The organism is Serratia sp. BNK-10, from assembly GCF_047456065.1.
Lineage (GTDB): Bacteria > Pseudomonadota > Gammaproteobacteria > Enterobacterales > Enterobacteriaceae > Serratia > Serratia ureilytica.
Window position 1 is genome coordinate 4769710 of record NZ_CP179894.1, and the last position, 55808, is coordinate 4825517.

General features: G+C 60.1%; 55 protein-coding genes (2 of these 55 only partly in view). 34 read left to right on the forward strand and 21 right to left on the reverse strand.

Annotation, left to right across the window (positions count from 1 at the left end):
• From metF to metB, 3 genes are all read right to left on the reverse strand, one after another.
• Positions 1 to 181, reverse strand: partial view of a methylenetetrahydrofolate reductase gene (gene metF, locus ACMGG9_RS22895; protein WP_414161742.1) — the 5' portion only. 716 nt of this gene lie to the left of the window's left edge; 181 of the gene's 897 nt are visible here — the first part of the coding sequence; it begins with the start codon at positions 179 to 181; its stop codon lies off the left edge, out of view.
• A 228-nt stretch (positions 182 to 409) separates the two neighbouring features.
• Complete coding sequence (locus ACMGG9_RS22900) at positions 410 to 2845, reverse strand: bifunctional aspartate kinase/homoserine dehydrogenase II (RefSeq protein WP_414161743.1); 2436 nt, start codon at positions 2843 to 2845, stop codon at positions 410 to 412.
• A 2-nt stretch (positions 2846 to 2847) separates the two neighbouring features.
• Complete coding sequence (gene metB / locus ACMGG9_RS22905; protein ID WP_033645215.1) at positions 2848 to 4008, reverse strand: cystathionine gamma-synthase; 1161 nt, start codon at positions 4006 to 4008, stop codon at positions 2848 to 2850.
• Positions 4009 to 4312: 304 nt separating this feature from the next.
• On the opposite strand from metB, the gene metJ reads away from it, so the two are divergent.
• Positions 4313 to 4630 carry a met regulon transcriptional regulator MetJ gene (gene metJ, locus ACMGG9_RS22910; protein WP_004931076.1) on the forward strand — a complete coding sequence of 106 codons (318 nt, stop codon included), beginning with the start codon at positions 4313 to 4315 and terminating at the stop codon, positions 4628 to 4630.
• Positions 4631 to 4707: 77 nt separating this feature from the next.
• Here metJ and rpmE read toward each other — a convergent pair whose 3' ends face one another.
• Positions 4708 to 4923 carry a 50S ribosomal protein L31 gene (gene rpmE / locus ACMGG9_RS22915; RefSeq protein ID WP_004931078.1) on the reverse strand — a complete coding sequence of 72 codons (216 nt, stop codon included), beginning with the start codon at positions 4921 to 4923 and terminating at the stop codon, positions 4708 to 4710.
• A 200-nt stretch (positions 4924 to 5123) separates the two neighbouring features.
• On the opposite strand from rpmE, the gene priA reads away from it, so the two are divergent.
• The 7 genes from priA to rraA all read left to right on the forward strand — a co-directional run bounded on the left by priA (position 5124) and on the right by rraA (position 13192).
• The gene (priA, locus tag ACMGG9_RS22920; RefSeq protein ID WP_414161744.1) at positions 5124 to 7319 is read left to right on the forward strand and encodes a primosomal protein N'; all 2196 of its coding nucleotides are present in this window, start codon (positions 5124 to 5126) and stop codon (positions 7317 to 7319) included.
• 291 nt (positions 7320 to 7610) lie between these two features.
• The gene (gene cytR, locus ACMGG9_RS22925) at positions 7611 to 8639 is read left to right on the forward strand and encodes a DNA-binding transcriptional regulator CytR (RefSeq protein ID WP_025304661.1); all 1029 of its coding nucleotides are present in this window, start codon (positions 7611 to 7613) and stop codon (positions 8637 to 8639) included.
• Between the two features lie 65 nt (positions 8640 to 8704).
• Positions 8705 to 9637 carry a cell division protein FtsN gene (ftsN, locus tag ACMGG9_RS22930; protein WP_033645213.1) on the forward strand — a complete coding sequence of 311 codons (933 nt, stop codon included), beginning with the start codon at positions 8705 to 8707 and terminating at the stop codon, positions 9635 to 9637.
• 102 nt (positions 9638 to 9739) lie between these two features.
• Positions 9740 to 10270 (forward strand): ATP-dependent protease subunit HslV, encoded by a 531-nt coding sequence (gene hslV / locus ACMGG9_RS22935; RefSeq protein WP_004931085.1) that lies wholly within the window; start codon positions 9740 to 9742, stop codon positions 10268 to 10270.
• A 12-nt stretch (positions 10271 to 10282) separates the two neighbouring features.
• The gene (hslU, locus tag ACMGG9_RS22940) at positions 10283 to 11617 is read left to right on the forward strand and encodes an HslU--HslV peptidase ATPase subunit (protein ID WP_033645212.1); all 1335 of its coding nucleotides are present in this window, start codon (positions 10283 to 10285) and stop codon (positions 11615 to 11617) included.
• A 96-nt stretch (positions 11618 to 11713) separates the two neighbouring features.
• Complete coding sequence (locus ACMGG9_RS22945) at positions 11714 to 12631, forward strand: 1,4-dihydroxy-2-naphthoate polyprenyltransferase (RefSeq protein WP_042785561.1); 918 nt, start codon at positions 11714 to 11716, stop codon at positions 12629 to 12631.
• Positions 12632 to 12706: 75 nt separating this feature from the next.
• A complete protein-coding gene (rraA, locus tag ACMGG9_RS22950) occupies positions 12707 to 13192 on the forward strand; it encodes a ribonuclease E activity regulator RraA (protein ID WP_004931090.1) in 486 nt (161 codons plus the stop codon).
• A 60-nt stretch (positions 13193 to 13252) separates the two neighbouring features.
• On the opposite strand, the gene zapB is transcribed toward rraA, so the two are convergent.
• On the reverse strand, positions 13253 to 13492 hold the full coding sequence (gene zapB, locus ACMGG9_RS22955) for a septal ring assembly protein ZapB (RefSeq protein WP_004931092.1): 240 nt from the start codon (positions 13490 to 13492) through the stop codon (positions 13253 to 13255).
• 524 nt (positions 13493 to 14016) lie between these two features.
• On the opposite strand from zapB, the gene ACMGG9_RS22960 reads away from it, so the two are divergent.
• The 3 genes from ACMGG9_RS22960 (at position 14017) to glpX (ending at position 17553) form a co-directional block, all read left to right on the forward strand.
• Positions 14017 to 14862, forward strand: a complete 846-nt coding sequence (locus ACMGG9_RS22960; RefSeq protein WP_004931095.1) for an MIP/aquaporin family protein — start codon at positions 14017 to 14019, stop codon at positions 14860 to 14862.
• 42 nt (positions 14863 to 14904) lie between these two features.
• Entirely contained in the window at positions 14905 to 16413 is a 1509-nt protein-coding gene (gene glpK / locus ACMGG9_RS22965; protein WP_025304664.1) for a glycerol kinase GlpK, read from the forward strand.
• A gap of 129 nt (positions 16414 to 16542) precedes the next feature.
• Positions 16543 to 17553 (forward strand): class II fructose-bisphosphatase, encoded by a 1011-nt coding sequence (gene glpX, locus ACMGG9_RS22970; protein WP_099784704.1) that lies wholly within the window; start codon positions 16543 to 16545, stop codon positions 17551 to 17553.
• Positions 17554 to 17747: 194 nt separating this feature from the next.
• On the opposite strand, the gene emrD is transcribed toward glpX, so the two are convergent.
• Complete coding sequence (gene emrD / locus ACMGG9_RS22975; RefSeq protein WP_033645209.1) at positions 17748 to 18932, reverse strand: multidrug efflux MFS transporter EmrD; 1185 nt, start codon at positions 18930 to 18932, stop codon at positions 17748 to 17750.
• Between the two features lie 298 nt (positions 18933 to 19230).
• On the opposite strand from emrD, the gene ACMGG9_RS22980 reads away from it, so the two are divergent.
• Positions 19231 to 19842: a helix-turn-helix transcriptional regulator gene (locus ACMGG9_RS22980; RefSeq protein WP_170853168.1), complete on the forward strand. Its 612-nt coding sequence runs from the start codon at positions 19231 to 19233 to the stop codon at positions 19840 to 19842.
• A 3-nt stretch (positions 19843 to 19845) separates the two neighbouring features.
• The gene (gene fpr, locus ACMGG9_RS22985) at positions 19846 to 20592 is read left to right on the forward strand and encodes a ferredoxin--NADP(+) reductase (protein ID WP_414161745.1); all 747 of its coding nucleotides are present in this window, start codon (positions 19846 to 19848) and stop codon (positions 20590 to 20592) included.
• An 11-nt stretch (positions 20593 to 20603) separates the two neighbouring features.
• On the opposite strand, the gene ACMGG9_RS22990 is transcribed toward fpr, so the two are convergent.
• Complete coding sequence (locus tag ACMGG9_RS22990) at positions 20604 to 21023, reverse strand: DUF805 domain-containing protein (protein WP_016929710.1); 420 nt, start codon at positions 21021 to 21023, stop codon at positions 20604 to 20606.
• Between the two features lie 199 nt (positions 21024 to 21222).
• On the opposite strand from ACMGG9_RS22990, the gene ACMGG9_RS22995 reads away from it, so the two are divergent.
• The gene (locus ACMGG9_RS22995) at positions 21223 to 21807 is read left to right on the forward strand and encodes a DUF1454 family protein (protein WP_033645207.1); all 585 of its coding nucleotides are present in this window, start codon (positions 21223 to 21225) and stop codon (positions 21805 to 21807) included.
• Between the two features lie 127 nt (positions 21808 to 21934).
• Complete coding sequence (gene tpiA, locus ACMGG9_RS23000) at positions 21935 to 22702, forward strand: triose-phosphate isomerase (protein WP_004931113.1); 768 nt, start codon at positions 21935 to 21937, stop codon at positions 22700 to 22702.
• A 65-nt stretch (positions 22703 to 22767) separates the two neighbouring features.
• Here tpiA and ACMGG9_RS23005 read toward each other — a convergent pair whose 3' ends face one another.
• The 4 genes from ACMGG9_RS23005 to cpxP form a co-directional block, all read right to left on the reverse strand.
• On the reverse strand, positions 22768 to 23757 hold the full coding sequence (locus ACMGG9_RS23005; protein ID WP_033645235.1) for a sulfate ABC transporter substrate-binding protein: 990 nt from the start codon (positions 23755 to 23757) through the stop codon (positions 22768 to 22770).
• 183 nt (positions 23758 to 23940) lie between these two features.
• Positions 23941 to 24903 (reverse strand): 6-phosphofructokinase, encoded by a 963-nt coding sequence (gene pfkA, locus ACMGG9_RS23010; RefSeq protein ID WP_004931116.1) that lies wholly within the window; start codon positions 24901 to 24903, stop codon positions 23941 to 23943.
• 231 nt (positions 24904 to 25134) lie between these two features.
• On the reverse strand, positions 25135 to 26037 hold the full coding sequence (fieF, locus tag ACMGG9_RS23015; protein WP_033631333.1) for a CDF family cation-efflux transporter FieF: 903 nt from the start codon (positions 26035 to 26037) through the stop codon (positions 25135 to 25137).
• A 131-nt stretch (positions 26038 to 26168) separates the two neighbouring features.
• The gene (cpxP, locus tag ACMGG9_RS23020; RefSeq protein ID WP_004931122.1) at positions 26169 to 26648 is read right to left on the reverse strand and encodes a cell-envelope stress modulator CpxP; all 480 of its coding nucleotides are present in this window, start codon (positions 26646 to 26648) and stop codon (positions 26169 to 26171) included.
• 148 nt (positions 26649 to 26796) lie between these two features.
• Here cpxP and cpxR point away from each other — a divergent pair, with 148 nt between their 5' ends.
• The 5 genes from cpxR to ACMGG9_RS23045 all read left to right on the forward strand — a co-directional run bounded on the left by cpxR (position 26797) and on the right by ACMGG9_RS23045 (position 31014).
• Positions 26797 to 27495, forward strand: a complete 699-nt coding sequence (gene cpxR / locus ACMGG9_RS23025) for an envelope stress response regulator transcription factor CpxR (protein WP_004931124.1) — start codon at positions 26797 to 26799, stop codon at positions 27493 to 27495.
• Positions 27492 to 28886, forward strand: coding sequence for an envelope stress sensor histidine kinase CpxA (gene cpxA / locus ACMGG9_RS23030; protein ID WP_015379421.1), 1395 nt, complete (start codon positions 27492 to 27494; stop codon positions 28884 to 28886). The genes cpxR and cpxA overlap by 4 nt, the downstream gene beginning before the upstream one ends.
• A gap of 43 nt (positions 28887 to 28929) precedes the next feature.
• The gene (trmL, locus tag ACMGG9_RS23035) at positions 28930 to 29403 is read left to right on the forward strand and encodes a tRNA (uridine(34)/cytosine(34)/5-carboxymethylaminomethyluridine(34)-2'-O)-methyltransferase TrmL (protein WP_033645205.1); all 474 of its coding nucleotides are present in this window, start codon (positions 28930 to 28932) and stop codon (positions 29401 to 29403) included.
• A 61-nt stretch (positions 29404 to 29464) separates the two neighbouring features.
• A complete protein-coding gene (locus tag ACMGG9_RS23040) occupies positions 29465 to 30238 on the forward strand; it encodes a CHAD domain-containing protein (RefSeq protein WP_414161746.1) in 774 nt (257 codons plus the stop codon).
• A gap of 104 nt (positions 30239 to 30342) precedes the next feature.
• Complete coding sequence (locus ACMGG9_RS23045) at positions 30343 to 31014, forward strand: DUF3313 domain-containing protein (RefSeq protein WP_033645203.1); 672 nt, start codon at positions 30343 to 30345, stop codon at positions 31012 to 31014.
• 61 nt (positions 31015 to 31075) lie between these two features.
• Here the strand turns inward: ACMGG9_RS23045 and cysE are convergent, their stop codons facing one another.
• From cysE to ACMGG9_RS23070, 5 genes are all read right to left on the reverse strand, one after another.
• Positions 31076 to 31897: a serine O-acetyltransferase gene (gene cysE / locus ACMGG9_RS23050; protein WP_025304676.1), complete on the reverse strand. Its 822-nt coding sequence runs from the start codon at positions 31895 to 31897 to the stop codon at positions 31076 to 31078.
• A gap of 106 nt (positions 31898 to 32003) precedes the next feature.
• Positions 32004 to 33023, reverse strand: coding sequence for an NAD(P)H-dependent glycerol-3-phosphate dehydrogenase (gpsA, locus tag ACMGG9_RS23055; RefSeq protein ID WP_033652244.1), 1020 nt, complete (start codon positions 33021 to 33023; stop codon positions 32004 to 32006).
• On the reverse strand, positions 33023 to 33493 hold the full coding sequence (gene secB / locus ACMGG9_RS23060) for a protein-export chaperone SecB (RefSeq protein ID WP_004931139.1): 471 nt from the start codon (positions 33491 to 33493) through the stop codon (positions 33023 to 33025). Before secB ends, gpsA begins: the two co-directional genes overlap by 1 nt.
• A 57-nt stretch (positions 33494 to 33550) precedes the next feature.
• Positions 33551 to 33799: a glutaredoxin 3 gene (gene grxC / locus ACMGG9_RS23065; protein ID WP_019452217.1), complete on the reverse strand. Its 249-nt coding sequence runs from the start codon at positions 33797 to 33799 to the stop codon at positions 33551 to 33553.
• Between the two features lie 28 nt (positions 33800 to 33827).
• Positions 33828 to 34262: a rhodanese-like domain-containing protein gene (locus ACMGG9_RS23070; protein WP_033645201.1), complete on the reverse strand. Its 435-nt coding sequence runs from the start codon at positions 34260 to 34262 to the stop codon at positions 33828 to 33830.
• A 297-nt stretch (positions 34263 to 34559) separates the two neighbouring features.
• Between ACMGG9_RS23070 and gpmM the strand changes: the two genes are divergently transcribed.
• Genes gpmM through ACMGG9_RS23085 form a run of 3 tightly spaced genes read left to right on the forward strand, consistent with a single transcriptional unit; the run spans position 34560 to position 38404 of the window.
• Positions 34560 to 36104, forward strand: a complete 1545-nt coding sequence (gene gpmM / locus ACMGG9_RS23075; protein ID WP_414161747.1) for a 2,3-bisphosphoglycerate-independent phosphoglycerate mutase — start codon at positions 34560 to 34562, stop codon at positions 36102 to 36104.
• A gap of 9 nt (positions 36105 to 36113) precedes the next feature.
• Positions 36114 to 37448 carry a murein hydrolase activator EnvC gene (envC, locus tag ACMGG9_RS23080; protein WP_028128084.1) on the forward strand — a complete coding sequence of 445 codons (1335 nt, stop codon included), beginning with the start codon at positions 36114 to 36116 and terminating at the stop codon, positions 37446 to 37448.
• Between the two features lie 2 nt (positions 37449 to 37450).
• The gene (locus tag ACMGG9_RS23085) at positions 37451 to 38404 is read left to right on the forward strand and encodes a divergent polysaccharide deacetylase family protein (RefSeq protein ID WP_047025852.1); all 954 of its coding nucleotides are present in this window, start codon (positions 37451 to 37453) and stop codon (positions 38402 to 38404) included.
• Positions 38405 to 38445: 41 nt separating this feature from the next.
• Here the strand turns inward: ACMGG9_RS23085 and tdh are convergent, their stop codons facing one another.
• Positions 38446 to 39471, reverse strand: a complete 1026-nt coding sequence (gene tdh / locus ACMGG9_RS23090; protein ID WP_033645198.1) for an L-threonine 3-dehydrogenase — start codon at positions 39469 to 39471, stop codon at positions 38446 to 38448.
• A 9-nt stretch (positions 39472 to 39480) separates the two neighbouring features.
• Positions 39481 to 40677: a glycine C-acetyltransferase gene (gene kbl / locus ACMGG9_RS23095; protein WP_033645197.1), complete on the reverse strand. Its 1197-nt coding sequence runs from the start codon at positions 40675 to 40677 to the stop codon at positions 39481 to 39483.
• A 240-nt stretch (positions 40678 to 40917) separates the two neighbouring features.
• On the opposite strand from kbl, the gene rfaD reads away from it, so the two are divergent.
• Genes rfaD through ACMGG9_RS23125 form a run of 6 tightly spaced genes read left to right on the forward strand, consistent with a single transcriptional unit; the run spans position 40918 to position 47294 of the window.
• Positions 40918 to 41847, forward strand: a complete 930-nt coding sequence (gene rfaD, locus ACMGG9_RS23100) for an ADP-glyceromanno-heptose 6-epimerase (protein WP_033645196.1) — start codon at positions 40918 to 40920, stop codon at positions 41845 to 41847.
• Between the two features lie 22 nt (positions 41848 to 41869).
• The gene (gene rfaF / locus ACMGG9_RS23105) at positions 41870 to 42916 is read left to right on the forward strand and encodes an ADP-heptose--LPS heptosyltransferase RfaF (RefSeq protein WP_099784775.1); all 1047 of its coding nucleotides are present in this window, start codon (positions 41870 to 41872) and stop codon (positions 42914 to 42916) included.
• Positions 42917 to 42918: 2 nt separating this feature from the next.
• Positions 42919 to 43884: a lipopolysaccharide heptosyltransferase RfaC gene (gene rfaC / locus ACMGG9_RS23110; RefSeq protein ID WP_164107319.1), complete on the forward strand. Its 966-nt coding sequence runs from the start codon at positions 42919 to 42921 to the stop codon at positions 43882 to 43884.
• Entirely contained in the window at positions 43881 to 45047 is a 1167-nt protein-coding gene (locus tag ACMGG9_RS23115; protein ID WP_414161748.1) for a glycosyltransferase, read from the forward strand. The genes rfaC and ACMGG9_RS23115 overlap by 4 nt, the downstream gene beginning before the upstream one ends.
• Before the next feature lie 28 nt (positions 45048 to 45075).
• Positions 45076 to 46317, forward strand: a complete 1242-nt coding sequence (locus ACMGG9_RS23120; RefSeq protein ID WP_033652249.1) for an O-antigen ligase family protein — start codon at positions 45076 to 45078, stop codon at positions 46315 to 46317.
• Positions 46314 to 47294 (forward strand): glycosyltransferase, encoded by a 981-nt coding sequence (locus ACMGG9_RS23125; protein ID WP_164107315.1) that lies wholly within the window; start codon positions 46314 to 46316, stop codon positions 47292 to 47294. The genes ACMGG9_RS23120 and ACMGG9_RS23125 overlap by 4 nt, the downstream gene beginning before the upstream one ends.
• A gap of 36 nt (positions 47295 to 47330) precedes the next feature.
• Here ACMGG9_RS23125 and ACMGG9_RS23130 read toward each other — a convergent pair whose 3' ends face one another.
• Positions 47331 to 48425, reverse strand: coding sequence for a glycosyltransferase family 9 protein (locus ACMGG9_RS23130; RefSeq protein ID WP_147881332.1), 1095 nt, complete (start codon positions 48423 to 48425; stop codon positions 47331 to 47333).
• Positions 48426 to 48433: 8 nt separating this feature from the next.
• The gene (locus ACMGG9_RS23135) at positions 48434 to 49390 is read right to left on the reverse strand and encodes a polysaccharide deacetylase family protein (RefSeq protein ID WP_042785585.1); all 957 of its coding nucleotides are present in this window, start codon (positions 49388 to 49390) and stop codon (positions 48434 to 48436) included.
• 210 nt (positions 49391 to 49600) lie between these two features.
• Between ACMGG9_RS23135 and rfaQ the strand changes: the two genes are divergently transcribed.
• From rfaQ to ACMGG9_RS23150, 3 genes are read left to right on the forward strand one after another with little or no spacing between them, the layout of a single operon-like run.
• Positions 49601 to 50683, forward strand: coding sequence for a putative lipopolysaccharide heptosyltransferase III (gene rfaQ / locus ACMGG9_RS23140; protein WP_033652252.1), 1083 nt, complete (start codon positions 49601 to 49603; stop codon positions 50681 to 50683).
• Entirely contained in the window at positions 50680 to 51807 is a 1128-nt protein-coding gene (locus ACMGG9_RS23145; RefSeq protein WP_033645187.1) for a glycosyltransferase family 4 protein, read from the forward strand. The genes rfaQ and ACMGG9_RS23145 overlap by 4 nt, the downstream gene beginning before the upstream one ends.
• A gap of 2 nt (positions 51808 to 51809) precedes the next feature.
• Entirely contained in the window at positions 51810 to 52910 is a 1101-nt protein-coding gene (locus ACMGG9_RS23150; protein WP_033645186.1) for a glycosyltransferase, read from the forward strand.
• Positions 52911 to 52954: 44 nt separating this feature from the next.
• Here the strand turns inward: ACMGG9_RS23150 and ACMGG9_RS23155 are convergent, their stop codons facing one another.
• A complete protein-coding gene (locus ACMGG9_RS23155) occupies positions 52955 to 53968 on the reverse strand; it encodes a glycosyltransferase family 9 protein (protein ID WP_033645185.1) in 1014 nt (337 codons plus the stop codon).
• Between the two features lie 125 nt (positions 53969 to 54093).
• On the opposite strand from ACMGG9_RS23155, the gene waaA reads away from it, so the two are divergent.
• Together waaA and ACMGG9_RS23165 are read left to right on the forward strand one after the other, a co-directional pair.
• A complete protein-coding gene (gene waaA / locus ACMGG9_RS23160; protein ID WP_019452200.1) occupies positions 54094 to 55371 on the forward strand; it encodes a lipid IV(A) 3-deoxy-D-manno-octulosonic acid transferase in 1278 nt (425 codons plus the stop codon).
• A protein-coding gene (locus tag ACMGG9_RS23165; protein WP_033645184.1) for a glycosyltransferase family 2 protein crosses the window boundary here: on the forward strand, positions 55372 to 55808 show its 5' portion. 337 nt of this gene lie beyond the right edge of the window; 437 of the gene's 774 nt are visible here — the first part of the coding sequence; its start codon is at positions 55372 to 55374; its stop codon lies off the right edge, out of view.

The following is a 55808-nucleotide window of genomic DNA, read 5'->3' on the forward strand; positions in this document are numbered from 1 at the left end:
CGTAGGTGACGGAAACGAATTTAGGTTTGAGAATGCTCAGACGATCGATCGACTGCCACAGGGTCTCTTCCATCTCGCTGGTGCGTGGCGGGAAGAACTCGAATGATACGTTAATCTGGCCGTTCAACTCAGCCAGACTCTGATTCAGCGCTTCCCGCTGGTTTGCGTGGAAAAAACTCATACCCTGCTCACCTCTTATCGATCACTGTTTTTATTTCATCTTGATGAGCGTCTATACGTTTAGACGTCTAGATAGAAAATGCCGCATGTTGGCTAAAGAGTCAACAGGAAAATGAGGGGAATAAGATGATTAATCCTCACCCGCTCAACGAGGGAATTTCATGATCGCGACAAAGATAAGTATGGCAGGAAAAGCCAAGGGGCGCGGTGAGCCCGCGCCCGCAGAGGATTAAAGCAGCTGCGCCAATCGGTTAAGGTCTGACTGGATCGCGCCGGCGGTCACATCGCGGCCGGCACCCGGCCCGCGGATCACCAGCGGATTATCGCGATACCAGCGGCTTTCGATGGCAAACACGTTGTCGCACGGCAACAGCGAGGCCAGAGGATGCTCAGGGCGCACCGCCTCCACGCCGACCCGCGCCTTGCCGTTGGCGTCGAAACGCGCCACGTGGCGCAGCACCAGGCCCATTTCGCTGGCGGCCTCAAAGCGCTGTTGCATCTGCTGATTCAGCGCCTCACCGTTCTCGAAGAACTGATCGACGGAGCCCAGCTCGCACCCCGCCGGCACCAGCGACTCGACCCGCACCTGGTTCGGTTCGATGTCGTAGCCCGCCTCGCGCGCCAGGATCACCAGCTTGCGCATCACGTCCTGGCCGGAGAGATCGACCCGCGGATCCGGTTCGGTCAGCCCCTGCTGCCAGGCCTGATCCACCAGCTCGGTGAACGGCACCGTGCCGTCATACTGCAGGAACAGCCAGGAGAGCGTGCCGGAGAAGATGCCGCTGATCGCCAGAATGCTGTCGCCGCTGTCGCGCAGATCGCGCACCGTGTGGTTGACCGGCAGGCCGGCGCCGACGGTGGCGTTATACAGCCAGTGGCGGCCGGTTTTGGCGAAGGCGTCGCGTATTTGGCGATAGCTGTCGCTGCACGAGGCCCCCGCCAACTTGTTGGCGCTGATCACGTGGAAACCGTAGCTGGCGAAATCCAGATACTGCCCGGCCAGCTCTTCGCTGGCGGTCACGTCGAGCACCACCAGATCGTCGAACGGGTGCGCGCGCATCCACAGGAACAGCGATTCTTCATCCAGCTCCTGCGCTTCGTCCTCAAAGAATGCCAGCGCGCGGCTGGCATCCAGCCCGTCATAGTTCAGCAGGCTGCGGCGGCTGTCCACCACCCCCGCCAGGATAAATTCGAAGCCGCTGCGCGCGGAGATATTGGTCTGCTCACGGGCGAACAGCTCCAGCCAGCGCGACCCGATATTGCCCTTGCCGAACAGCACCAGACCGATGCGCTTCTCGGCGCGGAACAGGCTTTGGTGCAGCCCCTGGATCAGCAGCGCGGTCGGCCCCTGGCGCAATACCGCCACCAGGCTGATGCCATCTTCCGCCTGCCAGATAAACTCGACCGGCTGATCTTTCAGCTGCTGATAGAAACGGTGGCTGTGCAGCGGGTTCTTGCACACCCCGGCGCCGACCATCGCCACCAGCGCCAACCCTTCGCGCAGGCGCAGCTCGCCTGGCAGCACCGCGGCCTGCAGCGTCGCCAGCGCGCTGTTGACCACCTCGGAGGTGTAGCACAGCTGCACCAGGTTGCGGTCTGGGTGGATGCCCACCGCCAGCGGTTTGATCTGCGCGCGCTTGAGCACCAGATCCAACTCTTTCTGCGCCAGTTTGAAGTCATGCTGAGCGGCAACGTGCAGTTCAATCAGGCACACATCGTCGTGGCTGGTGACAATCTTGGCGCCGGTGCCGGAAGCCAATACGCGCTCAATGCGCGTCGAGCCCTGCTCCGGCTGATAGCTGCAGCGCAGCTGAAGATCGATATCGCTACCGGAGACCGGCTGCAGGGTACGGGTATGCAACACCGGCGCAGCCAGACGCGCCAGCTCGCTGGCTTCGTCCAGACGCAGCAGCGGCAGCAGGCAGGCGTCTTTCACCTTGCGCGGATCGGCGCTGTAAACCCCGGCCACGTCGCTCCAGATGGTGACGCGCGCAGCGCCGGCCAGCGCGCCGACCTGAGTGGCGGAGTAGTCGCTGCCGTTACGCCCCAACAGCACGGTTTCCCCGGCGTCGTTGCGCGAAATGAACCCGGTCACCACCAGGCGTTTACCCGGGTGTTGGGCCATCAATTGTTGCAGCAGCGGGTAAGAACGGCCTTCATCCACCTGCGGCTGTGCGGCGCGCTCGGCGCGCAGGAAGTCACGCGCATCCAGCCAGGCCGCCTGCATGTCCAGGTGGTTGAGCACCGCCGCCATCAGGCGCGCCGACCAAATCTCGCCGTGCCCGACCACTTCGGCGTAGCACACCTCGTCGACATTGCCGTCCAGCAGCGCCGCCAGGCGTTCCAGATCCTGAATAAACTCGGCGATCAGCGGCTCTGCGCTTTCCGGCGGCAACAGGCCGCTGATAAGATCGCTGTGATAACGACGTAACGCCTGCTGCACCTGGTGCGCAGACAGGCGATCGCTCTGGCTGAGCTTCAGCCAGTTGATCAACTGGTTGGTGGTACTGCCGGCGGCCGATACCACCATCATGTCGCCCGGCTGGCTGTATTCCGCCATAATCCCGGCCACACGCAGATAACACTTCACATCCGCCAGACTGCTGCCGCCAAACTTGTGCAGTTGACGCCCGCTCACCGGCCCTGCTACAGCAATTGCATTCATGCTTACCTCGTTGCCGCCGCCTGGAAAGCGCGTTCCAGATCGGCAATCAAATCTTCACTGTCTTCAATACCCACGGAAATGCGCAGCAGGCTCTCGGAGATGCCGGCCGCTGCCCGCGCCTCCGCCGCCATGCCGGCGTGAGTCATGGTCGCTGCATGCGAGATCAGGCTTTCTACGCCGCCCAACGATTCTGCCAGAGTAAACAGCTCAAGGGCAGAGAGAAAACGGCGCAGCACCGCTTCATCGCCGTCCAGTTCAAAACTCAGCATCGCGCCGAAACCGCGCTGCTGACGACGGGCGATCTCATGCCCCGGATTCTCCGGCAGGGAGGGATGATACAGCTTTTTCACCAGCGGTTGCTGCTGTAAATAGTCAACAATCGCTTCAGCGTTTTGTTGCGCCGCCTTGATGCGTGGCGACAACGTGCGCATGCCGCGCAGCAACAAATAGCTGTCGAACGCGCCACCGGTCACGCCGATGTTGTTCGCCCACCAGGCCAGCTCGACCGCCAGCTCAGGATCTTTGGCGATCACCGCGCCGGCCACCACGTCCGAATGCCCGTTCAGGTATTTGGTGCAAGAATGGACCACCAGATCGGCACCGAGTTCGATCGGCTGTTGCAGGGCCGGACTGAGGAACGTGTTGTCCACCACCGTCAACGCGCCCGCCGCGTGCGCGGCAGCGCAGATCGCCGCGATGTCCACCACCCGCAGCAGCGGATTGCTGGGGCTTTCTATCAACACCAGCTTCGGCTTTTGCGCCAGCGCCTGTTGCAGGGCGGCCTCATTGCCTTGATCGACGAACAGCACGCGATAAGCGCCGCGCTTGCTCAGGCTGTCGAATAACCGATAGCTGCCGCCGTAACAGTCGTGCGGCGCCACCAGCAGATCGCCGGGCTTCAGCAGTACGGTGGTCACCAGATGGATCGCCGACATCCCGCTGCCGGTCATCACCGCGCCGGCACCGCCTTCCAGCTCCGCCAACGCGCGCTGCACCACGTCGCGCGTCGGGTTGCCGCGGCGCGAGTAGTCATGAGCTCGGGGTTGATTGAAGTCGGTAAAGTTATAGGTGCTGGACAGATGAATCGGCGGGACAACGCAGCCGTACTGTTCGTCGTCGTTCAGGCCGCTGCGTACGGCAATCGTGGCTGGTTTACGCGTCATGGGCTCGCTCGGCTCTCGGTTCGGTGAATGAGGCCTAAAGAGTAATCGCAGGATTGATAGACGTCAATACATCTGGACATCTAAACTTCTTTGCGTATAGATTGAGCAATGACACAATACCCGCTAAAATTATGCCGATATGACATGACGATAAGATGTTAAGCGGCAATGCCTGGCCGAAGCGGGGCATTCAGTGACCCTGGTCGCGTAAAATTGACATTTATTTAGTGAGAACAGTGAAGATCGGGCATAATTGGCCGGTTTTTAGAATTTTGTAATTTTTCTGACAAAGTTAAGGTGTCCCATGGCTGAGTGGAACGGCGAGTATGTCAGCCCTTACGCTGAACACGGTAAAAAAAGCGAGCAAGTCAAAAAGATCACGGTATCCATTCCGCTGAAGGTCCTGAAAATCCTCACCGACGAACGGACCCGTCGCCAGGTGAACAACCTGCGCCACGCCACCAACAGCGAACTTCTGTGCGAAGCGTTTCTGCATGCCTTTACCGGCCAGCCGCTGCCGAACGATGAAGACCTGCGCAAAGAGCGCAGCGATGAAATCCCGGAAGCCGCAAAAGCGTTGATGCGCGAACTGGGTGTCGATCCCGATACCTGGGAATATTGAGAACCGCCCGGCGAACGCCGGCGGCAGAAAAGAAAAAAGGCGCCCAGGGCGCCTTTTTCATCGGTCGATAAGAAATCTTATTTCTTAGCGCCTGGTACGCTGAAACGCTTGTTGAAGCGGTCAACGCGGCCACCGGTAGCAACGTCACGCTGCTTGCCAGTGTAGAACGGGTGGCATGCGCCACAAACGTCCAGGTTCAGATCGTGGCCCACGGTGGAGCGGATCTTCATCACGTTACCGCAAGAGCAGTTAGCAGTAACTTCTTCGTATTTTGGGTGGATACCTTGTTTCATGGGAAACCTCAGTTAAGGCCGTGTCGCTATCCAGCCCTGTTTCGCCAGACACCACACGTGGTTGATAATAGAATTTTGGTATCGAATTATACCAAAGGCGGCAAATTATACAGCATTAGTCGGGGCGCGCAATCGGAACCGTACATTTGACGATGCGCCGTGTAAACTGATGCCCACTTTTTTTCAATTTGGATGAGATCATGCCCGTCGTACACGTTGCTTTGCCGGTCCCCCTCGCCCGCACCTTCGACTATCTGCTGCCGCCCGGCATGCAGCCGGTGGCCGGCGCGCGCGTGGGCGTGCCCTGGGGCAGGCAGCATGCAATCGGCATCGTCACCGGCTGCAGCGACACCAGCGAACTGCCGTTAGACAAGCTCAAACCGATCGACAGCGTGATCGACACAGAATCGCTGTTCTCCCCCAGCCTGTGGCGCATCCTGCGCTGGGCCAGCGATTACTACCACTATCCCATCGGCGAAGTGCTGTTCCACGCGCTGCCGATCCTGCTGCGCCAAGGCAAACCGGCCGAGGCCGCGCCGCTGTGGCAGTGGTTCGCCACCGAAGAGGGGCGCGCCACGCCGCCCGAAAGCCTGAAACGCGCGCCGAAACAGCAGCAGGCGCTGGCGGCGCTGCTGCAACGCCCGGTCTATCGCCATCAGGTCAGCCAGCTTGAGCTGACGGAAAGCGCCCTGCAGTCGCTGCGCGCCAAAGGGCTGATCGATCTGCGCGCTCAGGTCGCGGCCACGCAGGACTGGCGCCCCAACTTTGCGGTGCTCGGCGAGCGGCTGCGGCTGAATACCGAACAGGCTACCGCCGTCGGGGCGATCCGAAGCGAAGATGAGCAGTTTGCCGCCTGGCTGCTGGCCGGGGTCACCGGCTCCGGCAAGACCGAGGTGTATCTCAGCGTGCTGGAAAACGTGTTGGCCAAAGGCCGGCAGGCGCTGGTGCTGGTGCCGGAAATCGGCCTGACGCCGCAAACCATCGCCCGCTTTCGCGAGCGCTTCAACGCGCCGGTGGACGTGCTGCACTCCGGGCTGAACGACAGCGAACGGCTGGCGGTTTGGCTGCGCGCGCGCAGCGGCGAAGCCGCTATCGTCATCGGCACCCGCTCGGCGCTGTTCACGCCGTTCCGGCAACTGGGCGTTATCATCATCGACGAAGAGCACGACAGCTCTTATAAACAGCAGGAAGGCTGGCGCTACCACGCCCGCGATCTGGCGGTGTTCCGCGCCCGGGAAGAAGATATCCCGATGGTGATGGGCTCCGCCACGCCGGCACTGGAAACGCTGCACAACGTGCAGCTGGGCAAATATCGCCAGTTGAAGCTCACCCAGCGCGCGGGCAACGCCAAACCGGCGGCGCAGCATCTGATCGATCTGAAAGGGTTGCCGCTGAAGGTCGGCCTGTCGCAGCCGCTTTTGAAAAGCATGCAGCACCATTTAAAAGCCGGCAATCAGGTGATGCTGTTCCTCAACCGCCGCGGTTACGCCCCGGCGCTGCTGTGCCACGAGTGCGGCTGGATCGCCGAGTGCCAGCGCTGCGATCACTATTACACCTTCCACCAGCATCAGCGCCAGCTGCGCTGTCACCACTGCGACAGCCAGCGACCGGTGCCGCACCAATGCCCGCAGTGCGGCTCCACCCACCTGGTATCGGTCGGCGTCGGCACCGAACAGCTGGAACATGAGCTGGCGCCGCTGTTCCCCGACACGCCGATCACCCGCATCGATCGCGACACCACCAGCCGCAAAGGGTCGCTGGAGCAGCATCTGGCGGATATTCATCGCGGCGAAGCGCGCATTCTGATCGGCACGCAAATGCTGGCCAAGGGCCACCATTTTCCCGACGTCACGCTGGTGGCGTTGCTGGACGTGGACGGCGCGCTGTTCTCCGCCGACTTCCGCTCCGCCGAGCGTTTTGCTCAGCTCTATACCCAGGTCTCCGGGCGCGCGGGGCGAGCGGGCAAACAGGGTGAAGTGCTGCTGCAAACCCACCACCCGGAGCACCCGTTATTGCAGGTGCTACTGCAACAAGGTTACGACGCCTTCGCCAAACAGACGCTAGCGGAGCGCAACAGCGTGTTTCTACCGCCCTACACCAGCCACATCATCGTGCGCGCCGAAGATCACGATAACCAACAGGCCCCGCTGTTCCTGCAGCAGCTGCGCAATCTGTTGGAAGCCAGTCCGCTTAAGGACGATTCGCTGTGGGTGATGGGCCCGGTGCCGGCGCTGCAGTCCAAACGCGGCGGCCGTTTCCGCTGGCAGCTGCTGCTGCAGCATCCGACACGGCGCGTCCTGCAACAGCTGATGAAAAGCTCGCTGCCGCTGATCGGCACCCTGCCGCAAACGCGCAAGGTGAAATGGACGCTGGATGTCGATCCGATCGACAGCTGATCCCGGAAAAGTCCGATTTAGCTGCCGTCATGCAAACGTTTACCCTTTAAATTGCGAGTGAACGCTAAAAAACCTTCTCAGGTCACATTTTTTATGCAAATTAGGTAACAAAGGCGGGGCGTATTCTGTTTAGAATGTCTGCGAGGGCAAATTTTGTCGCCACATCGCAGCGCGACGGAGTGCTCGAACGCGAGTGGCGCTCAATGACAACAATCCCGCCACCGCATGCCGGACATTGTGAGCAAACAGCAGTAGTGGCGTCGGCATGGGGCTGACGCAAGGAGAAAGGCGTTGGAACACAAGAAAGAGTTATCCATGGCGACCATGAAAGACGTCGCCGAAATGGCGGGCGTTTCAACGGCTACCGTATCGCGTGCGCTGATGAATCCGGAAAAGGTGTCAACGCCAACGCGTCAGAAAGTGGAACAGGCCGTGCTGGCCGTGGGTTATTCTCCTCATGCTCTGTCACGCAATATCAAACGCAACGAATCTCGCACCATCCTGGTGATCGTGCCCGACATCTGCGATCCGTTTTTCGCGGATGTGATCCAGGGGATCGAACAGACCGCCGCCCAACAAGGCTATCTGGTGCTGATCGGCGACTGCGCGCAGCAGAACCAGCAAGAACGCACCTTCGTCAATCTGATCATCACCAAACAGATCGACGGCATGCTGCTGCTGGGCTCTAATCTACCGTTCGACGCCAGCAAGGAAGAGCAGCGCAACCTGCCGCCGATGGTGATGGCCAATGAGTTCGCGCCCGAGCTGGAACTGCCGACGGTGCATATCGACAACCTGACCGCCGCCTTTGAAGCCGTGCATTATTTGCATCAATTGGGGCACCGGCAGATCGCCTGCGTCGCCGGGCCGGAACAGATGCCGCTGAGCCATTATCGGCTGCAAGGTTATGTTCAAGCGCTACGCCGTAATGGCATTACCGTCGAAAGCAGCTATATTACCCGGGGTGATTTTACCTACGAAGCCGGCGCGCAAGCGCTGACCCAGTTGATGGCTCAGCCGAAACCGCCGACGGCGGTGTTCTGCCACAGCGACGTCATGGCGATCGGCGTGCTGTCCCAGGCGAAGAAAATGGGGCTGCGGGTACCGCAGGATCTGTCGATCGTCGGCTTTGACGACCTCAAGCTGGCGCAGTATTGCGATCCGCCGCTGACCACGGTGGCGCAGCCGCGCTTCCAGATCGGCCAGCAGGCGATGTTGTTGCTGTTGGAGCAGTTGAACGGCCAGACGGTGGCCAGCGGCTCCCGACTCTTGGACAGTGAATTGATTATCAGAGGCAGCACCGCTGCTCCGAAACGCTAGTCAAATATTTTAGGGTTCAGTAACATGACGGACTTATCCTCTCATCAGGACACAGCGGAATAATAGTGGCACAAAAAGACTATGTAAGCCGTGGGCGCGCAGCAGGAGCTAAGCGCAAAACCCCCAGCCGTAAAAAACGCAGTTCTCCGAAGGTTTCCAAAACCGTGCTGGCGTTAGCCGTCGCGTTGCTGGTTGTCTTTGTCGGTGGCCTCTATTTCATTACGCACAACAAGCCGGAAGACGCGCCGTTGTTGCCTGCGCACACCACTCGCCCAGGCAACGGCCTGCCGCCGAAGCCGGAAGAGCGCTGGCGCTATATCAAAGAGCTGGAAAACCGACAGATCGGCGTGCAAACCCCGACCGAACCGACGGCCGGCGGCGAGCTCAATTCCAAAACTCAGCTGACCGCCGAACAACGGCAACTGCTGGAGCAGATGCAGGCCGACATGCAACAGCGCCCGACGCAGCTGAATGAAGTGCCGTATAACGATCCGGGCCAGGCCAACGCGCGCGGCAACCGCCAGCAGCAGATGCAACAACCGCAAATGCAGCAGCAGCCGGTACAGCAACAGCAGCAGGTCACTCAGGCGCCGCGCAACCCGTTCAACAACGGAGCCACCACCGCGCCGGTGCAGCAGCACCAGCAGCCGAAGCAAGTCACCCCGCCGCCGGCGCAGGTGAAACAGCCTGAGCCGAAGCCGCAACCGAAGCCGGAGCCCAAACCGGAAGTGAAACAGGAAACGGCCAAGCAGGACACCAAACCGGAATCGAAACAGAAGTGGATGGTGCAATGCGGTTCGTTCCGCGCCACCGATCAGGCTGAATCCGTGCGTGCGCGCCTGGCGTTCGAGGGCATCGAGAGCCGCATCACCGCCGGTGGCGGTTGGAATCGCGTGGTGCTCGGCCCCTACAGCAGCCGCGCCGCAGCGGACAAAACCCTTTCGCGCCTAAAGGGCGTCGGCATGTCGAGTTGCATTCCCCTCTCCGTTGGGGGTTGAAAAGCGTCAATCCCCCCCCATCTATACTCTCAATATGCCTCGTAGCGTCTGCGAAAGCAGGCGCTGCGGGGACTTCTTTCCGTCTTTAACGAGGGTCTGCTCGTGACAACAATTGTAAGCGTACGCCGCAACGGCCAGGTCGTCATCGGTGGTGATGGCCAGGCAACCCTGGGTAATACGGTGATGAAGGGGAACGTCAAGAAAGTGCGTCGCCTGTATAACGACAAAGTGATCGCCGGTTTCGCCGGTGGCACCGCTGACGCCTTCACGCTGTTTGAACTGTTTGAACGCAAACTGGAAATGCATCAGGGCCACCTGGTGAAAGCCGCCGTCGAGCTGGCGAAAGACTGGCGCACCGACCGCATGCTGCGCAAGCTCGAAGCGCTGCTGGCGGTCGCCGATGAAACCGCCTCGCTGATCATCACCGGCAACGGCGATGTGGTGCAGCCGGAAAACGATCTGATCGCCATCGGCTCCGGCGGCCCGTACGCCCAGGCCGCCGCCCGCGCCATGTTGGAAAATACCGAGCTGAGCGCCCGCGACATCGTTGAGAAATCCCTCAACATCGCCGGCGACATCTGTATTTACACCAACCATTTCCACACCATTGAAGAATTGCCTTCCAAAGCGTAAGGATCGAATACCATGTCTGAAATGACCCCGCGCGAGATCGTCAGCGAACTGGACAGCTATATCATTGGCCAAAACAAGGCCAAACGCGCTGTCGCCATTGCCCTGCGCAACCGCTGGCGCCGGATGCAGCTCAACGAGATGCTGCGTCACGAAGTGACCCCGAAAAACATTCTGATGATCGGCCCGACCGGCGTCGGTAAAACCGAAATCGCCCGCCGTCTGGCGAAGCTGGCCAACGCGCCGTTCATCAAGGTTGAAGCCACCAAGTTCACCGAAGTGGGCTATGTGGGCAAAGAAGTGGACTCCATCATTCGCGATCTGACCGATGCCGCCATCAAAATGGTGCGCATGCAGTCGATCGAGAAAAACCGCACCCGTGCCGAAGAGTTGGCCGAAGAGCGCATTCTCGACGTGCTGATCCCGCCGGCCAAAAACAACTGGGGCCAGCCGGAAGAAGGCCAGGAACCGTCCGCCGCCCGCCAGGCATTCCGCAAGAAACTGCGCGAAGGCCAGCTGGATGACAAAGAGATCGAAATCGATCTGGCCGCCGCACCGATGGGCGTGGAAATCATGGCGCCTCCGGGCATGGAGGAGATGACCAACCAGCTGCAGTCGATGTTCCAGAACCTCGGCGGCCAAAAGCAAAAACCGCGCAAGCTGAAGATCAAAGAAGCCTTCAAGCTGCTGGTGGAAGAAGAAGCCGCCAAGCTGGTGAACCCGGAAGAGCTGAAAGAGCAGGCGATCGAAGCGGTTGAGCAGCACGGCATCGTGTTTATCGATGAGATCGACAAAATCTGTAAGCGCGGCGGCCAAAGCTCCGGCCCGGACGTTTCCCGCGAAGGCGTGCAGCGCGATCTGCTGCCGCTGGTGGAAGGCTGCACCGTGTCCACCAAGCACGGCATGGTGAAAACCGACCACATTCTGTTCATCGCTTCCGGCGCGTTCCAGACCGCCAATCCGTCGGATCTGATCCCGGAACTGCAGGGCCGTCTGCCGATCCGCGTTGAGCTGCAGGCGCTGACCACCGAAGACTTCGAGCGCATCCTGACCGAGCCGAGCGCGTCGCTGACCGAACAGTACAAAGCGCTGATGGGCACCGAAGGCGTCAATATCGAGTTCACCGCCGACGGCATCCGCCGCATCGCCGAAGCCGCGTGGCAGGTCAACGAAAGCACCGAGAACATCGGCGCGCGTCGTCTGCACACCGTGCTGGAGCGTCTGATGGAAGATATTTCCTACGATGCGAGTGAAATTAATGGCCAATCCATTACAATTGATGCGGATTACGTGCGCAGTCATCTGGATGAACTGGTGGCGGATGAAGATTTGAGTCGTTTTATCCTATAATCGCTCAATCATTGTCTTGTCAGTCATCTGTGTGGGAGGCATTGCCTCCCACAATTATTTCTAACGGACACCGCAACTTACTGACAGAAGCGAAACATGAGCTCATCAACCTCCACCACCCCGATTTCCGCCTGGCTCGAAAGTCTACGCCCCCGCACCCTGCCGTTGGCCTTTGCCTCCATCGTGGTCGGCTCGGCGATCGCCGCCTGGCACGGCAGCCTGAAACCTGAAGTGGCGCTGCTGGCGCTGGTGACCGCCGGTCTGCTGCAGATCCTCTCCAACCTGGCGAATGACTACGGCGATGCGGTTAAAGGCAGCGACAAAGAAGATCGCATCGGGCCGTTGCGCGGCATGCAAAAAGGCATGATCACCCAGGCGCAGATGAAACGGGCGCTGGTGGTGACGGTAGTGCTGATCGCCATCGCCGGCTGTTCGCTGATCGCCGTCGCCTGCGAGCAACCCAGCGACGTGGTGGGCTTCCTGGTGCTGGGCGGGCTGTCTATCGTGGCGGCCATCACCTACACCGTCGGCAACAAACCCTACGGGTATTTGGGGCTGGGCGACATCTCGGTGCTGGTGTTCTTCGGCTGGCTGAGCGTGGCCGGCACCTACTATTTGCAGACGCACACCTTCGACAGCGTCGTGATGCTACCGGCCACCGCCTGCGGCCTGCTGGCGACGGCGGTACTCAACATCAACAATCTGCGCGATATCGAAAGCGATCGCGAAAACGGCAAGAATACGCTGGCGGTGCGTCTCGGCCCGCACAAGGCGCGCATTTACCACGCCCTGCTGCTCGGCGGCGCGGTGCTGTGTTTCGCGCTGTTCACGCTGTTCAACCTCCACAGCCCGTGGGGTTGGCTGTTCGTGCTGGCGATCCCGCTGCTGGTGCGCCACGGCCTGCGCGTGCTGCGCGATCCGACGCCGGTCGGCATGCGGCCGATGCTGGAGCATATGGTCAAGGCGGCGTTGCTGGCCAATCTGCTGTTCGCCATCGGCGTGGCGCTCAGTTAAAAACTGATGATTTTGCCAACAGGGCGAATAAAGGGATATACTGAACATTCCTGCGGCAAACAGACGTAAAATCCTATGAAATACGATACTTCCGAACTTTGCGACATCTATCATGAAGAGGTGAACGTTGTTGAACCTCTGTTCTCCAATTTTGGCGGGCGTACTTCATTTGGCGGGCAGATCACCACGGTGAAATGCTTTGAGGATAACGGCCTGTTATTCGATCTGCTTGAAGAAAACGGTCGCGGCCGCGTGCTGTTGGTCGACGGCGGCGGTTCGGTACGCCGGGCGCTGATCAACGCCGAACTGGCGCGCCTGGCCGCCCAGAACGAATGGGAAGGCATCGTGGTGTACGGCGCGGTGCGCCAGGTGGACGATCTGGAAGAACTCGACATCGGCATTCAGGCGATGGCGGCGATCCCGGCGGGTGCCGTAAGCGAAGGCGTGGGCGAAAGCGATATCCGCGTCAACTTCGGCGGCGTCACCTTCTTCTCCGGCGACCACCTGTATGCCGACAACACCGGCATCATCCTCTCCGAAGACCCGCTCGACATCGAGTGATTTTCGGACATGAAAAAGGGCGCCTCAGGCGCCCTTTTCGTTGCTGCATGGCGTAAGGAATCAAACCTCTTCCATTTTGCCCAGCAGCGCGCGCAGGCGATCTTGCCATACGTGCTGTTCTTCTTTCAGCTGTTGGTTTTCGCGCACCAGCGCTTCGTGGTTGCCGGAGGCAGCCTGAACTTCCTGCGACAGAGAGTTGTTTTTGTCTTTCAGCTCTTCAATTTCCATCTGCAACAAGGTGATGGTATCAATCGCCTGCTGTACTTTTGCTTCCAGTTTCTCAAATACTTCAAATGACATGCTTCAGTCCCCTCATGATAGCAAGGCGTACATCTATAAGTAGCGGCCGCAACGTCGGCTGCAGCTACTGCGAATATTGCATCGCGCTCAGTGACGCGCGCCGTTACGGAAGGCGCGCCAGTCTCGATTCGTTAAAAACGATTGTAAGTAGCCAGTCTCCGCCTGTCTAGCAACATACCGGATCATCGCGCAGTCTGTTGCAATTTTCCTGCCCTCGCCATCAGTAAAAACTGAAAATCCCCGCAGCCGCCGCCGCGAGTTGTTAACGCCCCTCGCCAAACCACTGGTCAGATCACACTTTTATGGCTCAGAAAGAACACTGAACGACGCGAAATCGCTCAATTTTATGACACGCCACACACATTTTGATTTCGCTATTTCTCGTTTATGTTCGTTAACGATAAATTTACATCACGTCCTCATTCAATAATTGGACGAGATGAAAAAAACTGTGCCCATAGGTCAGATGTATACCTGGCTGAGCCTATAAACCAACAACCGCCGTTTTGCAGGACACCAACATTATGAGCCAAACCACCAGTCCGACATTAAAAGGCCAGTGCATCGCCGAGTTCCTCGGCACGGCGCTGCTGATCTTCTTTGGCGTAGGCTGCGTTGCCGCACTGAAACTGGCGGGCGCCAGCTTCGGCCAGTGGGAAATCAGCATCATTTGGGGCCTCGGCGTCGCCATGGCCATCTATCTGACCGCCGCCATTTCCGGCGCGCATCTCAACCCGGCGGTCACCCTCGCCCTGTGGCTGTTCGCCTGCTTCGACGGGCGCAAAGTGGTGCCTTACATCATTGCGCAGATCGCCGGCGCCTTCTGCGCCGCCGCCCTGGTCTACGGGCTGTACTACAACCTGTTCTTCGACTTCGAAGCGGCTCACCATATGGTGCGCGGCAGCAACGAAAGCCTTGAACTGGCCGGCATCTTCTCGACTTACCCTAACGCGCACATCTCCGTCGGCCAGGCCTTCCTGGTAGAAATGGTGATCGCTGCGATCCTGATGTGCCTGATCCTGGCGCTGACCGACGACGGCAACGGCATTCCGCGCGGCCCGCTGGCGCCGCTACTGATCGGTATTCTGATTGCCGTGATCGGCGCCTCCATGGGACCATTGACCGGCTTTGCGTTGAACCCGGCGCGTGACTTCGGGCCGAAACTGTTCGCCTACCTGGCCGGCTGGGGCAAAGTCGCCTTCACCGGCGCGCGCGACATCCCGTACTTCCTGGTGCCGATCTTCGCCCCTATCGTCGGCTGTGGCCTGGGCGCTTTCGGTTACCGCGCGCTGATTGGCCGCCACCTGCCGTGCGACGTCTGCGTGACGGAAGAAGAGCCCGACGCCAAGACCCAGCAGCGTAAAGCGTGATGGGTGCAGTTTTAAACGGTTAACAACAGCAGGATAATTACCATGACTGTAGAAAAAAAATACATTGTCGCACTCGACCAAGGGACCACCAGCTCACGCGCCGTCGTGCTCGATCACGACGCCAACATCGTTGCGGTATCGCAACGCGAATTCCCGCAGATCTATCCAAAGGCCGGCTGGGTTGAGCACGACCCGATGGAGATCTGGGCGTCGCAAAGCTCGACGCTGGTAGAAGTGCTGGCGAAGGCCGACATCAATTCCGATCAGATCGCCGGCATCGGCATCACCAACCAGCGCGAAACCACCATCGTCTGGGAAAAAGAGACCGGCAAGCCGGTCTACAACGCCATCGTCTGGCAGTGCCGCCGCACCGCCGACATCTGCGAGAAGCTCAAGCGCGACGGCCTGGAAGAGTACATCCGTCACAACACCGGCCTGGTGGTTGACCCCTACTTCTCCGGCACCAAGGTGAAATGGATCCTGGACAACGTCGAAGGCGCCCGCGAGCGCGCCAAGCGCGGCGAACTGCTGTTCGGCACCGTCGATACCTGGCTGGTGTGGAAGATGACCCAGGGGCGCGTACACGTCACCGATTACACCAATGCCTCACGCACCATGATGTTCAACATCCACGAGCTGGACTGGGACGAACGCATGCTGGAAGTGCTGGACATTCCGCGCGCCATGCTGCCGAAAGTCCGTCCTTCCTCCGAGGTATACGGCCAGACCAACATCGGCGGCAAGGGCGGCACGCGTATTCCTATCGCCGGTATCGCCGGCGACCAGCAAGCGGCATTGTACGGCCAGCTGTGCGTTCAACCGGGCATGGCGAAGAACACCTACGGCACCGGCTGCTTCCTGCTGATGAACACCGGCAAAGAAGCGGTGCGCTCGAAAAACGGTTTGCTGACCACCATCGCCTGCGGCCCGCGCGGCGAAGTGAACTATGCGCTGGAAGGCGCGGTGTTCATCGGCGGTGCGTCTATCCAGTGGCTGCGCGACGAGCTGAAACTGATCAGCGACGCCGCCGACTCCGAATATTTCGCCACCAAGGTGAAAGACAGCAACGGCGTCTATGTGGTGCCGGCCTTCACCGGCCTGGGCGCGCCCTACTGGGATCCGTATGCCCGCGGCGCCATCTTCGGCCTGACCCGCGGTGCCAACAGTAACCACATCATCCGCGCCACGCTGGAATCCATCGCCTTCCAGACGCGCGACGTGCTGGACGCCATGCAGGCCGACGCCAACACCCGCCTGCAATCGCTGCGCGTGGACGGCGGCGCGGTCGCCAACAACTTCCTGATGCAGTTCCAGTCCGATATCCTCGGCACCCGCGTAGAGCGCCCTGAAGTGCGTGAATCGACGGCGTTGGGCGCCGCGTTCCTGGCGGGCCTGGCCATCGGCTACTGGAACGATCTGGATGAAGTGAAGAGCAAAGCGGTGATTGAGCGTGAATTCCGCCCAAGCATCGAAACCACCGAACGCAACTACCGCTACAGCGGCTGGAAAAAAGCGGTGGCTCGCGCGCAGGCGTGGGAAGATCACGATTAAACCCAGCCTTGCCGTTACCCCCAAATTGCGCTGCCTGCGGGCGGCGCTTTTTTTTGCCCCGCCCCGCCGCCGCCGCGCTGTGATAGACTTTGCCGATATTTTCTTCCCTTTCTCACAGACAGGTTTGCCATGAAACGTGAATTAGCCATCGAATTTTCCCGCGTTACCGAAGCCGCCGCGCTGGCGGGCTACAAATGGCTGGGACGCGGCGACAAGAACGCCGCCGACGGCGCGGCGGTCCACGCCATGCGCATCATGCTCAACAAGGTGGATATCGATGGCCGCATCGTGATTGGCGAAGGCGAGATCGACGAAGCGCCGATGCTGTATATCGGCGAGCAGGTCGGCAGCGGCCAGGGCGACGCGGTCGACATCGCGGTCGATCCGATCGAGGGCACCCGCATGACCGCCATGGGCCAGTCCAACGCGCTGGCGGTCTTGGCGGTGGGCGATCGCGGCACCTTCCTGCACGCGCCGGACATGTATATGGAGAAGCTGGTGGTCGGCCCGGCGGCGCGCGGCGCCATCGATCTCAATCTGCCGCTGGCGGAGAACCTGCGGAACGTCGCCGCGCGGCTGGACAAACCCTTGTCACAGCTGACGGTCATCGTGTTGGCCAAACCGCGCCACGACGGCGTCATCGCGCAGATGCAGCAGTTGGGCGTGCGGGTGTTCGCCATTCCTGACGGCGACGTGGCGGCCTCCATTCTCACCTGCATGCCGGAAAGCGAAGTCGATGTGATGTACGGCATCGGCGGCGCGCCGGAAGGGGTGATCTCCGCCGCGGTGATCCGCGCGCTGGACGGCGACATGCAGGCGCGTTTGCTGGCGCGCCATGAAGTGAAAGGCGACAGCCCCGAGAACCGCCGCCTCGGCGAGCAGGAGCTGGCACGCTGCCGTGAGATGGGCATCGAGGCCGGTCAGGTCTTGCGCCTGGACCAGATGGCGCGCAACGACAACGTCATCTTCTCCGCTACCGGCATCACCAAGGGCGATTTGCTGGAGGGCATCAGCCGCAAGGGCAACATGGCCACGACCGAAACGTTACTGATCCGCGGCAAGTCGCGCACCCTTCGCCGTATCCGTTCAACCCACTATCTGGATCGCAAAGACCCGGCGCTGCACGAGTTTCTGCTGTAACGAAACAGGGCGCCGAATGGCGCCCTGATGATTGATGACAAACCTCATGCCCTTGCCGGGTTGGCAGAGAGCAGCGAATAGAAAACAAGGAAAATCAATTTATTGATTTTCGGCTGATCCCCGCAAAGGGGGGAAAAACCACGCTTTTTCTCCCCTTTGTCAACGGTATGAGGGCGCCGAATGGCGCCCTGTCGTTATGCGGTGTGTCCCTGATGCTGCATCCGGTTGGACAACGGCCACCAGCACAGCAGGATCAGCACAGCCATCGCGAACATCAGCAAGCCGAGGCTGAACTGCCCGGTTTGCGGCAGCATGGCGGAAAGCCAGGTCGCCAGACCGGAGCCCATGTTCTGCATGCCGCCCACCAACGCGCCCGCCGCGCCGGCCAGATAGGGGAACGGCTCCATCGCCCCGGTGGTCGCCAGCGGGAACAGCATGCCGGCGCCGAAGAAGAACAATGCAGCCGGCACGATCAGCGTCCAGATGTTCATTACGCCGAACCAGCCCGGGATCCACATCATCGCTCCCGCCAGCAGGCAGCTAATCACCGAATGCCACATCAGCGTATGGAAGGTCTTGCCGTCGCGCCCGGCGTACCAGGCGCCGAAAAACGCCGCCGGGATCGGCAGAATGAACAGGATGCTGACGGTCAGGCCGCTCAGCCCCAACACACCGCCCATCAACACGCCGCAGCTGGCTTCAAATACCGCAATCCCCGCCAGCGCGCCGATCAGCATCACCAGATAGCAACTGAAGGTGCTGTCGCTCAGCAGCTGGCGGAAACTAGCCAGCATGCGGCGTTTTTCTGTCTGGACCGGACGGGTCTCCGGCAGCCAGCGGAACATCGCGAAGGCGACGCAGGCGCACAGCGCCAGCAGGAAGGCGTAACAGGCTCGCCAGCCGAACACCATCGCCAGCGCGCCGCCGATCACCGGCGCCAGCAGCGGGCTGACCAAAATCCCCATATTCAGCAGGCTGTTGGCATAGCGCAGCGCGGTGCCGGCATACAGATCGCGCGGCATGGTGCGCGCCATCACGCCCGCCACGCCGGTGCCCATGCCCTGGATGGCGCTGGCGGCGACCAGCATCGTCAGGTTGGTCGACAGCAGCGCGCCCAGCGCCCCCACCAGGAAGATCATCATGCCGGTCAGGATCACCGGACGACGCCCGATACGATCCGATATCGGCCCGTAAATCAGCTGGGAGAAACCGTAGGTCAGCAAATACGCCGCCATCACCCGCTGCACGGCGCCGGTGCGCACCGACAGATCGTGAGCGATGTCAGCAATAACGGGAACATAAATGGTTTGCGCCATCTGGCCGACGGCGACCAACAGGATAAGCATCACCAGCAGGTGAAAGTTCTCTAGTTTTCTCATTATCTTCGTTAACGTTTCAACTCGTCACAGCGTCCCGGTATGGCCGTTGCAGCAGCCAGAACGGCGAGCAGCCCTCTATGGCGGCATAAGCTAATCAAATCTGATTTTTTTAGCGAGTTTCAGACAAATATTGATCCAGGTCACACTGGCAGCAAACCCGACCAGGCTCGTAAATTAAACTGTACGTCTAACGCTTTGGGGGTAAAAATTAGCGCGTTTGCAGTAGCTGCGCTTTAGCATTTAATCGATAATTATTTTCATCAACTTGAAATAAAATAACACCATAGGGATTTGGTTCATGAAAACACCTGAGCTGATTTTATTGCAGTTAAAGGCTCTCGGCCCGCACTCCGCCAAAATGCTGGCGGAGCGTCTGGACATCACGCCGATGGGCATCCGACAACATCTGCAATCCCTGGAAAAACGTGAGCTGGTTTGTTACGAAGAAGCGCGCAGCAAGGTCGGCCGCCCGACGCGCTACTGGTCGCTGACCGAGCGGGGGCACGCCTACACGGCCGACGATCAGGAGCGACTGCGGGAATCCGCGCTGCAGCTGTTTGGCTGTGCCGGCGTGGAACCGTTGCTCACCGCGCGCGAAGAGCAGCTTTATCTGCGCTATGCCGAAGAGCTGTCCGCCGAGCGCAGCCATCAGGATCGGCTAACCCGCCTGGTTCGCCTGCGGCAACACGACGGTTACATGGCCGAATTGCTCGATCATCCGCACGGTGCGCTGCTGGTGGAAAACCACTGTCCGATCGGCGTGGCCGGTTCCAACTGCAGCAGCCTGTGCAATTCCGAGCTGCAGCTGTTTCACCGCCTGTTCGGCAACGACTACCGGGTAGAGCGCACCGCGCACGCCATTTCCGGCTCACGACATTGTGCTTATTTGATTCGACCACGGGAGCTTTAGAGTATGGCTGAATGGGTAAACGGCAAGGTTACGCAGGTAAAACAATGGACCGACGGGCTGTTCAGCCTGGTGGTCAATGCCCCCATCGATCCTTTCACCGCCGGGCAATTCGCCAAGCTGGCGCTGGAGATCGACGGTGAACGGGTGCAGCGCGCCTACTCCTACGTCAATGCCCCCGATGACGCCAACCTGGAGTTCTATCTGGTCACGGTGCCGGAAGGTAAACTGAGCCCGCGCCTCAATCAGCTGCGGCCGGGATCGGACCTGATGGTGACCAAAGAAGCCGCCGGCTTCTTCGTGCTGGACGAGGTGCCCGACTGCGACACGCTGTGGATGCTGGCGACCGGCACCGCCATCGGCCCCTATTTATCGATTCTGCAGCAAGGCGCCGGCCTCGAGCGCTTTAACAACCTGGTGCTGGTGCACGCCGCGCGTTTTGCGCGCGACCTGAGCTACCTGCCGCTGATGCAGCAACTGCAGCAACGCTACAACGGCAAGCTGCGCATCCAGACCGTCGTCAGCCGTGAAGAGACGCCCGGCTCACTGACCGGCCGCGTGCCGGCGCTGATCGAGGACGGCCTACTGGAAGCGGCGATCGGCTTGACCATCGACGCCGAAACCAGCCACGTGATGCTGTGCGGCAACCCGCAAATGGTGCGAGATACGCAGCAAACGCTGAAAGACCAACGCCAGATGCGCAAGCACCTGCGCCGCAAGCCGGGCCATATCACCAGCGAACACTACTGGTAACCCGGCGGGGATCAGCGGAACTTCACCGGTTCGGCTTCCGGGCCGAACCGATTGTCTCCCGGCGTGCCGACGAAGGCGCCCAAATCGATCATCATCATCACGATAATCAGCGTCGGAATGAAACGCCCGACGCCCCATTGCCAGATCGGTGCCAGCATCTGCCAGTTCCCCGCCGCCAGCATCCACGCCAGGATCAGCAGCAGCGCCCACCAGCCGGCCTTGTTGCGATCGTGCAGGCGCTTGACCAGCACCGCCGCCGTCGGCCACAGCAGCGCCACGATAAAGAAAGCGATGGATTGGATGGCGATCAGCTGATAGTTGGCCAGCGTAAACGCCGCCGCCATCAGCACCAGCCACAGCCCCATCCAGATCCAGAAGTCGCGCCGCCCGATGCGGCCCTTAAAAGAAAAACACCACTGTTGTAACGTCATCGATTCCTGCGCTCTAAGCCTGCCCATATTCTGCGCCGCAGTGTAACATAGGCGCTGCCGGGCCGAGTTTTCCGCCTCGCATAACGCGGCGCGCCGCACAGCTTTCTCGTCAGCGAACCGATAATGGCGTGGGATCTTTGACAAGGCCTGCGGGTTATCGCTTTAATCGGAGCCATCTTTGTCCTTGATGCCATACGCCATGCTGAGAAAAACCCTCGCCATCGCCTGCCTGCTGCAGGCCGCCGCCAGCGCCTGGGCCGAACCGCCCGCCGCCGAAGCGAAACCGACCGCGCCTTACCTGCTGGCCGGCGCGCCGACGTTCGACCTGACGGTGATTAAATTCCGTGAAAAGTACAACCGCGATAACCCGAAGCTGCCGATTGGCGAATTCCGCGCCATTCCCGCCGCCGAAGACGATTCGCCGCTGCTGACGCGCGCCGCCAGTAAACTCAACGAAAACCTGTACGCCTCCACCGCACTGGAGAAAGGTACCGGTAAAATCAAAACGTTGCAGATCACACATCTGCCGCTGCAGCAGGCCAATGAAGAAAAAGCCGCGCGCGCCATCGCCATCAACTACATGGCGGCGCTGATGCGTCAGTTCGAACCGGCGCTGACGGTGGAACAGAGTCAGAACAAGGTGAACAGCCTGCTGGAAAAAGGCAAAGGATCGCGTTTTTACCAACAGCAGGTCGGCGCCATTCGCTATGTCGTCTCGGACAACGGCGATAAAGGGGTCACCTTCGCGGTTGAACCGATTAAGCTGGCGCTTTCCGAGCCGTAACGGCGCGGCATTTAATGACGAAAAGCAAAGCCTTCGCGCTTAATGATCTCTATACTGTTGGGCAGGTAAACTGCCGGTCCGGCAGTTGTCATTTCGACTCTCGCGTTCCCTAGTTGGAGGAAAAAACATGCGTCATCCATTAGTTATGGGTAACTGGAAGCTTAACGGCAGCACCCACATGGTCAACGAACTGATCGCCGGTCTGCGCAATGAGCTGAGCAGCGTTGACGGCTGTGGCGTCGCCATCGCCCCGCCGGTGATGTATCTGGATCAGGCCAAGCACGCGCTGGCCGGCAGCCGCATCGCGCTGGGCGCGCAGAACGTGGACGTTAACCTGTCCGGCGCCTTCACCGGTGAAGTTTCCGCCAACATGCTGAAAGACGTCGGTGCTCAGTACATCATCATCGGCCACTCCGAGCGTCGCACCTACCACAAAGAAAGCGACGAAGTGATCGCCGAGAAATTCGCCGTGCTGAAAGAAGCCGGTCTGATTCCGGTGCTGTGCATCGGTGAAACCGAAGCAGAAAACGCAGCGGGAAAAACCGAAGAAGTGTGCGCGCGCCAGATCGACGCCGTACTGAAAACGCTGGGCGCACCGGCGATGAAAGGCACCGTGATCGCCTATGAGCCGGTCTGGGCCATCGGTACCGGCAAATCCGCCACCCCTGCGCAAGCGCAGGCCGTGCACAAATTTATCCGCGATCACATCGCCAAACACGATGCCGCGGTCGCCGCTGAAATCATCATCCAGTACGGCGGTTCGGTGAACGACAAGAACGCCGCAGAGCTGTTCTCCCAGCCGGACATCGACGGCGCGCTGGTGGGCGGCGCCTCGCTGAAAGCCGACGCTTTCGCCGTGATCGTCAAGGCCGCTGCCGCAGCGAAAAAAGCCTGATTGTCTTAGGCTTGTCATAAAAAAACCCCGGCTTGCCGGGGTTTTTTATTGCCGCTCGAACGGGATCAGCGTTTGCTTATCTCGTCGAAGACGCCGCCGGTGGCGAAATGCACCTTCTGCGCTTCGGTCCAACCGCCGAAGGTGTCATCCACGGTGAACAGCTTCAGCTGCGGGAACTGGCCGGCGAACTTGGCCGCCACCGCCGCATCGCGCGGGCGATAATAGTGCTGCGCCGCGATAGTCTGCCCTTCCGGCGAATACAGATACTTCAGGTAGGCGGTCGCCACGTCGCGGGTGCCGCGTTTATCGACCACCTTATCCACCACCGACACCGTCGGTTCGGCCAGAATCGATTCGCTCGGGGTGATTATCTCGAACTTGTCTTTGCCCAGCTCTTTCTCCGCCAGCAGCGCTTCGTTTTCCCAGGCGATCAGCACGTCGCCGATGCCGCGCTCAACGAAGGTGTTGGTCGAGCCGCGCGCGCCGGAATCCAGCACTTCTACGTTCTTGTACAGGTCTTTGACGAACGCCTGCGCCTTGGCCTTATCATTGTTGTTGTGATGCAACGCGTAGCCCCAGGCGGCGAGGTAGTTCCAGCGGGCGCCGCCGGAGGTTTTCGGATTCGGGGTGATCACCGACACGCCCGGCTTGATCAAGTCAGGCCAGTCATGAATTTGTTTCGGGTTGCCTTTGCGCACCAGGAAGACGATGGTCGACGTGTAAGGCGCCGAGTTGTCCGGCAGGCGTTTTATCCAGTCTTTCTCAATGCGCCCGCGTTCGGCGATAGCGTCAACGTCATAGGCCAACGCCAGCGTCACCACGTCGGCCTCGATGCCGTTGATCACCGAAGTCGCCTGTTTGCCGGAGCCGCCGTGCGACTGACGCACCGTCACCTTGTCGCCGGTTTCCGCCTGGTAGTGCTTGCTGAATGCCGTGTTGTAAGCCTGATAGAACTCACGCGTCGGATCGTATGACACGTTCAGCAACTGAATATCCTTCGCCATGGCGCCGGACGCCAACAGCACCAATGTCAGACCAACACCCCATTTACGCATCGACAGGCTCTCCCAGAAAATTAACGCAACCTCAATCGGTTGATTTAGCATCAGAGCCTGCCAGAAACTTTCCCGGCAATTAAAGAATAAAAAATTTTGGGCTAGATTATTCTGGAATATGTCGCCGGTGAGCATAAAAAAGCCCCCGCAAGCGGAGGCTTTCAGCGCGCGGTGAGCGGCGAATCAGTACAGCTTTTTCGCCGTTTCCAGCCAGTCGCCCTTGAACGGACGCTTCATGTTTTCGATCGCGTCGATGATGTCGTGATGCACCATCTTTTCGTTCTGGATACCGACGCAGCGGCCGCCGTAACCCTGCAGCAGCAGTTCGATGGCGTAGGCGCCCATGCGCGAGGCCAGGATGCGGTCATAGGCGACCGGTGAACCGCCGCGTTGAATGTGGCCCAGCACGGTAGCGCGGGTTTCACGCTTGGTTTCCTGTTCGATGTGGCGCGCCAGCTCATCGATATCGCAGATGTGCTCGGTGATCGCCACGATGGCGTGCTTTTTGCCCTTGGCGATACCGGCCTTGATTTCGCACACCAGATCTTCGCGATTGAATTCGATTTCAGGCAGCACGATGAATTCGCAGCCGCCGGCAATCGCCGCCGCCAGTGTCAGATCGCCGCAGTAACGGCCCATCACTTCCACGATAGAAATGCGCTGGTGCGACGAGGAGGTATCGCGCAGGCGGTCGATCGCTTCCACCACGGTTTCCAGCGCGGTGAAGTAACCGATGGTGTAGTCGGTACCGGCGACATCGTTATCGATGGTGCCTGGCAGGCCGATGCACGGGAAGCCTTCTTCCGTCAGGCGTTTGGCGCCCATGTAGGAACCGTCGCCGCCGATCACCACCAGCGCGTCGATACCGCGATTCTTCAGGTTTTCAATCGCCTTGGCGCGCACGTTTTCATCCCTGAATTCCGGGAAGCGGGCAGAGCCGAGGAAGGTGCCGCCGCGATTGATCATGTCGGACACGCTATAGCGGTCCAACTGCTCCATGCGATCTTCGTACAAGCCAAGGTAGCCATCGTAAATACCAAAAACTTCCAGACCTTCTGAAAGCGCAGAACGCACAACGCCGCGGATTGCAGCGTTCATACCCGGCGAATCACCGCCGCTCGTCAGTACACCGATTTTCTTGATCATGACTACCTCTGAACTGTGTAGATGCAATTTCTTAAGAATTCTGTCTCCGCCGATCGTCTTGAAACCTCTCCGGCTGCAGAAAACCAGCTTTACGGCTTATTGCTGGATATTATATCAAAAACACCCAGCTGAATTGATTCAAGTCACGCAATATAACGGTTAAAACACCGCATGGCACGCTGAGCTAACTCAGATATTCATGATAATACGTTGCGCTATGCCTCTATATGATTATAGCTCCCAATGCCCCTGCCTACCCGGCGGCACCACGGAGCACGGATCCAGGTGAATGATGACGTCCGCCCCCGCAAAACGTTGCCGCAGGGCTTGTTCCACCTGATCGGCCAACCGGTGCGCCTCGCGCAGCGGCAGCGTGTCCTCCATCTCCAGATGCAGCTGGATGAAACGCGTCGGCCCCGACTGACGCGTGCGCAGATCGTGTGCGCCTTTCACGCCGGGCCAGGAGGAAACCACGGCGATAATCGCCTGGCGCTCGTCATCCGGCAACGCCCGATCCAACAGCGACTGCACCGCTTCATAGCCCATGCGCAACGCGCTATAGAGGATGTAAACGCCGATGCCCAGCGCGAACAACGCATCCGCCCGTTGGAAGCCGTACCAGCTTAGCCCAAGAGCGATAAGAATAGCACCATTCATCATGACATCTGACTGATAATGCAGCATATCTGCGCGTACGGCCTGACTGCGCGTTTTTCTGACCACCCAGCGTTGATAGGTGACCAGAATCAGCGTGCTGACCAACGCGATCACCGTCACCACGACCCCGACGCCGGGATCGCGCAGCGTTTGCGGCGCATACAGGTGCTGGAAGCCGGTGAGGAACAAAAACAGGGCGGAGCCGGAAATAAACATGCTTTGCGCCAGCGCCGCCAGCGATTCCGCTTTGCCGTGGCCGAAGGTGTGCTCGGCATCGGCCGGCTGCAGCGAATAGCGCACCACCAGAAGGTTGGTCAGCGAGGCGGCGATATCGACCAACGAATCCACCAGCGCCGCCAACAGGCTGACCGAACCGGTGTGGTACCAGGCGACGATTTTAATCAACAGCAGCGACGACGCCAGCGCGGTTGCGGCCAACGCGGCGGACTTTACCAGGCGAGCATAGCGCTGTTCCATAAGGGGCCCCGGCCAAAAGGTGTGGCGCTCAATATAGCGAAATGTCGGATAAAAAAAACCCCGCCATCATGGCGGGGAAGACAGGGATGGTGTCTATGGCAAGGAAAAACAGGGGACTACTCAGTCGTACTTCACTTCTGGGCAGAAGCTTGCTGCAAACCAGAAATTTGTTGCTCCATCTGCTGCATGCGCTGCTGATGTTTCTGGTCTAAAACACTTTTTTGCTCTGGCGTCAGCAGGTTATACATTTGGTTGCGCACCCGGGCCATTTCGACCTGGCGCTTGACCTGCTGTTGGGCCATCTTTTCCGCCTGGGCGTACACGGCGGCTTCGTCAAATTTCTCTGCGGTCACCAGTTTATGCATGGCTTCCATTTCAGCTACATTGACACCAGGCAGATCGTGCCGGGCCTGGCGCATCAAATCGCGCATTTGCTGGCGCTGCTGTTCGCTGAGGCTGACACCGTCGAACATATGGTGCTGGCCGGGTATTCGGGTCATCGCGTCGTTGCCGGGAGGTTGGGCTGTGTCCGGTATAGTGTCGGCAGCGAAGGCAGCGGTCGAACCAATTGCCAGCAGTGATGCCATAACTAATGCGGTCACCTTACGCATTTCAACTCCTCAAGCTTTCTCACTTTGCGAATCAACGAGGAGCAGTGTACCGCCACACCTGAAAACCTGCGTCAGTGCATGTAAAACTACGTAAAGTCATGGAATGGCAACAGTTGATGACGTATTTTGCGTCTGGAGGTAAATCCTAATGAACAAGATTCTGTTAGTTGACGACGACCGCGAGTTGACCTCGCTGTTAAAAGAACTGCTTGAAATGGAAGGTTTTAATATCGTCGTCGCGCACGATGGCGAGCAGGCGTTGTCGCTGCTGGACAGCTCCGTCGATCTGCTGCTGCTCGACATCATGATGCCGAAGAAAAACGGCATCGATACGCTGAAAGAACTGCGCCAACATCACCAAACGCCGGTCATCATGCTGACCGCGCGCGGCAGCGAGCTGGACCGCGTGCTGGGCCTGGAGCTGGGCGCCGATGATTACCTGCCGAAACCCTTCAACGATCGCGAGCTGGTCGCGCGCATCCGCGCCATTCTGCGCCGTTCCAACTGGAGCGAACAGCAGCAACAGGTCGACAGCGGCGCCCCGACGCTGGATGTCGATGGCCTGCAGCTGAACCCCGGCCGCCAGGAGGCCAGCTTCGACGGCCAGGTGCTGGATCTGACCGGCACCGAGTTCACCCTGCTGTATCTGCTGGCGCAGCATCTCGGCCAGGTGGTGTCGCGCGAACTGCTGAGCCAGGAAGTGCTGGGCAAACGCCTGACTCCGTTCGATCGCGCCATCGACATGCACATCTCCAACCTGCGGCGTAAGCTGCCGGATCGCAAAGACGGGCATCCGTGGTTCAAAACCCTGCGCGGGCGTGGTTATTTGATGGTATCTGCAACATGATCAACAGTTTGACGGCACGCATCTTCGCCATTTTCTGGTTTACGTTAGCCCTGGTGCTAATGCTGGTGCTGATGGTGCCCAAGCTCGACTCCCGCCAAATGACCTCGCTGCTCGACAGCGAGCAGCGGCAGGGGTTGATGCTGGAACAGCACGTCGAGGCCGAGCTGCAAAACGATCCGGCCAACGATCTGATGTGGTGGCGCCGCCTGTTCCGCGCCATCGACAAATGGGCGCCGCCGGGCCAACGCCTGCTGCTGGTCACCAGCGAAGGCCGGGTGATCGGCGCGCAGCGCAACGAAATGCAGATCGTCCGCAACTTCATCGGCCAATCCGATAACTCGGATCATCCGAAGAAGAAAAAATACGGCCGCGTCGAGCTGGTCGGGCCGTTCGCGGTGCGCGACGGCGAAGACAACTACCAGCTGTACCTGATCCGTCCCGCCAACAGCCCGCAATCCGATTTCATCAACCTGATGTTCGACCGGCCGCTGCTGCTGCTGATCGTCACCATGCTGATCAGCGCCCCGCTGCTGCTGTGGCTGGCCTGGAGCCTGGCGAAGCCGGCGCGCAAGCTGAAGAACGCCGCCGATGACGTGGCGCGCGGCAACCTGAAGCAGCATCCGGAGCTGGAGGCCGGTCCGCAGGAGTTCCTGGCTACCGGCGCCAGCTTCAACCAAATGGTCAGCGCGCTGGAGCGCATGATGAACGCGCAGCAGCGGCTGATCTCGGACATCTCGCACGAGCTGCGCACGCCGCTGACTCGCCTGCAGTTGGCCACCGCGCTGATGCGCCGCCGCCACGGCGAAGGCCACGAACTGGCGCGCATCGAAACCGAAGCACAGCGGCTGGATTCGATGATCAACGATCTGCTGGCGCTGTCGCGCGGGCAGCAGAAGGGCGAGCTGGCGCGCGAGCAGCTGAAGGCCAACGAACTGTGGGCCGACGTGCTGGACAACGCCCGTTTCGAAGCGGAACAGATGGGCAAGCAGCTGGAGATCGCTGCGCCGCCCGGTCCGTGGACGCTGTTCGGCAACGCGAGCGCGCTGGACAGCGCGTTGGAAAACATCGTGCGCAACGCCCTGCGTTATTCGCACACCCGCATCGCCGTGGCGTTCAGCGCCGACAATCAGGGCGTGACCATCCAGGTTGACGACGACGGCCCCGGCGTCAGCGCCGAAGATCGCGAGCAGATTTTCCGCCCGTTCTACCGCACCGATGAGGCGCGCGACCGTGAGTCCGGCGGCACCGGCCTTGGCCTGGCGATCGTCGAGGCGGCGGTCAATCAGCATCGCGGCTGGGTGAAGGCCGAAGACAGCCCGCTTGGCGGTCTGCGGCTGGTGCTGTGGCTGCCGCTGCATCATCAACGCCTATCGTCTAAGACAGAACAGTAAGAGTTTGCTATCCTGCGCCCCTCGTTCACGAGGGGCCTGCAACATGCTGAACATCGTTTTATTTGAACCCGAAATTCCACCCAATACCGGCAATATCATTCGCCTGTGCGCCAATACCGGCTTTAATCTGCATCTGATCGAACCGCTGGGTTTTCCGTGGGACGACAAGCGTCTGCGCCGCGCCGGGCTGGATTACCATGAGTTCACCCGCGTCCACCGTCATGCCGACTACGCCGCTTTTCTCGCCGCCGAGGATCCGCAACGGCTGTTTGCTCTCACGACCAAAGGCACGCCGGCGCACAGCGCCGTCAGCTATCAGGCCGGCGACTACCTGCTGTTCGGCCCGGAAACGCGCGGGTTGCCCGCCGACATCCTCGATGCGCTGCCCGCGCAGCAAAAAATCCGCATCCCGATGCAGGCGCAAAGCCGCAGCATGAACCTGTCGAATGCCGTCGCGGTGGTGGTTTATGAAGCCTGGCGGCAGCTGGACTATGCCGGCGCGCTGATCAAGGCGTAATCCGCAACGACGCGCCATACTGAAGGAGGCATCGTTGCGATGCTCTCTCCAGGAACGGCACATGGCTTTCGTCGAGGATATTGTCACCCCGCTTCGCCGGCTCGAGTCGGCGCTGAACGAGGCGCTACAGCGGCTGCAACAGGCGCCGGACAGCGAAGCGCTGCACGATTTGCGCGTCAGTCTGCGCCGTATCCGCAGCCTGCTGCGCCCGTTGCACGGTTGCCCCGGCGCAACGCGGCTCGATCGGGCCGCCGCCCAGTTGGGCAGGCTCACGACGCCGCTGCGCGATCTCGAGGTGCTGATCGCCGAACTGGCGCACCATCATCTGGATTGGCAGGCCAACGTGCGCCAGAGCGATTTTCAGGCCCGCTGCCGCCAACTGCTCGCCAACCCGCAGCTCATCAGCTTCCCTTCGCTATTGCACGCCTGGCCGCACCGCTTTCGCCGCACCGCGCAACGCGCCGCCAAACACCGTGTGAACCGACGCCTGCAGCGCCAGCAGCGGCAATTGCGCCGGGCATTGGCTGATACCGGCTACGATCGCCACCGTCTTCGGCTGCTGGTTAAACGCCTGCGTTACGCGGCCGAAGCCTACCCGCAACGCCTTCCCCTTTCTCCCGCCGCGATGACGAGCCTGAAAGCGGCGCAAAATGCCCTCGGTGATTGGCACGACCGGGAGGTTTGGTGCCTGCAAGCCGAACATCAGGCGGATCTCTGGCCATTGTTGCCACAGTGGCAAGCTGAGCTACGCCTGACGCTGGCCAGAGCGGATGCCTCACTCGCCGCCTTATCACCGGCGCTGGCGACAAAAACCGGCGGCGCATCACGATCCTGAAAAAAGGCCGCGACAGGGCACGCCCGGCCCCGAAAATGCCCGCTACGCCGCAGATAATGCGCTATGTTTTGTAAGGGTAATCACCACTCATCATAGGAAACCACATGAAAAAACAACGCTTGAGCGTTGCCATGGCCGTTCTGGCAGCGGGCCTGTTGCTGGCGGGCTGTTCGTCCAAAGTCACCCAAACGTCGCAATATTCGGGCTTCTTGTCCGATTACAGCAAACTGCAGGAAACCACCTCGCCCAGCGGTCATAAAACGCTGCGCTGGGTAGATCCGAGTTACAAGGAATCCAACTATCGCGGCATCTATTTCCAACCGGTGGTCTATTTCCCGGCGGAGAAACCCACGGCGCGCGTCAGCCAGGACACGTTGAACAAGATTAAGGCCTACGCGACCCAGCGGATCAAAACCGCGCTGCAGAACCGCTTTACCATTCTGCCAAGCCCGGCGGGCTCGCGCGTGCTGGTGGCCAAACTCGCCATCACCGCCGTTTCGGCCGAAAACGAAGACATGAAGTTCTATGAGGTGGTGCCGGTTGCTGCGGTGGTTGCCAGCACCATGGCGGCTACCGGGCACCGGACGCAAAATACCGCGCTGTATATCGAAGGCGAGTTGATCGACCAGGATACCGGTAAAACGGTGATGGAAGTGGTGCGCAAGGCCTACGGTAAAACCGTCAACAACGACAGCACGCCGGTCACGGCGGATGACGTCAAGGCGGCGATCGACGATATCGTTACCGATATCACCCAGTTCCCGAAACAGGGCTGACCGCCGCTTGAAAAACACAGGGGGAGCCGAAGCTCCACCTGAATGGATCCGCAGGCACGGCTTAGATGCCGTCGCCGTACTCGAATCCGTGGTTGGTGCCGTTGAAGTATTGATCCATATCCATCGACGGCGTATCGCTCTCCGGGCGCCCGACGATGCGCGCCGGTACGCCGGCGGCGGTGGTGTGCGGCGGCACCGCCTGCAAGACCACCGAGCCTGCGCCAATCTTGGCGCCCTTGCCCACTTCGATATTGCCGAGAATTTTGGCGCCGGCGCCAATCATCACCCCTTCGCGAATTTTCGGGTGACGGTCGCCGCTGGTTTTACCGGTACCGCCCAGGGTGACCGACTGCAGAATAGAAACGTTGTTTTCCACCACCGCCGTTTCACCAATCACGATGCCGGTGGCGTGGTCGAGCATGATGCCGCAGCCGATGGTCGCCGCCGGGTGGATGTCTACGCCGAAGGCGACGGAAATTTGATTTTGCAGGTAGATCGCCAGCGCTTGCCGCCCTTGCTGCCACAGCCAGTGGCCGATGCGGTAAGCCTGCAGCGCGTGAAACCCTTTCAGGTAAAGCAGCGGCGTGGAGTATTTATCGACCGCCGGGTCGCGCAGCCGCACCGCGAGAATATCGCGCGCCGCCGAAACGATCATCTGATTGTCGGACTTGTAGGCCTCTTCCACCACCTCGCGCACCGCGATGGCGGGCATGATCGGCGTCGCCAGCTTGTTGGCCAACATATAGCTGAGCGCGCTGCCCAGGTTCTCATGCTTGAGCAACGTCGCATGGAAAAAGCTGGCCAGCATCGGTTCACAATCAGCCAGTGCTCGCGCTTCTGATTTAATGCTGTTCCAGACCTGTTCCAACTCTTCTGACGACATCACATACCCCTTTGCCTTGCCAAACGGGCCGCTTCACACGGTGGCGCGGAGCGGCCCAGGTCATTTGCGGGGTCAGCATTCCGCTGCCCCGACATATCGTTTTATGTCACGCGCTGGGCTTTTCGTCCTTTCGGGCTCGCCCCAGCAGGCTCAGCGCCGCTTCGCGGGCGTCCTTGTTGCAGTAAAGCACCTGATAGATCTGTTCGGTGATCGGCATTTCCACGCCGTGCCGCTGCGCCAACGCCAACACCTCTTTGGTATTGCGATAGCCCTCGACCACCTGACCGATGCTGTCCTGCGCTTCCTGCACGCCTTTGCCCTGCCCCAGCATAATGCCGAAGCGGCGGTTGCGCGACTGGTTGTCCGTGCAGGTTAGCACCAGATCCCCCAGCCCCGCCATGCCCATGAACGTCGAAGGGTCGGCGCCCAGCGCAGAACCCAGACGGCTCATTTCCGCCAGCCCGCGCGTAATCAACGCGGTGCGGGCGTTGGCGCCGAAACCGATGCCGTCAGACATGCCGGCGCCGATGGCGATCACGTTCTTCACCGCGCCGCCAAGCTGAACGCCGATGAAGTCGGGATTGCTGTAGACGCGGAAGCTCTTGCCGCAGTGCAGCAGCTGTTGCAGATCGTCGGCGAACTGCGCATCGGTCGCCGCCAGCGCAATCGCCGTCGGCAGGCCGGCGGCCAGCTCTTTGGCGAACGTCGGCCCGGAGAGCACCGCCAGCGGGATCGCCTCGCCCAATGCCTCACGCGCCACGTCCTGCAGCAACCGGCCGGTTTCGGCCTCCAGCCCCTTGGTGGCCCACACGATGCGGGCGTCAGGGCGCAGATGCGGCTTCAGCTGGCGCAACACGTCGCCGAACACATGGCTCGGCACCACCACCAGCACGTCGCGGCTGGCAGCCAGCGCACGCGCCAAATCGGCTTCAAGCAGCAGGGTATCGGGGAAAGGAACGTCGGGCAGAAACGCCTGATTGCAGCGATCGCGCTGCAACGTTTGAATTTGCGCGGGGTTATGCCCCCACAACACCACGGTGTGGCCGTTACGCGCCAGCGTGATGGCCAATGCGGTGCCGTACGAGCCGGCACCGATGACAGTCATTGAAGCATTGACGGTGTTCATCAGGCATCCTGATGTGGTGCGGCACCTTCGCCTTCCGCCTGCTGCTGCAGATAGTTCATGAACAGCGCGTCAAAGTTGACCGGTGCCAGGTTCAGCTGCGGGAATGTGCCGCGGGAAACCAGGCTGGTGATGCACTCGCGCGCATACGGGAACAGGATGTTCGGGCAGTATGCGCCCAGGCAATGCGCCAGCTGCGTGCCTTCGATGCCTGCTACCGAGAAGATGCCCGCCTGTTGCACTTCGCACAGGAACGCCGTCTCTTCGCCCAGGGTCGCCGTCACGGTTACGCGCAGTACCACTTCATACACTTCGTCAGCCAGTTGGCTGGACGCGGTATCCAGATCAAGTTTAACTTCCGGCTGCCATTCCTGCTGGAAAACCTGCGGCGCGTTCGGCGCTTCGAAGGAGATGTCCTTGGTATAAATACGTTGGATCTGGAAAGCCATTTCAGTGCTGTTTTGTTCTGACATGTGAGTAATACCCTTGGTTAAACGTCCTTATTGACACTCGGTGAACCGGCAAGCTGCTTAAAGCAGCGGATCCAGGCCGCCGCGAGCATCGAGTTCATATAAATCATCACAGCCGCCGATATGCCGGCCGTCGATGAAAATCTGCGGCACGGTGGTGCGCCCGCTGCGCTCGATCATCACTTCGCGCTTAGCGCTATCGCCGTCGATGGCGATCTCGTTAAACGCCGCGCCCTTGCTGTTCAACAGCGCCTTGGCGCGATGGCAGAACGGGCAAGTCGCTTTGGTGTAGATATCAATGTTAGCCATGGATTGCCACCTCAAATAGGTTTAACGGTTACTTGCCGCGCACCAGCGGCAGGTTTTCTCCGCTCCAGCCGGCGATGCCGTCTTTCAGCATCGTCACCTTTTCAAAACCGGCCTTGCTCAGGTTCTCCGCCGGTTCGCGGGAGGCGGTGCCGTTGGCGCACACGACGATGATCGGCTGCGCTTTGTGTTTTTCCAGCTCGCCCAGGCTGCCGCTTTTGATTTCGCTGGCGGTCAGGTTGATGGCGCTGGCCAGGTGACCACGGCGAAAATCGTCGCGGCTGCGGGTGTCAACCACCACGGCATCTTCTTTGTTGATCAGGCGGATAGCTTCACCGCGAGCGATCTCTTTGACCTTGGAGAAACGGCTTTTGAAGGTCATGACGATCACGGCGACCAGCAGAGCGATCCAAGCCAGGCTCAGAATAGGGTGTCTGCTTACGAATGGCATAATTTCTTGCAGCATGGGGTGTAACAACTCCCGTCAGTTAAGGGATAAATAAGTCAAGGTTCCAGAGTATACCTGCCGAGTGCGGCAAATACAGCCAATAAGCAAGCGCGATTGTAGAAACTGCGGGCTGCGCTGAGAAATTCCCGAGGTCAGAGCATAAAAGCCCGCGCGATTCGCCGCAACCTTGATCTCTTTGGGCTATTTATCGCCGGTGGCGGTGTAAAATCAGCCGGTTTTTCGAGGGCGAACAGCCATGCTTCCGGCGGGCGCATGGCTATTCGCAGCTTAAAAAGTTCATAAGAGGTCAATGCAATGTCGAGCAACAAAAAACCGATGGTACTGGTGATCCTGGACGGTTACGGCCACCGTGAAGAGCGGCAGGACAACGCGATCCTGAACGCCGGCACCCCGGTGATGGATCGCCTGTGGCGGGAGCAGCCGCATACGCTGATCGCCGCTTCAGGACTGGATGTCGGCCTGCCCGACGGCCAAATGGGCAACTCCGAAGTCGGCCACGTCAACCTGGGCGCCGGGCGCATCGTATACCAGGATCTGACCCGGCTGGACAAAGCGATCGCCGACGGCGACTTCTTCGCCAATCCGGTCCTGACCGCCGCCGTCGATAAGGCCGTGGCGGCCGGCAAAGCGGTGCATATCATGGGCCTGCTGTCGCCGGGCGGCGTGCACAGCCACGACGAGCACATCCTGGCCATGATTAAACTGGCCGCCCGGCGCGGCGCCAAAGCCGTCTATCTGCATGCCTTCCTCGACGGACGCGACACGCCGCCGCGCAGCGCCGAAGCCCCGTTGCAGCGCTGCCGCGAGGCCTTCGCCACGCTGGGCGTCGGGCGCATCGCTTCACTCATTGGGCGCTACTACGCCATGGATCGCGACAACCGTTGGGATCGCGTGCAGCTGGCCTATGACCTGCTGACCGCGGCCAAAGGCGACTACGTGGCCGACGATGCGGTAGCCGGTTTGCAGGCCGCCTACCAGCGCGGTGAAAACGACGAGTTCGTCAAACCGACCGTCATTCGCGCCGCCGGCGAGGCCGATGCCGCGATGCAGGACGGCGATGCGTTGATCTTCATGAACTTCCGCGCTGACCGCGCGCGCCAGATCACCCGCGCCTTCGTGAACGCGGATTTCGACGGTTTCCCACGCGCCAAACAGGTGCAGTTCGGCGATTTCGTGATGCTGACCGAGTACGCCGCCGACATCGACACCGCCTGCGCCTATCCGCCGGCGTCGCTGGCCAACACCTTCGGCGAATGGCTGATGAAGCACGACAAAACCCAGCTGCGCATCTCGGAAACCGAAAAATACGCCCACGTCACCTTCTTCTATAACGGCGGCGTGGAAGCGCCGTTCAAAGGGGAAGACCGCGTGCTGGTCAATTCGCCGAAGGTCGCCACCTACGATCTGCAGCCTGAGATGAGCGCCGCCGAGCTGACCGACAAACTGTTGACCGCCATCCGCAGCGGCAAATACGACGCCATTATCTGCAACTACCCGAACGGCGACATGGTGGGGCATACCGGCGTGTATGAAGCGGCGGTCAAAGCGGTGGAAACGCTGGACGCCTGCATCGCCCAAGTGGTTGACGCGGTGCGCGACGTCGACGGTCAGTTGCTGATCACCGCCGATCACGGCAACGCCGAGCAGATGCGCGATCCGGCCACCGGCCAGGCGCATACCTCCCACACCAGCCTGCCGGTGCCGCTGATTTACGTCGGCAAACCGGCGCAGGCGGTCGAAGGCGGCAAGCTTTCGGACATCGCGCCAACCCTGTTAACGCTCATGGGAATGGAAATCCCGCAAGAGATGACTGGTAAGCCGCTGTTCATCGTGGAATAATCCTTCTCCATGAGGGAGAAGGCGTTTTTTGCACTATCAAGGGTAACCCGAAGCGCAAACGCAGGCAGCCGGCCGCTGCCTGAACGCACCGCGCCAAGGACGTTCACCGCCATGTGCGCCAGCGTATTTTGCGCTGGCGTATTGCTGTTGCCGCTCGCCGGCCAGGCGGCGGAAGACAATAAATCCCAGCTGAAAGACATTCAGCAGAGCATCGCCGAGAAAGAAAAAGCGGTGAAGCAGCAGCAACAGCAGCGCAGCTCGCTGCAGGATCAGCTGCGGCAGCAGGAAAAAACCATCGCCCAGGCCAGCCGCCAGTTGCGCGACACCCAGGGCACGCTCACCCAGTTGGGCAAGGACATTTCCGGCCTGAACGCCTCGATCGCCAAGCTGCAAAAGCAGCAATCGACCCAGCAAAACCTCCTCGCCAAACAGCTTGACGCCGCCTTCCGGCAAGGGCAGCACAGCGCCGTGCAGCTGATCCTCAGCGGTGAAGAAAGCCAGCGCAGCGAACGTATTCTGGCCTATTTCGGTTATCTGAACGAAGCGCGCCAGAAAACCATCGAAGAGCTGAAACAGACCCGCGCCGAGCTGGCGAAGCAAAAAACCACGCTGGTGGCCAAACAGGGCCAGCAAAAATCCTTACTGAGCGAACAACAGACGCAGCAGCAGAAGCTGGAGCAGGCGCGCGGCGCCCGCAAGAAAACGCTGACCGCGCTGGAAGCCTCGCTGGAAAAAGACCAACAACGCCTGGTGGAACTGCGCCAAAACGAAGCCCGCATGCGCGACAAGATCGCCCGGGCGGAGCGCGAAGCCCGTGCGCGCGCCGAACGCGAAGCGCGTGAAGCGGCCAAGGTGCGCGAACAGGTGCGCATCAAGGAACAGCAGGCGAAGAAAACCGGCACCACCTACAAACCTAGCGAAGCCGATCGCTCGCTGATGGCGCGAACCGGCGGCCTCGGCCGTCCGGCCGGCCAGCTGATGTGGCCGGTGCGCGGCCGCACGCTGCACGGCTTTGGCGAGCAGCAGCAGGGCGAGCTACGCTGGAAAGGCATGGTGATCGAAGCCCGCGAAGGCAGCGAAGTGAAAGCCGTCGCCGATGGCCGCGTGCTGCTGGCCGACTGGCTGCAAGGCTATGGCCTGATGGTGGTGGTCGAACACGGTAAAGGTGACATGAGCGTGTACGGCTATAACCAAAGCGCGTTGGTCAACGTCGGGGCGCAGGTGCGCGCCGGCCAGCCGATCGCTCTGGTCGGCACCAGCGGCGGCCAGGGAACGCCGTCGCTCTATTTCGAAATCCGTCGTCAGGGACAGGCGGTTAACCCACTGCCGTGGTTGGGAAGATAGATTTGCGCTATGTCAAAACCCGTACAGCTCTGTTAATGGGCTGTCTGCTGCAGGCTTACGCTGCGCAGGCAGGAAAACTCTCCATCGTCATCGATGACGTGGGCTACCGCCCCCACGAAGAAAATGCGGTGCTGCAAATGCCGACGGCGATCTCGGTCGCAGTCTTGCCCAACGCGCCGCACGCCCGCCTGATGGCCACCCGCGCCCACAGCCAGGGCCGCGAAGTGCTGATCCACATGCCGATGGCCCCGCTCAGCAAGCAGCCGCTGGAGCGCGATACCCTGCAGCCCGCCATGAGCAGCGACGAGATCCAGCGCATCATCCGCAACGCGGTGAACAACGTGCCTTACGCGGTCGGCATGAACAACCACATGGGCAGCGCCATGACCTCCAGCCTGCCGGGCATGCAGAAAGTGATGCAAGCGCTCGAAAGCTACCGTCTGTACTTCCTCGACAGCATGACCATCGGCAACAGCCAGGCGACCCGCGCCGCGGCCGGCACCGGCGTGAAGGTGATCAAACGCAAGGTGTTCCTCGACGATACCGCGAACGAAGCCGATATCCGCCGTCAGTTCAACCGCGCGGTTGAACTGGCGCGGCGCAACGGTTCCGCCATCGCCATCGGCCACCCGCGCCCGGCAACGGTGAAAGTGCTGCAGCAGATGCTGCCGTCGCTGCCCGCCGATATCGTGCTGGTCAAACCGAGCGCGCTGCTGAACGAACCGCAGGGCAACGGTGGCGGCAGCTACGTCCCGCCGCCGGTCAAACCGCAAAAACCGCAGCCGAAGAACCCGTTCAGCGGCGGCATCAAACAGTGCAAGGTCAAACCGCCGAAGGAAAAAACCAACGCCGGCACCGCGCTGGGCGTTATCGCCGACAGCATTGCCACCTCGCCGCCGGTGACCTTCATCAAGCGTCATTGGCAGCACTGGACGCAAACCAAACCGCAAGCATAAAAAAAGGGCCGGAATTCCGGCCCTTTTCACGCCTGCCGAGATCAATCCCAGCTCAGCACCACTTTGCCCGACTTGCCGGAGCGCATGGCGTCGAAGCCCTGCTGGAACTCGTCGATCGAGAAACGGTGGGTGATGATCGGGGTCAAATCCAGACCGGACTGGATCAGCGCCGCCATCTTGTACCAGGTCTCAAACATTTCGCGGCCGTAAATCCCTTTGATAAACAGCCCTTTGAAAATCACCTGGTTCCAGTCGATCGACATATCCGAAGGCGGAATGCCCAGCATGGCGATGCGCCCGCCGTGGTTCATGGCGTTCAGCAGCGTGCGGAACGCCGGCGGCGCGCCGGACATTTCCAGACCGACGTCGAATCCTTCGGTCATGCCCAGCTCGGCCATCACGTCGTTGAGGTTTTCCTTGCTGACGTTCACCGCGCGGGTCACGCCCATCTTGCGCGCCAGTTCCAGACGGTATTCGTTAACGTCGGTGATCACCACATGACGGGCGCCGACGTGTTTGCACACCGCCGCCGCCATGATGCCGATCGGGCCGGCGCCGGACACCAGCACGTCTTCCCCGACCAGATCGAACGACAGCGCGGTATGCACCGCGTTGCCGAACGGATCGAAGATCGAAGCCAGTTCGTCGGAGATGTTATCCGGGATCTTGAAGGCATTGAACGCCGGGATCACCAGATATTCCGCGAAGCTGCCCGGACGGTTCACGCCCACGCCGATGGTGTTGCGGCACAGGTGCGTGCGGCCGCCGCGGCAGTTGCGGCAGTGGCCGCAGGTGATGTGGCCTTCGCCGGACACGCGATCGCCGATGCTGAAGCCTTTGACTTCCTGACCGATCGCCACCACTTCGCCCACGTATTCATGGCCGACCACCATCGGAACCGGAATGGTTTTTTGCGACCACTCGTCCCAGTTGTAGATATGCACATCGGTGCCGCAGATCGCGGTTTTGCGGATTTTGATCATGATGTCGTTGTGGCCCAGCTCCGGCTGAGGCACGTCGGTCATCCAAATCCCTTCTTCCGCTTTCAGTTTTGACAGTGCTTTCATGGTTTTACCTTATGCAATAACGCCAAGATCCTTACCGATACGTGTAAACGCCGCCACTGCGCGTTCGATTTGCTCCGGGGTGTGGTCGGCGGACATCTGGGTGCGGATGCGCGCCTGGCCTTTCGGCACCACCGGATAGAAGAAACCGGTCACATAGATGCCTTCCTTGAGCAACGCATTGGCGAATTCCTGCGCCAGCTTCGCCTCCCCCAGCATGACCGGGATGATGGCGTGATCGGCGCCGGCCAGGGTGAAGCCGGCGGCGGTCATTTTTTCGCGGAACAGACGCGCGTTGGCCCACAGGCGATCGCGCAGCGCATCGCCCTCTTCCAACAGTTCCAGCACTTTGATCGACGCGGCGACGATCGCCGGCGCCAGCGAGTTGGAGAACAGGTACGGGCGCGAACGCTGGCGCAGCCACTCCACCACTTCTTTCTTGGCGGCGGTGTAGCCGCCGGACGCGCCGCCCAGCGCCTTGCCTAACGTACCGGTAATGATATCGACGCGGCCCATCACTTCGCAGTATTCATGGGTGCCGCGCCCGTTGGCGCCGACAAAGCCCACCGCGTGGGAGTCATCCACCATCACCAGCGCCTGATACTCGTCCGCCAGATCGCAAACCCCTTTCAGGTTGGCGATCACGCCGTCCATCGAGAACACGCCGTCGGTGGCGATCAGAATGTGGCGCGCGCCGTCGGCTTTGGCCTGTTTCAGCTGCGCGGCCAGCTCGGCCATGTCGTTATTGGCGTAGCGATAGCGCTTGGCCTTGCACAGCCGCACGCCGTCGATGATCGACGCATGGTTCAACGCATCGGAGATAATGGCGTCTTCCGGACCGAGCAGGGTTTCGAACAGCCCGCCGTTGGCGTCGAAGCAAGAGGAGTACAGGATCGCGTCTTCCATGCCCAAAAAGGCCGCCAGTTTCTGTTCGAGCTGCTTGTGGCTGTCCTGGGTGCCGCAGATGAAGCGCACCGACGCCATGCCGAAACCGTGGCTGTCCATCCCCGATTTGGCGGCGGCGATCAGCGCCGGATGGTTGGCCAGGCCCAGGTAGTTATTGGCGCAGAAGTTGATCACATGGCTGCCGTCGGCGACGGCGATGTCCGCTTGTTGCGCGGAGGTAATGATGCGTTCTTCCTTGAACAGCCCTTCACTGCGCGTGGCGGCAAGCTGTTGTTCCAACTGCTGATAAAAAGACGCTGACATTCGGTTATCTCCAGGATTGGGCTAATTGCGGCATATTTTACTGATTTGTAACCAAACTGACGAGAATGCGCGGGAGAGAATATTAAAATTGCAGCAGATATCACGGCAAACGGCGGACTTCAATGGCAATGCGGGATATTCGGAGCCCTTCCGCTGTTTGCCGCGGCATGAAATGCTATGATAACCGCCATTGAGCGTGGGGCATTGTGCCCCACCAGGCAGCTTAGCAGGGGTAACCCAATGATTATCGTTACTGGCGGCGCCGGCATGATCGGCAGCAACATCATTAAGGCACTGAACGACAAGGGATATCGCGATATCCTGGTGGTGGACAACCTGAAAGACGGCACCAAGTTCGTCAACCTGGTCGATCTGGACATCGCCGACTATATCGATAAAGAAGACTTTATCGCCAGCATCGTGGCCGGCGACGATCTGGGCGAGATCGAAGCGGTGTTCCACGAAGGCGCCTGCTCTGCGACCACCGAGTGGGACGGCAAGTACATGATGGACAACAACTATCAGTACTCCAAAGACCTGCTGCACTACTGCCTGGATCGCGAGATTCCGTTCCTGTATGCCTCCTCCGCCGCCACTTACGGCGGCCGCGAAGAGTTTATCGAAGAGCGTCAGTATGAAGCGCCGCTCAACGTGTACGGCTATTCCAAATTCCTGTTCGATCAGTACGTGCGTGAGATCCTGCCAGAAGCGGACTCGCAGATCTGCGGCTTCCGCTACTTCAACGTTTACGGCCCGCGCGAAGGCCACAAAGGCAGCATGGCCAGCGTCGCCTTCCACCTGAACACCCAGATCAACCGCGGCGAAAACCCGAAACTGTTCGCCGGCAGCGAAAACTTCAAGCGTGACTTCATCTACGTCGGCGACGTGGCGGCGGTCAACCTGTGGTTCTGGGAAACCGGCAAATCCGGCATCTTCAACTGCGGCACCGGCCGGGCGGAAACCTTCCAGGCGGTGGCTGACGCGGTGGTGGACTTCCATCAGCAAGGCGCGGTGGAATACATCGAGTTCCCGGAGAAGCTGAAGGGCCGCTATCAGGCGTACACCCAGGCCGATCTGACCAAGCTGCGCGCTGCCGGCTACGACGCACCGTTCAAAACGGTCGCCGAAGGCGTGAAAGAGTACATGGCCTGGTTGAACCGCACCGCATAAGCTGAAGGAATTAACGCTGGGTATGAAAATACTGGTTATCGGCCCTTCTTGGGTTGGCGACATGATGATGTCGCAAAGTCTCTATCGCACCCTGAAGGCCGAATACCCGTCGGCGGAGATCGATGTGATGGCGCCGGCCTGGTGCCGCCCGTTGCTGGCGCGCATGCCGGAAGTCAATCAGGCGCTGGCGATGCCGCTGGGCCACGGCGCGCTGGGGCTCGGCGAACGCCGCCGCCTGGGGCGCGCTCTGCGCGCCAACCGTTACGATCGCGCTTACGTTCTGCCCAACTCGTTCAAATCCGCGCTGGTGCCTTTCTTCGCCGATATCCCGCAACGCACCGGCTGGCGGGGCGAAATGCGCTACGGCCTGCTGAACGACGTGCGCGTGCTCGACAAGGCCGCTTTCCCGCTGATGGTGCAGCGCTATGTGGCGCTGGCCTATGACAAAGGCCGCGTTCAGCGCGCCGGCGATCTGCCGCAGCCGCTGCTGTGGCCGCAGCTGCGGGTGAGCGACGAAGAGATCGCCGAAACCACCTCAGCTTTCAACCTGACCGACAGCCGCCCGATCGTCGGCTTCTGCCCAGGCGCGGAGTTCGGCCCCGCCAAGCGCTGGCCGCACTATCACTACGCGGCGCTGGCTCAACGGCTGATCGAGAGCGGCTATCAAATCGCGCTGTTCGGTTCGGCAAAAGACCATGAGGCCGGCGAACAGATCCGCGCCGCGTTGCAGGACGACGCGCGCGATTTCTGCCTTAATCTGGCCGGAAAAACCCAGCTGGAGCAGGCGGTGATCCTGATCGCGGCCTGCCGGGCGGTGGTCAGCAACGACTCCGGTTTAATGCACGTTGCCGCAGCGTTGAACAAACCGCTGATAGCCTTGTACGGCCCAAGCAGCCCCGACTTCACGCCGCCGCTCTCCGACAAGGCGCGGGTGATTCGCTTGATCAGCGGCTACCACAAGGTGCGTAAGGGCGATGCCGAACAGGGGTATCACCAAAGTTTGATCGATATTCAGCCGCAGCAAGTGTTGGATGCGCTGACGCCGTTGCTTGTCGCCAGCGAGGAATAGTCATGCAGGTGTTAATCGTAAAAACGTCCTCGATGGGAGACGTGCTGCATACGCTGCCCGCCCTGACCGATGCGCTGCAGGCCATTCCCGATATCCGCTTCGACTGGGTAGTGGAAGAAGGTTTCAGCCAAATCCCCACCTGGCACCCGGCGGTGGATCGCGTGATCCCGGTGGCCATTCGCCGCTGGCGCAAAAACTGGTTCGGCAGCGACACCCGACAGCAGCGCTGCGACTTCAAGCGCGCGCTGCAAGAACGCCGTTACGACGTGGTGATCGACGCGCAGGGCCTGATTAAAAGCGCCGCGCTGATCACGCGCGTCGCCAAGGGCAACAAACATGGCCCGGACTGCAAAAGCGCGCGCGAACCGTTCGCCAGCTGGTTCTACAACGTGCGCCATGAGATAGACAAACGGCAGCACGCAGTGGAACGCACGCGCGAGCTGTTCGCCAAAAGCCTCGGCTACGATAAACCGGGCAGCTACGGCGACTATGCCATCGCCGCGCGCTTTCTCAGCCAGCCGCCGGCCGATGCCGGTCAATATCTGGTGTTTTTGCACGCTACGACCCGCGACGACAAGCATTGGCCGGAGCAGAACTGGCGCGAGCTGATCGCGCTGACGGTCGACAGCGGGCTGAAGATCAAACTGCCCTGGGGGGCGGAGCATGAACATCAGCGCGCGCTGCGGTTGGCGGAAGGTTTCCCACATGTCGAGGTGCTGCCGAAGCTCAGCCTGCAGCAGGTGGCTGACGTGCTGGCGGGCGCCAGGGGCGTGGTCTCGGTCGACACCGGGCTCAGCCATTTGACCGCCGCGCTCGATAAACCGAACATCACGCTGTTTGGGCCGACCGATCCCGGCCTGATCGGCGGCTACGGGCAAAATCAGCACTCGCTGATTTCGCCGGAAAAAAGCATGGCGACAATCGACGCCGATACGGCATGGCAGGCGTTGCAAAAGGTTATAGCATGAAAAAACTGCACATTATCAACCTGGGTAAAATGGGCGGCGTCGAGCGCCTGTTCCTGCAGTACATCAACGATACCACCGACGGCAGCAACCAGGTCCTGTGCATCAGCGGCGACATCGGCGAGGAGATCCGCCGCCAGTTGCCGGCGCACCAGCCCGTCACCTTCGCCAACCGCCTGATCAATGCGCTGCCGCTGCGCTGCCCGCAGTTCCTGCGAAAATTTCTGTTGAAGTGGAAAATCGAGCGGGCCAACGCCGACGTGATGATCGTCTGGGACCTGGTGCCGGGGCTGGCGGCCAAACCCAAGCGCGGCAAGCTGGTTTACTACGATCACGGCTGCTCCTGGCGCTACCCGAAAAATCAAAAGACGCTGCGTTTCTTCGCCATGCTGGACGGCGTGATTTCCGCCTCACACGCCTCGAAACGGGTGATGGAGCTGCGCTTTAATCTGCCTTGCCCAAACCACGTGGTGATCAACCGCATCAAGACGCCGGCGGGGATCGACAACACGCCGAAAACGCTGTCACAGCCGATCAGAATCGGCACCGCCTCGCGTCTGGTCAGCCTGAAAGGCATCAGCGTTTCATTATTGATGATGCAGGAACTGCTGCGACGCGGGCATGACGTCACGCTGGAAGTGGCCGGCAAAGGGCCGGATCGCGCGGCGTTCGAGACGCTGGCGGCCCGGCTCCAGCTCGGCGATCGCGTCACCTTCAGCGGTTACCAGGATGACGTCGCCGGCTTCTTCAATCGCACGCACATCTACATGAGCACGCCGATCACCGAGCCGTTCGGCTTGTCCTGCATGGAATCGCTCTATTTCGGCGTGCCGGTCATCTTCCCGCAGGTTGACGGCCAGCCGGAAGCGGTGAAAGACGGCATCTGCGGCATTGGCCTGGTTCCGTCGGTCACCATCGAACAACACCGGCAGCTCACCGATATCGAGGTCGACTTCCCGCATGAAGTCTACGATCCGTTAACCGACAGCCTGGTATCGCCCAAGCTGTTGTCGCATATCGACTGCGCGGATGCCGTTGAGACATTGCTGGCGGGCGAAACCTACCAGACGTTGAGCCGAAACGCGCAGCGCTATCCTGCTGAACATTTCAACTATGCTCAGTTCAAAGCTGAGTTTGACGACACGCTGCGATCCTTCATCGTTTAATCAACACGTGAGCCGGAAAACACGCCCGATGCTAAAACAAAAAACGCCGCACCCTGCCTTCAGTTATCTGATTTATCTGGGATGTGCCATCGCTTTTTGCACCATTCCTTTCGGTTCCGCGACCGGACGCAATCTGTTTTACGTTTCCAGCTACATCGCCTTTATCGCCGTTTGCCTGTATCCGCGCTACTACTTCAGCAACGTTAAAAATCTGCTGTTGCCCGCGCTGATGTTCTGCGTCGGCATGGGCACCATCCTGTGGATGCATCATTTCAAACAGCCGGGCGAATATATCAATGTTTATCGTTCCTATATGTCGACCGGCAAACTGCAGCTCGCGACCGCTTTCATTTTGCTGATTGCGCTCAATGAACGGCTGTGCGTGCAGCGCCTGCTGATCGTCGTGGCCCTCGTTACCGGTTTGGCGGTCAACGGCTATTCCCTCTATCAAGGATTGCGGCTGGATATTCCTCGTGTGGAGCTCAACTTCGATCGCGCCACGGTCGTTGCCTACCTGATGACGGCCATCGATCTGGTGATGATGCAAGCCATCCTGATGCTGCGCACCCGCTACCGTCTGGTGCTGTACATTGCGGCGTTCCTGCTTTCCTTCTCCGCGCTGGTGCTGACCGGCACGCGTGCGGCGATGCTGGTTTACCCGGTGGCGGTTTGTCTGTCGCTGCTGGCGACCAAACATCTGGTATCCAGAAAACACAAGTTTGTGCTGGTCTCCTCGGTACCGTTGTTGCTGCTCATCTGCGGATTCGTCTTTAAGACGCAGATTGAACAACGCATTGCCGACTTCAAAACCAACATGCAACTGATCGATAAACCCGAGATAGATAACTCCATCATTTCCCGTCTATCGATGCAGGTGATTGCATGGCGTACAGGAACGGATGCCCCATGGGGTCAATCCGCCGAGCAGCGCGGTGAAGAGATCCGCGCCATCGTTGCGCAGCAACCGCACCTGTCTGGCGTCATGCCTTACATCAACGTGCATCTGCATAACGAGCTGCTGGAGACCTATTCGCTCAAGGGGGTCTGGGGGGCGTTGCTGTTGCTGGCGCTGTATATCGGCCTGTTCTTCTCTTCATTCCGGCCGCAGCGCAACGCGCTGCTGCTGAGCGTGAGCGCCAGCCTCTTCGTTTACGGTCTTAGCGACGTCATCTTCTTCAGCACGGAAGGCACCGTCATATTCTGTCTGGCGCTGATCGCCGCCGTGCTCTCCGTGGCGAAACCGCCTTTCGCCCAGGAGCAGACCGCGTGAAAACTCATCAGCCACCGCTGCTCAGCGTTATCGTGCCGTTTTACAATAACGAAGCGTTTGTCATCGCTGCGCTGGATTCGTTATTTACGCAGATTTCTGATGAGATTGAGGTGGTCATCATCGACGATGGCTCTACCGATGCGTCAGGGGCGCTGGTCAGCCGGTATCTGGCGCAGCGGCAGCATCCGCACGTGGCTTTTATTTCACAGGCCAACGGCGGCATTGCGCACGCCCGCAATGTCGGCCTGCAGCTAGCCACCGGGCGCTACGTCACCTTTCTCGACGGCGACGATCTGCTGAGCGACGACTATCTGGCGATCCTGCGGCCCCTGCTGATCGCCGATGAATATGACCTGATCGATTTTAATTATCAGAAGTTCACCGAACAACCGCCGAAACCCGAGAACCGCGCGACACAGCCCGCAGCCTACGACTTTTCCTCGTTGGGGCTGGGCAGCCTGCAACCGCTGTTCGCACGCTCGATGTGGCATCTCTGGAGCCGGGTATATAAGCGCACGCTGCTGGCAGGGGAAACGTTCGAAGACGGCAGGCGTTATGAAGACGTGATTTTCACGCCTTTTCAGTATTTCAAAACTCGCCGCATCGCCCATCTTGACTGCGAACTCTATTTCTACCGGGATAACAGCCAGGGCATCACCCGCAATATCAAACCCAAAGATATTGAAGATTTGCTGTTCGCCATGGAGAAGATGCTGCGCTTTGTGGCGCAGCATCTTGGGGATGAGCCGCTGCGCCGGTTGGCCGCCCTGATGCTGGCCAACTGCTTTTCCGAGGTGAAAAGCATGTCGAAGGCGGTGTACGGTTATTATCATTACGCGCCGGCAACGCTGCAAATTCTGCGCCGCGCCGCCGCTGTCTGCCGCAACAGCGACGTGCCGGGCAAAAAAGTCCGCCAGATGCGCTATGCGCGAGTGGATACCTTTCTTTCGAAGCTGCGCGGGCGCAAACCACGCTAACCGCATCGGCCTGGCGGCCGATGCGTCGCCGCACCTCTAGCGCGCTAAAGGCACGTGCGCGACCAGTTCGTCATAAATCCGCTGCGGCTGAATGACCCCCATCGGGCTTTCCGCCTCCAGCGGCATCGTATAGCCGGTGCGCGACACCTGAATGATGCGGTGCAGTTCAGGATCCTGAATCGGCCCGGTGGAGCGTGAATCGGCGGTCACGAACAGGCTGATGGTTTTCACCTTCAACGCCACCGCCAGATGCAGCGGCCCGGTGTCGCCGGTGACCAGAACATGGAAACTGTCGAGCAACGTCAGCAAGCCTTGCAGCCCCGTTTTACCGATCTGATTATCCACGCAGGGCTGCGTTTGCGGGCCGATCAGGCTCATAAACTGCTGGGCCTTGCCGTCGTCAAGCGGTGCGCCAATCAGCACGATGCGCACATTGGGGTGCTTCGCCACCAGCTCATCGGCCAGGCGCGCATAGTGCGACACCGGCCAGCAACGCGACTCCGTCGATGCCCCCAGTTGAAAACCGATGGTGGGATGGTCGCTGCTTTTGACGCCGCGCTGATAGTCCACGGGAATTTCCATCGTCGGATCGTCGCTGCGGCAGCCCAAAATGGAAATCAGCTCCAGTTTGCGGCGCACGAAATGGCCGTAATAATGGAAGATATAGTTGGTTAACCAAGGTTCCAGCCCGCAAATGCCCGAGCTGTAGTTATCCCTGATGATGTACTTTGCCCCCGCCATGATGGCGCTGATGATGTCATAAGGCAGGTGAGAGTGCAGGATCAGCGCCAAATCCGGCTGATGTTCGCGCAGCGATTTCAGCAATGGGCGTATCGTCTTGATCTTGCTGTCCCAATACACCACGCGATCGTAATAGCGGCCGTTTTCCACCAGTTCGCGGTTTTTCTTGTGCACCACCAGCGTGATGTGCGCGTTGGGATAGCGTTCCCTCATCGCCCTCAATGCCGGCGTGTTGAACATGAAGTCGCCCAACGCCGTGGTGGAATAGATGACGATATTGTCAAACTGCTGGGCGCCGTCGAACGTCGCCTTGTCCTGAAAACGGCCGTACTTCGCCGTATAGCGCCGCAAGAACCAGTCGGCAACCTTAATTTTCCATTTCTTCGACATGTGCGTGCTTAGTTCGCTTTAAGTTGATAATACTCGGCCAGCGTCATGCCCACCGTGCGCTGCTGCAGCCAGTCAAACAGCTGCTCCAGATCGCGGTACAGCACTTCGATATCCTGCTCGGTTTTGAACGTCGGGCTGCCGCCCGGCATAAACTCGGAGGAGTGCAGCATAAACTCGACGTAGTCATGCCCCTGCGCCAACGACGTCTCGGCCACGCTTATCATCTTGGCCACGTTGCCGCCACTCGGCCGCAGCCAGTTGACGGACGGCGAACGCCGCTTGCCGCGCAGCCGATCATAGCCCTGCTTGAACGCATTCATCAGCGCCGAATGCTTGTACTGGATGCTCATCGGCACTTCCAGCAGCGACGAAGCGCCCGGCTTGGCGATGTTCTGCGGATCGATGAAATAGGCGTGCGACGGGAACCGGCTGTAATCGGTACCGCCGTTGCCCTGCGGGTTGCCCGGCGAAAACTGCCAGTTGACCCGCGGCGTAACCGAACAATCCACCTGATAGCCGTATTCCAGCAGCAGTGAGGCATAGTATTCGTTGAACGCCCAACGGCCGGCGCGATGGCTGAGCATTTTGGTCTGGAAGGCGTCCTCCAGCAGTTTGGTCATGTGGTCGACTTTGGCGCGTATCTGATCGGCGGGATACTCGATCAAATAAGGCTTGTGGCGCCAGTCGTCATCGGTGAGCGGCGTCAGCGGCGGGCTGTTCCAGGCGTGCAGATGCATGCCGACTTCACCGGCGCCGCGGGCGATCACGTCACGCGCGAACTCGACGTAAGCCGGATCCATCGCCATTTCATAGTTGGTGAGATAAACCGGCTTGAAGGCATATTTCTCGCACAGCGCCTGAAAGCGCGGCAAGAAACGCGTGTTTTCGGTCGCGATGCGATCGTGGTTTTGCCACAGATTATCGCCTTCGGTATCAATGGTGATGAGAAACGCCGGTTTAGTCATGAATATCGAACCTGATATCAACAGAATACGCTATGTTACGCAGGCCGTTTCGCCAGGGCAAACGACTTTGCTGCCTGGTTTGGACAACGTTGAAGCGCATTCGTCCCTGCTCCGGCGATTTTTTTGCGGCTCGGCAAGAAAACCGAGCAACAGTAGCCACATGCGATCGGGTCATTTAGAATCAAAGATTGGTTTCCCAGAAAGCGACTCATGATGAACGACGCGCCAGCCCTAACTTCCGCCCCATCCGTACAGCGTATTCTGATCATAAAACTGCGCCACCACGGCGATATGCTGCTGGTCACGCCGGTCATCAGCAGCCTGCGGCAAAACTACCCGCAGGCCCGGATCGATGTGCTGCTGTATCAGGAAACGCAGGAGATGCTGGCCAGTAATCCGGAACTGTCGACCCTGTTCGCCATCGATCGCCAATGGAAAAAACAGGGCGCCCGCGCTCACCTCGGACATGAGCTGGCGCTGCTGCGCCGCCTGAAGGCGCAGCGCTACGATCTGGTGGTCAATCTGGCCGATCAGTGGCGCAGCGCCATCATCACGCGCCTGACCGGCGCGCGCATCCGTTTGGGCTTCGATTTCCCCAAACGCCGCGGCTTCCTGTGGCGCCACTGCCACACGCAGCTGGTGCCGGTAGACAATCACGCCCACTTGCATACCGTCGAACAAAATCTCTCGTTGCTGGCGCCGCTGAACCTGCCCGCGCTCAATGAGCATGTCACCATGAGTTATGATCCGCAGGATTGGCAGACCTGTGAGCAACTGTTGCAGAAACAGGGCGTCGCCGGCAGTTATATTGTGGTGCAGCCCACCTCGCGCTGGTTCTTCAAATGCTGGAGCGAAGAGAAAATGGCCGCCACCCTCACCGCCTTGCAGGCCGACGGCCACCAGTTGGTGATCACCTCCGGCCCCGACGCCAGAGAAAAAGCCATGGTCGAGCGCATTTTGGCGCTCTGCCCGCCGCAGGGCGTAATCTCGCTGGCCGGCCAGCTGACGCTGCGCCAACTGGCCGCCCTGATTGACCACGCCAAGCTGTTTATCGGCGTGGACTCGGTGCCGATGCATATGGCCGCCGCGCTGCAAACGCCGTGCGTGGCGTTATTCGGCCCTTCCAAGCTGACTTTCTGGCGGCCATGGCAGGCTACCGGCGCCGTGATCTGGGCCGGCGACTTCGGCGAACTACCCGATCCGGACGCCATTGATACCGGCACCGACGAACGGTATCTCGACCTTATTCCTACAGACGCGGTGATTGCAGCCGCGCGGAGCACGCTGGCATGAAAGCATTTCGTTTGGCGATCGTTCGCCAAAAATACCGCCCGGACGGCGGAGCCGAACGTTTCGTTTCCCGCGCCCTGGAAGCGCTGGAACAACAGGATCTCGATCTGAACGTCATCACCCGCGAATGGCAGGGTGACGCCAATCCCAACTGGCATATCCACCTGTGTAACCCGTTGAAACTAGGCCGCATCAGTCGCGAACGGGGCTTCGCCGTGGCGGCCAGGGCGCTGTGGCAGAAAGAGCGCTTCGATCTGGTGCAAAGCCATGAGCGCATTCCCGGCTGCGATATCTACCGCGCCGGCGACGGCGTACACCGCCGCTGGCTGCTGCAACGCGCGCGGCTGCTGCCCGAGTGGCGCCGCAAATGGCTGTTTTCCAACCGTTATCATCGCTATGTGATGTGCGCTGAGCGCGCCATGTACGCCGCACCGGAGCTGAAAGCCGTCATCTGCAACGCCGAAATGATCAAACGGGAAATCATCGCCGACTTTGGCGTGCCCGCCGACAAAATCACGGTGATCTATAACGCCATCGACAATCAAAAGTTCCTGCCCGCCGACGAGGCCCAGCGCCGACGCCTGCGTGAGCAATATCAGATCCCGCAACAGGCGCACTGCCTGATCTTCGTCGGCTCCGGTTTCGAGCGCAAAGGGCTGGCCGCCGCCATCCGCGCCGTGGCGGCGACCGACAGCCACCTCTTGGTGGTCGGTAAAGACAAAGCCGAAAAGCGTTACCGGGCGCTGGCGCAGTCGCTGGGCTGCGGCGATCGCATTCACTTTATGGGCGTGCAGAAGCAGACTCTGCCGTTCTATCAGGCCGCGGATGCGCTGCTGCTGCCGACGCTTTACGATCCGTTCCCGAATGTGATTCTGGAAGCGATGTCCTGCGGCCTGCCGGTTATCACCAGCACCACCTGCGGCGGCGCCGAGTTTATCACCCCGGGCCAGAACGGCTTCGTGACCGACGCGCTCGACGTGCCGGCCATCACGGAAGCCATTCGGGCGCTGCCGCGCCAGGCGCTGGGATCCTCCATGGGCGAAGCGGCAAGATTGCGCATTATGACGGCTACGCCGGCGCATCTCTCCGAACAGCTCATTTCCCTCTATAACCGGTTACTGGATTAGCTATGCGTATTCTGATGATCATCGATGGCCTGCCGGGAGGCGGCGCGGAAAAAGTGGTGCTGACCCTGTGCCAAGGCATGCAGCAACAGGGGCATGACGTCAGTCTGATCTCGCTGCGTGACGTCTGCAATTACCCTATCCCGTCAGGCATTGATTATCAGGTGGTGGCCGATCGCAGCCGTGCCCCCTGGCGCAAGCTGACCGAGCTGTCGCGCCGCGCCGCCGCGCTGGATCGGGCGGTAGCCGAACACGAGCGCCAAAACGGCGCGTTCGATCTGGTGTTCTCCAACCTGCACAAAACCGATCGCATCGTCAGCCGCAGCAAGCGGCTGGCTTCGGATCGCCTGTGGTTCTGCATTCACGGCATTCTCTCCACCTCCTACCTCGGCCACCGCAAAGGCCTGGATCGCTGGCTCAAGCAACGTAAAATCGCCAACGTTTACCAGGGGAGAAATATCGTCGCCGTTTCACAGGCGGTCGGCGGCGATCTGCAGCAGAATTTGCCGATCCACCCGCGTCGGCTGGCGGTCATCAATAACCCGTTCGACATCGACGCCATCCGGCAACAGGCGGCGGCACCTTGCGAACTGGCCGGTCAGGACTATCTGGTGCACGTCGGCCGCTTTCACGCCACCAAGCGGCATGACCGCCTGCTGAAAGCCTATGCGCAATCCGGTATTCAGGCGCCGCTGGCTTTGATCGGCACCGGGGATGACGCCCGCGTCGCCGAGGTCAAGCGTCTGGCGGCAGACTTGGGTATCGCAGAGCGCGTGCTGTTCCTCGGCTTCCAGGCCAATCCCTATCCGTTTATCCGCCATGCCTCGCTGTTGGTGCTCAGCTCCGATAGCGAAGGGTTTGGCAATGTGCTGGTAGAATCGCTGTTGTGCGGCACGCCGGTGGTCAGCACCCGCTGTCCGGGCGGCCCTGCGGAAATTCTGGAAAAAGCCGGCATGGCTAACGCGTTGGCGGAATTAAACGAAGCGTCGCTGGCAGAAAAAATGGCGGAAATTTACGCCAATCCGCCGCAGATAAATCAACAGCAATTGCTGAGCTATGGGCTGGAGCCTATTTGCCGTCAATATATTGAGCTGAAAGAAAAATAATAAAGTAATAAATAAGGCAGGTGATACCTGCCTTATTTTCTTCGCTAGCTTAGCGCCTGCATTTTCTGCCAAACCTCATCGACAGAAACATCTTCACAGTGCCCCGACTCACTCTGCAAAATATGATGACGGCCGGTCCATGGATGCCAGGACGTTTTATCGGTATCGCCAAAGAACACCACCATATCCTTATTCAGCGCGGCGGCAAGATGCATCTGCCCGCCGTCGCTGCACAGCACCCGGTCGCATAAATCGAACCCGCCCAACAGCTCGCGCACCGAGGCCGTCGGATAAAGCGCAACGCGTTCGTTTTGGCACAACGCCAACAGCTGTTCTGCGCGCTGCTGATCGCCGATGTCGTCCGGCGCCAGCGTGCCCTGCGGCGACCAGAAGATCAGCACGCCGGTGCGGGGATCGGCGGTCAGGCGGTTGATGATTTCGGCATAGCGTTCAACCGGCCAGCGCCTTTTCGGGCTGCGGCTGCTGATATGCACGGCGCAAACCCGTTCGACCGACGGCAGGCGTTCCTGCAGCCGCTGCGCCGCCAGCTGCCGCTCTTCCGGCGTCAGGAATACCCGCACCGGCGGGATCGGAATGGCTTGATCGGTTATCGCCGATAAATAGCTGTAGGTGTGTTCGACCTGATGTAGACCGCGGAAATCGTCCTTGCGGAACGGGCGCTGAATATCTTTCGTGCCCAAATCGGCGCCGATGATATGGGTGGCGCCGGCCATTTTCGCTAAACGCAGGCTGTATTTGCAAGGCACCGGGTTAGCCAGAATGACCGCATCGAACTTTATTTTGCGCAGCTTCAGGAAGATCATCAGACGTTCGAAATAAACGCCCAACGTCGTTTCATTTTTCGCCTTGTGCTTGGCCTTTTTATAGACAAAGACTTTCTCGAGATGAGGGTTGTTTTTAACAACGTCCTGGCTGACTTTATTGATCAGCAGATAAACTTTTGCGTCTGGATAGGCAATTTTCACCCCTTCAATCAGAGGCGTGGTGCAAACAAGATCGCCGATGTTGTCGCGGCGAATAATTAAAATATTCTTCATTCCGAGCCTATCGGCGAAATCGCTCGCCGGTTGTCTGAAACTGACACCCAAGGTTACCAAATTAGCGCCTTTCCCTTCCAGTTATGGTACTATTCCGAATAACCCATATAAATGAAATTGATAGAATGTTGCTGCGTTTATATCAGGTACTACTCTACCTCATCCAACCCCTGATCTGGCTCCGCTTACTGCTGCGCAGCCGCAAAGCTCCAGCCTACCGTAAACGCTGGGCGGAACGCTATGGCTTCTGCGCCGGGAAAGTCGTGCCGGGCGGCATTATGCTGCATTCCGTCTCCGTCGGCGAAACGCTGGCGGCCATCCCGCTGGTGCGGGCGCTGCGCCATCGTTACCCCGCTTTGCCGATAACTGTGACCACAATGACCCCGACAGGTTCAGAACGCGTCCAGTCCGCTTTCGGCAAAGACGTGCATCATGTCTATCTGCCCTACGATCTGCCCGGTTCCATGAACCGCTTCCTCGACCAGGTGAATCCCAAGCTGGTGATCATCATGGAAACCGAGCTATGGCCTAACCTGATCAACGCACTGCATCAGCGGCAAATCCCCCTGGTGATCGCCAATGCGCGCCTGTCGGCGCGATCCGCCGCCGGCTATAAGAAAATTGGCGGATTCATGCGCGATATGCTGCGCCGCATTACGCTGATCGCCGCACAGAACCAGGAAGACGGCGATCGTTTTATCGAACTGGGCCTGAAACGCTCGCAGCTGGCCGTTACCGGCAGCCTGAAATTCGATATCTCCGTCACCCCGGAACTGGCCGCCCGCGCCGTTACGCTGCGCCGCCAATGGGCGCCGCGCCGCCCGGTGTGGATCGCCACCAGCACCCATGAAGGCGAAGAAACCATCCTGCTCGAAGCGCACCGCAAGCTGCTGGAAAAACACCCCGACCTGCTGCTGATCCTGGTGCCGCGTCACCCGGAACGCTTCCCGACCGCCAAGGAACTGGTACAGAAGGCCGGCTTCAGCTACACCCTGCGCAGCAGCGGCGAAATCCCGTCCGGCAGCACCCAGGTGGTGATCGGCGATACCATGGGCGAACTCATGCTGTTGTACGGCATCGCCGATCTGGCCTTTGTCGGCGGCAGCCTGGTGGAACGTGGCGGGCATAACCCGCTGGAAGCCGCCGCCCACGCCATCCCGGTGCTGATGGGCCCGCACACCTTCAACTTTAAAGACATCTGCGCCAAGCTTTCGCAGGCCGAAGGCCTGATCACCGTGACCGACGTGGATTCGCTGGTAAAGGAAGTGGAAACCCTGTTGACCGACGAAGACTACCGCCGTTACTACGGCCGCCATGCGGTGGAAGTGTTGTATCAGAATCAGGGAGCGTTGCAGCGCCTGCTGCAGCTGCTGGAACCGCACCTGCCGCCCCGGAGTCACTGAATGAGCAGCCGCAAAAGCCTGTCGGTGGTGATGATCGCCAAAAACGAAGCCGGGCTGTTGCCGGACTGCCTGCGCTCTGTCGCCTGGGCCGATGAAATCATCGTGCTGGACTCCGGCAGCGAGGACGACAGCGTCGCCGTCGCCGAAAGTCTGGGCGCCAAAGTCTTCACGCACACCGACTGGCAAGGATTCGGCAAGCAGCGCCAGCTGGCGCAAAGCTACGCCAGCCATGACTACGTATTGATGATCGACGCCGACGAACGCGTCACCCCCGAACTGCGGCAATCCATCGAGCGGGTGTTGAACGCGCCGGACGACGGCGCCGTTTACAGCTGCGCGCGGCGCAACCTGTTCCTTGGCCGCTTCATGCGCCACAGCGGCTGGTATCCCGACCGCGTCAACCGCCTGTACGCCAATTCACGCTATCGCTATAACGA

Bases quoted from the DNA above. Each gene is read 5' to 3' on its own strand.
- ACMGG9_RS22980 (WP_170853168.1), top strand. From the start codon at position 19,231: ATGAAAACACCTGAGCTGATTTTATTGCAGTTAAAGGCTCTCGGCCCG.
- metB (WP_033645215.1), bottom strand. From the start codon at position 4,008: ATGACGCGTAAACCAGCCACGATTGCCGTACGCAGCGGCCTGAACGAC.
- hslU (WP_033645212.1), top strand. From the start codon at position 10,283: ATGTCTGAAATGACCCCGCGCGAGATCGTCAGCGAACTGGACAGCTAT.
- emrD (WP_033645209.1), bottom strand. From the start codon at position 18,932: ATGAGAAAACTAGAGAACTTTCACCTGCTGGTGATGCTTATCCTGTTG.
- pfkA (WP_004931116.1), bottom strand. From the start codon at position 24,903: ATGATCAAGAAAATCGGTGTACTGACGAGCGGCGGTGATTCGCCGGGT.
- waaA (WP_019452200.1), top strand. From the start codon at position 54,094: ATGTTGCTGCGTTTATATCAGGTACTACTCTACCTCATCCAACCCCTG.
- gpmM (WP_414161747.1), top strand. From the start codon at position 34,560: ATGTCGAGCAACAAAAAACCGATGGTACTGGTGATCCTGGACGGTTAC.
- ACMGG9_RS22995 (WP_033645207.1), top strand. From the start codon at position 21,223: ATGCTGAGAAAAACCCTCGCCATCGCCTGCCTGCTGCAGGCCGCCGCC.
- kbl (WP_033645197.1), bottom strand. From the start codon at position 40,677: ATGTCAGCGTCTTTTTATCAGCAGTTGGAACAACAGCTTGCCGCCACG.
- fieF (WP_033631333.1), bottom strand. From the start codon at position 26,037: ATGGAACAGCGCTATGCTCGCCTGGTAAAGTCCGCCGCGTTGGCCGCA.
- ACMGG9_RS23150 (WP_033645186.1), top strand. From the start codon at position 51,810: ATGCGTATTCTGATGATCATCGATGGCCTGCCGGGAGGCGGCGCGGAA.
- ACMGG9_RS23070 (WP_033645201.1), bottom strand. From the start codon at position 34,262: ATGCTGCAAGAAATTATGCCATTCGTAAGCAGACACCCTATTCTGAGC.
- ACMGG9_RS23120 (WP_033652249.1), top strand. From the start codon at position 45,076: ATGCTAAAACAAAAAACGCCGCACCCTGCCTTCAGTTATCTGATTTAT.
- metJ (WP_004931076.1), top strand. From the start codon at position 4,313: ATGGCTGAGTGGAACGGCGAGTATGTCAGCCCTTACGCTGAACACGGT.
- rfaF (WP_099784775.1), top strand. From the start codon at position 41,870: ATGAAAATACTGGTTATCGGCCCTTCTTGGGTTGGCGACATGATGATG.
- ACMGG9_RS23045 (WP_033645203.1), top strand. From the start codon at position 30,343: ATGAAAAAACAACGCTTGAGCGTTGCCATGGCCGTTCTGGCAGCGGGC.
- zapB (WP_004931092.1), bottom strand. From the start codon at position 13,492: ATGTCATTTGAAGTATTTGAGAAACTGGAAGCAAAAGTACAGCAGGCG.
- glpX (WP_099784704.1), top strand. From the start codon at position 16,543: ATGAAACGTGAATTAGCCATCGAATTTTCCCGCGTTACCGAAGCCGCC.
- cysE (WP_025304676.1), bottom strand. From the start codon at position 31,897: ATGTCGTCAGAAGAGTTGGAACAGGTCTGGAACAGCATTAAATCAGAA.
- rfaD (WP_033645196.1), top strand. From the start codon at position 40,918: ATGATTATCGTTACTGGCGGCGCCGGCATGATCGGCAGCAACATCATT.
- ACMGG9_RS23155 (WP_033645185.1), bottom strand. From the start codon at position 53,968: ATGAAGAATATTTTAATTATTCGCCGCGACAACATCGGCGATCTTGTT.
- trmL (WP_033645205.1), top strand. From the start codon at position 28,930: ATGCTGAACATCGTTTTATTTGAACCCGAAATTCCACCCAATACCGGC.
- ACMGG9_RS22960 (WP_004931095.1), top strand. From the start codon at position 14,017: ATGAGCCAAACCACCAGTCCGACATTAAAAGGCCAGTGCATCGCCGAG.
- ACMGG9_RS23145 (WP_033645187.1), top strand. From the start codon at position 50,680: ATGAAAGCATTTCGTTTGGCGATCGTTCGCCAAAAATACCGCCCGGAC.
- rfaQ (WP_033652252.1), top strand. From the start codon at position 49,601: ATGATGAACGACGCGCCAGCCCTAACTTCCGCCCCATCCGTACAGCGT.
- rraA (WP_004931090.1), top strand. From the start codon at position 12,707: ATGAAATACGATACTTCCGAACTTTGCGACATCTATCATGAAGAGGTG.
- gpsA (WP_033652244.1), bottom strand. From the start codon at position 33,023: ATGAACACCGTCAATGCTTCAATGACTGTCATCGGTGCCGGCTCGTAC.
- ACMGG9_RS22990 (WP_016929710.1), bottom strand. From the start codon at position 21,023: ATGACGTTACAACAGTGGTGTTTTTCTTTTAAGGGCCGCATCGGGCGG.
- ACMGG9_RS22900 (WP_414161743.1), bottom strand. From the start codon at position 2,845: ATGAATGCAATTGCTGTAGCAGGGCCGGTGAGCGGGCGTCAACTGCAC.
- rpmE (WP_004931078.1), bottom strand. From the start codon at position 4,923: ATGAAACAAGGTATCCACCCAAAATACGAAGAAGTTACTGCTAACTGC.
- ACMGG9_RS23005 (WP_033645235.1), bottom strand. From the start codon at position 23,757: ATGCGTAAATGGGGTGTTGGTCTGACATTGGTGCTGTTGGCGTCCGGC.
- priA (WP_414161744.1), top strand. From the start codon at position 5,124: ATGCCCGTCGTACACGTTGCTTTGCCGGTCCCCCTCGCCCGCACCTTC.
- ACMGG9_RS23040 (WP_414161746.1), top strand. From the start codon at position 29,465: ATGGCTTTCGTCGAGGATATTGTCACCCCGCTTCGCCGGCTCGAGTCG.
- ACMGG9_RS23135 (WP_042785585.1), bottom strand. From the start codon at position 49,390: ATGACTAAACCGGCGTTTCTCATCACCATTGATACCGAAGGCGATAAT.
- fpr (WP_414161745.1), top strand. From the start codon at position 19,846: ATGGCTGAATGGGTAAACGGCAAGGTTACGCAGGTAAAACAATGGACC.
- envC (WP_028128084.1), top strand. From the start codon at position 36,114: ATGAGGGAGAAGGCGTTTTTTGCACTATCAAGGGTAACCCGAAGCGCA.
- secB (WP_004931139.1), bottom strand. From the start codon at position 33,493: ATGTCAGAACAAAACAGCACTGAAATGGCTTTCCAGATCCAACGTATT.
- tdh (WP_033645198.1), bottom strand. From the start codon at position 39,471: ATGAAAGCACTGTCAAAACTGAAAGCGGAAGAAGGGATTTGGATGACC.
- grxC (WP_019452217.1), bottom strand. From the start codon at position 33,799: ATGGCTAACATTGATATCTACACCAAAGCGACTTGCCCGTTCTGCCAT.
- rfaC (WP_164107319.1), top strand. From the start codon at position 42,919: ATGCAGGTGTTAATCGTAAAAACGTCCTCGATGGGAGACGTGCTGCAT.
- tpiA (WP_004931113.1), top strand. From the start codon at position 21,935: ATGCGTCATCCATTAGTTATGGGTAACTGGAAGCTTAACGGCAGCACC.
- ACMGG9_RS22945 (WP_042785561.1), top strand. From the start codon at position 11,714: ATGAGCTCATCAACCTCCACCACCCCGATTTCCGCCTGGCTCGAAAGT.
- cpxR (WP_004931124.1), top strand. From the start codon at position 26,797: ATGAACAAGATTCTGTTAGTTGACGACGACCGCGAGTTGACCTCGCTG.
- cpxA (WP_015379421.1), top strand. From the start codon at position 27,492: ATGATCAACAGTTTGACGGCACGCATCTTCGCCATTTTCTGGTTTACG.
- glpK (WP_025304664.1), top strand. From the start codon at position 14,905: ATGACTGTAGAAAAAAAATACATTGTCGCACTCGACCAAGGGACCACC.
- ACMGG9_RS23115 (WP_414161748.1), top strand. From the start codon at position 43,881: ATGAAAAAACTGCACATTATCAACCTGGGTAAAATGGGCGGCGTCGAG.
- ACMGG9_RS23130 (WP_147881332.1), bottom strand. From the start codon at position 48,425: ATGTCGAAGAAATGGAAAATTAAGGTTGCCGACTGGTTCTTGCGGCGC.
- cpxP (WP_004931122.1), bottom strand. From the start codon at position 26,648: ATGCGTAAGGTGACCGCATTAGTTATGGCATCACTGCTGGCAATTGGT.